The organism is Shewanella sp. BJSY2023SW005, from assembly GCF_047314585.1.
GTDB classification, from domain to species: domain Bacteria; phylum Pseudomonadota; class Gammaproteobacteria; order Enterobacterales; family Shewanellaceae; genus Shewanella; species Shewanella algae.
Genome location: NZ_JBKORJ010000029.1, coordinates 1 through 55,504 on the forward strand (window position 1 = coordinate 1; position 55,504 = coordinate 55,504).

Sequence of the window (55,504 nt, forward strand, 5' to 3'; positions counted from 1 at the left end):
AAGGGGATGAAGTGGTTGATGCCATGCTTCCAGGAAAATCTTCTAAGCTTCAGGTTAGCAGGAATCGTACCCCAAACCGACACAGGTGGTCGGGTAGAGAATACCAAGGCGCTTGAGAGAACTCGGCTGAAGGAACTAGGCAAAATGGTACCGTAACTTCGGGAGAAGGTACGCTCCTGTTGGTGACGAGACTTGCTCTCAGAGCTGACGGGAGTCGCAGATACCAGGTGGCTGCAACTGTTTATCAAAAACACAGCACTGTGCAAAATCGCAAGATGACGTATACGGTGTGACGCCTGCCCGGTGCCGGAAGGTTAATTGATTGGGTTATCTTCGGAGAAGCTCATGATCGAAGCCCCGGTAAACGGCGGCCGTAACTATAACGGTCCTAAGGTAGCGAAATTCCTTGTCGGGTAAGTTCCGACCTGCACGAATGGCGTAATGATGGCCACGCTGTCTCCAGCCGAGACTCAGTGAAGTTGAAATTGCGGTGAAGATGCCGTATACCCGCGGCTAGACGGAAAGACCCCGTGAACCTTTACTATAGCTTGGCACTGAACATTGACCCTACATGTGTAGGATAGGTGGGAGACTATGAAGATGAGACGCCAGTCTTGTTGGAGTCAACCTTGAAATACCACCCTTGTAGTGTTGATGTTCTAACCTGGGCCCCTAATCGGGGTTAGGGACAGTGCCTGGTGGGTAGTTTGACTGGGGCGGTCTCCTCCCAAAGAGTAACGGAGGAGCACGAAGGTTGGCTAAGTACGGTCGGACATCGTACGGTTAGTGTAATGGCATAAGCCAGCTTAACTGCGAGACAGACACGTCGAGCAGGTGCGAAAGCAGGTCATAGTGATCCGGTGGTTCTGAATGGAAGGGCCATCGCTCAACGGATAAAAGGTACTCCGGGGATAACAGGCTGATACCGCCCAAGAGTTCATATCGACGGCGGTGTTTGGCACCTCGATGTCGGCTCATCACATCCTGGGGCTGAAGTCGGTCCCAAGGGTATGGCTGTTCGCCATTTAAAGTGGTACGCGAGCTGGGTTCAGAACGTCGTGAGACAGTTCGGTCCCTATCTGCCGTGGGCGTTGGATGATTGAGGGGAGCTGCTCCTAGTACGAGAGGACCGGAGTGGACGAACCGCTGGTGTTCGGGTTGTCATGCCAATGGCATTGCCCGGTAGCTACGTTCGGAATCGATAACCGCTGAAAGCATCTAAGCGGGAAGCGAGCCCCAAGATGAGTCATCCCTAGGGCCTAGAGCCCTCTGAAGAGCCGTTCGAGACCAGGACGTTGATAGGCAGGGTGTGTAAGCGTTGCGAGGCGTTGAGCTAACCTGTACTAATGACTCGAGAGGCTTAACCATACAACCCAGATGGGTTTTACGGACTTGAAGAAGTCGATACTTGATTGAAGTTTGAACTCAGGCTCTGAAGAAGAGCACAGCTTTCTGAATTGAAGAACAAAGGTTAATGACGCAGGTAATTGTTTGGCTGACAAAGCCCGAAACAATACCGTCAGACGGACAATTAACCAGTAAGAATCTGTCTGGTGACAATAGCATTGTGGTCCCACCTGATCCCATCCCGAACTCAGAAGTGAAACGCAATCGCGCCGATGGTAGTGTGGGGTCTCCCCATGTGAGAGTAGGTCATCGCCAGACGCCTAATAAAATGAAAATCCCCAGCACTTTGTGTTGGGGATTTTTCGTTTTAATTGCATTTTGAAATGTCCACTCTCACATGGGGAAGATAAAGAGTCCGAACGTAGTGAGGCACAATCCCATGTGGAGTAGGGTGAGGTTATCGCGTTTATCAAACTCAGTTTGATGCGACAGACGAACGCGGAGAGCTTGCTCGAAGCTGGCTATCGCCAGACGGCTAATACCAATTTGATTAATTGTCTGGTCAGGTTTATCCAGTCTCTGGAGCACAGAGATTTAACCCGACCGGTATCATCTAAAGGCACTCGAGGCTTAAGTAGCGAAGGGTTTATCTCGCTTCCAGCGAGCATGACTTTCATGGCAGTCATATACTTCAGCTCGCCGTGGTGCAGTTTCATGTCACAAGCACTCATCAAAATCTGTTGTCATATGCTATCAATCCAAAGGCTTTAAGATGTTACTGGTGGCTTTATGATACAGCTAACTGTCATGGACAGGCTTTTCCTTTATAATTAACAATTTGATGCTTTCATATATTCTTGGTTAAGAATGAGGAGTCGAGCTTGCTGACCAAAATTCTGCTGACGGCCTTGGTATTGGTACTGGCGTGGACCATGCTCAAGCGAAGGGCAAGCCCTGAAGTGAGGCAGAAGGAGATTGCCGAGCCGTTGCCCCTGTTCAAACGCTTTCTGGTCCCGGGAGCCGTGGGCGTGACCTTGATACTGGCCTGCGGCTTTTTTGCCTGGCAGTGGTTTGATGGTTATCAGGTGGTTTCCGTGACCTTGGTTTCACCCAAGGAGGAGCGGCGGGAAGTTTATCAGGTGCGCAAGAAAGATATCTCAACTAATGAATTGGTTACCGTGGATGGACTTAGGATCCGCCTTTCCAGTGAGGAGCGTTTGATGATAGCCGAGAAAAGTGTTCCCTGACGCCATTGAGCACTTTCCATTAATGGCTTATCAGGTAAACTAGGCACATTTTTTTGCCGGGCATTTCTTTCTACGACACGGCTATCTTCAGGAGGACCCATGATTACTGCATACACCTATCAGGATCAGCAGCTTAAAATTATTGAGCTGACAATAGAAGACGGTCTTCCGGAGCAAACTCTGTGGTTGGATCTCTACAAGCCGGATGACGATGAACGGGATTGGTTGAGTCGTTACTCGGTGGAAGAGGTACCCGACGAGGAAGATATCAATGAGATTGAGGCCTCGGCACGTTTCTATCAAAACAAAGACGGCTTGCATATCAACTCTCTGTTTCCGCAGCGGGTTGGCCAGGATGTTCGTGGCGTCAACGTCTCATTCAACCTGCGTAGCCGGTTTTTGGTTACCATACGTGAAGAGGATGTCGGTCTTATTCGTTTGCTGCGTAACTATTTGCGTCTCGGACGTATCATGGTGGCCACGCCTCAAGCGCTGTTTATCGAGCTCTTTAATCTTAAGGTAGAGTACCTCTCTGACTTGATTGAAGATGTTTACACTGTGCTGGAAAACGTTGGTGAGCAGGTGTTTGAGAGTAATGAACTCGATGATGTGTTCAAGCTGATCACCTTGCAGGAAGATTCCAACGGCAAGATACGTTTGAGTCTACTCGATACCCAAAGATCTCTGCGTTACATACAGAAGTATTACCGTAAAGAGTTGGCCGAAGATGAGCTCAAGGAGATCCGCGAGATGTTGTCGGACATCGAATCTCTTATGCCTCACAGTCAGTTTATCTTCGACAAACTCAACTTCTTATTGGATGCTGCCATGGGTTTCAGTGGCTTGCAGCAAAACAAAATCATTAAAATCTTCTCGGTTGCAGCCGTGGTCTTTCTGCCGCCAACCCTGATTGCCAGTAGTTACGGGATGAACTTCAGAGAGATGCCTGAGCTTGAGTGGTACTTCGGTTACCCTATGGCGCTGGTGATGATGTTGGCCAGTGCGGCAGGCACTTACCTGTTCTTCCGCCGCAAAGGCTGGCTGTAACGTTGGCAACTCTGGCTAAGGGCTTTAGCACCTTGGTTACAGGGGCTTACGCCTTAGTGGTATCACCTGAGCCTTGTGATCTCTGTACTGGTCCGGGGCTTCCAACACGCTCGCCAACGCGGCGAACTTGTGGCGCATAATACGGATGCTGACCAGGCATCTGTGATAAGGGTTATTGCAGCGTGCCAGACTCTGCTGCAGGTGGTGTTTAATGGTTCTGAGCTGGTCCTGGTTGGAGTCGGAACCATTGATCAACTCATCACTCAAACGCTCCTGTAGCTTGTCCAATTCTTCCGGCTGGTTTTGAGCCAGCCACATCAAGGTGTCAAAATCCGGTAGTTCTGTCATTGCCGGCCTCCGCCTGTGAGGGGTGAGCCTGGTTTCAGGCTACCCAAATCCAGGTTGCAACAACAAGATTAGTTCAGTCTAACTATGATGGCGATAATGACTTTGGTTATATAGGCCGAAGGGCTCAGCCTTTGCTTTCGCTGCCGAAGTAATAGCTGACCCGTTCTCTGGGATTGAGATACTTGAAGATTTTCTCCGGCAGGGCCGCCGGTGGCAGGCAGCGCACAATAGAAAGGCCTTCGGCTTCCAAGTCGATAATCGGTGCCTGATCTTTGGGCACCAGAGCGTCATATACCAGAATTCGTGGCAGCAGTAGCTTATCTAGGTTGACCGACATTACCAGCCCATATTGACCGGAAGAGAGTTCGACCACGCTGCCGGGAGGATAGACCCCGAGCATCTTGATCATCTTGCCGACATATTCCTGATTCAGCTTCCCCTTGGAGTATTTATACAGATAGCCCAGAGCAGCATAAGGCGTTTTGGCCTTGGATTGCACTCCAGGGTGACAAAGAGAGTCATATTGGTTCACCACAGCCACCAACTGGGCGGTCTGGCTCAGTTCATCGGCTTTCAGGCCTCTTGGGAAACCGCTGCCATCGAGCAGCTCATGGTGATTGGTGATAACGTCCCTGGCATTTTCCGGAAAATCGGCTGCCAGCTTGATGAACTCTGCGCCCATCAACGGGTGCTGATTCAGCAGGTTTTGTTCGGGTTTGTTCAGTGGCTCCTGCTTACGCAGTATCTGGCTTGGCAGTTTGAGCTTGCCTACGTCATGGAACAGTGAACCCAGGCCCACGGCCTCGATATCTTCTCTGGGCCATTGCAACTCTTTGGCTACCAACATGGCGAGAATGGCTACGTTGAGAGAGTGAAAATAGATGCCTTCGTCTTTATCCGAATCGGCCATCAAATGGAGGATAAGGTTGTCGGAGGATAACAGTTGCTCGGCTATGTCACGCACCAAGTCCTGCGCCTCGGTAACAGCATTCAGAGGCCGGCTGCGTAGTTTGTTGACCAGATTGCGCATTCTTGCCAGTGAACGGTCAAAATGTTCCTCTGTCTTATGCAGCTCACGGCGCATTTTCTTGAGGATCTCGATTCGCCTTTGCTTGTCGCTTTCCATCTGTTGTTGCAGAGAGTCGACTTCCTGTGGATTTTCCACCGGGGCAGGCTGCTGATCGGCCGGTAGCGGCGGGGTATCACTGCGATCCGGCACCACGAATACACTGTCTATGCCCAGCTTGCGGATAAGCTCGATTTGAGCCTGCTGTTTGATACGGAAGCTACTGAAAAGAAAAGGGTGATCTTTCCACGCCAGTGGAAGGCGGACGAAGTTGCCTACCTGCAGTTGTTGGACACTGACTCTACAGCTCTTGTTCATTCAAATCATCTTTTTTAAGCAATCGAATCATTTTAGCGCAAAGAGTACGCTTTACAATTAGTTAGCTCACATGTAAGCATGTTTGGATAAAAAATTAATCAAATTGAGATTTTTATGGACTTTATCGAAGTATATCCCAATGCCATTCCTGATGAGTTATGCGATCGTCTTATTGCCGCCTTTGATGCTCATCCGGGTGTTACTGAGGGCCGCACAGGCCATGGTGTCGACAAGGAAAAGAAAATCAGCCGCGATCTGACATTGGATCAGTATCCCGAGTTGCAGCCTCTGCGCAATGAGCTGCTGGGCCACACACTAAAGCATGCCGGGCGATACTTTGATAAGTATGCCATGGCGCTGATGGGAGCCGTTGCCGTGCAGGTGGCTGATGAGTCCGGCAATGCAGTAACCCTGACACCGGATAACTATGCTCGTCTGGGAGCCCCCCGAGCCGAGGCGCTGGTACAATACCTTTATCGTAGTGGTACCATCAATCTGCAAAGATATCAGCGCGATGTCGGTGGTTATCCTCATTGGCATTCTGAGCAGTTTCCCCAGGCCGGTCACAACGACGCCCTTCACAGAGTGGTGCTCTACATGTTCTATCTCAATGATGTGGCCGAAGGCGGGGAGACTGAATTCTTTTATCAGCAGCGCAAAATTGCGCCAAAGAAGGGCACCATGGTGATAGCCCCGGCGGGATTTACCCATAGTCATAGGGGGAATCGTCCCAAGAGTGATGACAAGTATATTGCCACCTCCTGGATCATGTTTAACCGCGCCGAGCAACTTTATGGGCCAACCCGGCGCTGAGACTCACTGCATGGGAATTTGAATGCGGAAGCGGGCACCTTCCAGATCTGAATCCTCAATGCTGAGGGTGCCGCCGTAACTGCTGACGATTTCGTTACATACCGCCAGACCAATTCCCTGTCCCGGTGACTGGGTATCGGCGCGCACGCCGCGCTGGATGATCTTCTGTTTAAGGCTCTCATCAACACCTGGGCCGTCATCTTCTACCAGTATCTGCAGTATGTTGCCTTGATAACCGGCACTGACGCGAACGGTTGAGATACACAGGCGGAACGCATTTTCCATCAGGTTGCCGAACAGCTCCATCAAGTCGCCCTGATTGCCGGGAAACTGCAGCTCTTCCTCTATTTTGGCGCTGAACTTCACCTGTTTGTCACGGTATACCTTAAACAGCATCTGTGCCAGTTGCTCCACCAGAGGGGCAATCGGAGTCTGTTCCTGCTTGAGGCCTTTGCGTCCCAGCATGGCGCGCTTGAGCTGATATTTCACCAGTTGATCCATCTGGCTCACCTGTTCCATGATTTTTTCGCTGCTGGCCTGTTTGTCCAGGCTGGCATCATCTGTGATGGCATGCACGGCGGCGAGACGGGTCTTGAGGCTGTGGGCCAGATCATTCATGGCATTTTGATAGCGCTGTTGTTGGGCGCTGGATTGCTGCAGCAGTTGGTTGAGCGCTTGGGTAACGCCTTCAAGCTCCACCGGATAACCGCCCGAGAGTGACTTGGACTTACCGTTGATGATGGATCTCAACTCATTTCGCATCTGTACCAGTGGCCGCATGCCCCAGTAAGCGGCGCTGATAAGCAGTACCAGTGCCAGTGCCAACACCAGCGCCAGGCGAATATAGGTGCGTTTGGCAAATTGGCTGTATTCCTGCTCCAGTTTGGCCGCATCCTTGAGCACCAACAGGTTGTAGTGAATACCGGCGATATCGACCGACAGCAGATAGGCAAAATAGGCGCGATTATCGGCCATGTTGAGGTAGTAGGGGGGCGCTTCGTTGCGGATTTCATTGAAACGTTCACAGGTATCGAACAGGCCTCTGTCCACCGCCAGCGACGAGGTCCATACCTGCTTGAACTTCTCATCACAGGAGGCGATGACATAGCGCTCCTGTTTGTTGTTCTCCTCAAGCCAGGAGCTGGTGTCCGGTATCAGGTCGTGCTCCCTGAGCTCGGCAGCCACCTGAGGGATTTCGGCTATCAGCTGCGCGGTCTCTTCGTTATAGCTGTTTTGCGCATGCAATATGTTGACCATCCAGGCCAAGCCAAAACCGACCACGGCAATGATCGACAGCGAAGTGAGAAACATCCGCGTCAGCAGGCGTTTCTTGGGTTTTATTCTCAATTGCATGGCAGGTTGAATTTGTACCCCTGGCCTCTGATGGTCACTATTGGATTTTCGATGCCGTCACGGGTCAACTTCTTTCGCAGTCGGCTCACCATCACCTCAATGGTGTTGGGATCGCCTTCCTTGTCGCCGTAAATAACGTCCAGCAGGCGCTGTTTGGCGACCACTTCATGGTTGTGACGCATCAGGTATTCGAGAATTTGATATTCGAAGGCGGTGATTTCCATCGGCTCACCGTTCATGGTGACTTGCTTGGCAGCGAGATCCAACGACAGGTCGCCACTGTTGATTACCGGCTTGACGAAACCGGCACTGCGGCGGACCAAGGCATCGAGACGGGCCACCAGTTCCTCTTTTTGAAAAGGTTTGACCAGGTAGTCATCGGCGCCGGCGTTGAGTCCCTCAACTTTGTCTTGCCAGTTGACCCGGGCAGTAAGGATCAGGATAGGGGCTTTGACATCTTCATCCCGCAGGCGTTGGATAAGCGCAATGCCGTCCTGATCCGGCAATCCCAAATCCACAATGGCGACATCAATGGGGTAGTTGGTCGCCTGAAAAAATCCCTCTTTGGCTGTTCCCGCCACCTGGACCTGATTTCCCAATTCTCCCAGTTGTACCTTGAGGTGATGGGAGAGTAAGGGATCGTCTTCAACAACCAAAATTCTCATATTCTTTACGCCTTTAACTGAAATCCAAACAGTGTACGCAGTTCCCTGGAACAGCTCAAGCCGAGGGGCTAAATCAAGGGCTTAGGCCAAAGACCCGGCTGGCTTAAACAGGGCTATACACTGGCTCGAGTGTATAGCCCTTTTACTTAACCTGTGCTGACCTCTGATGCGGATTGTTGAGTAATTGGTCTAAGAATTGGAAAGGTTGTGGTGAGTTGCCGTTATGGCAGGCGGCTACGGTTTCTCGCCAGCCCATTACCACTCCAGGCGCACAGCAGAGTAAACAGGGTGACCCCGCCCATAATGAATGCCAGCCTGAGCCAGGGGGCATCCATGGCCTGGCGCATGGCAACATATTCAAAGCCACTCTTGGCCCATACCAGCAAGGCGCCGGCCAATAGGCCGACTTGCAGGATGCGAACGACAACGGCGCTTTTTACAAACAGCACGGCCGGCGCCAACAGGCAGATAGCGGCGGCGATTGTGTGTGAGTCTCTGAGAAAATGGGCACCCAGCAGCCAATAAGCAAGACAGAGTAAAACAACACGCCACCACATAGAAACCTCGAATCGATTGAGTTGGGGCTATTCTAGTCTGGATTTAAAATGTATTCTATTTGCTGCTTCACAGTTTACCCCCGGAGCTCCAAGGGTTAAGTCCTTCAGGCTTTATACCAAGTTTGCGGCTCAATTGTTCTGCGTCAAGCCGTCAGCAACCTCAGCAGTATGGCAACCGAGACGGCCAGGAAGATAGCGCCGCAAAGGTAGTCTATGTAATGGCCAAAGCGCAGCAGGCGTTGCTGCACCCGGGCGTGAGACAGCAGCATGGCCAGCATGGCAAACCAGATAACCGAGAGCAGCGGCAGTAATATGGCGGCCAATAGCTTGGTCTGGCTGTTGACCTCCGGGGTGATAAGGGTGGAAAACAGCGTTAAAAAGAACACCAACGCCTTGGGGTTGAACAGGTTGGTCGATAACCCAAGCAGCAACCCGGCGGCGGCAGACATGGTGTTATCGCTCGCACTTTTACCTGGCTCATTGTCTACCCTGTTGTTTAACTCCTCGGACTGCATGACTTGTGTATCATTGATTGCTGCCCGGCTGGTTGGCAATTCATTGGTTTGAGCTTCAGCGAGTGGCCTTGCCGCCAAGGCGCGTTTAAGCCAGGCCTGAACACCAAAGGCTCCCAGTCCCATCCAGCCCAGATAAAGGGCGCCAAAGAGCTGCACCAGCACAAACAGGGTATGCGAGCTTTGAATGGCCAGGCTGACACCTGTGAGGCTCAGGACAGTGTGCACCAATATCGCCAGAGAGATGCCAACGGCGGCCGCCAGTGCGGTGCTGCGCTGCTCTCGGCTGGCAATTTTCAGGATCAATGCAAAATCCGGCCCCGGGCTCGCCAATGCCAGCAGGTGAATGGTGCCCAGGGTCAGCAAAAGATGCAGATCTGTCATAGTCAACTCTATCCTGTAGTGCCTCATTAAGCCGAGGCTGAAAGTGTTTGGGTATAGGGGTAAAATGCTCAGCCACCAGGGAGGGGCATGTGGATCACAGCATGCGCCGCTGAAACGCCTGTGGAGAAAGCAGGAAGGCACGCTTGAAGGCTTTGTTCAGATGGCTCTGATCGAAGAAGCCGACTTGCTGCGCCACCGAAATCACACTGTCTCCCCTGAGCAGGGCTTTCTTGGCATATTCCAGGCGGATCCGCTTTAAATAGGCATGTGGCGTCATGCCGGTTCTCTGGCGAAACTGCCTAAGCAGTTGGTATTGGCTGAGATCCAGCTCCTTGGCAAGCTGCGGCAACCTAAATGGCGCACCGGGATCGGCATGAAAGGCTTCTCTTAACCTATCGAGCTGACTCTGGCTCAAGGCGTGGGGCAGTCTCTCTGTATTGAGCTTGCGGCCATGCAGGCGCATCAGCTTTTCCAAAAAGGCGATAACCGCGGCTTCGGGAACCAGGAGGTCATTGGCTGCTATGGGTTGGGTCAGCAAATGGTGCAGCTGGCAAAATTCCCGATACAGCGCCGGATGATGCAACATAGGCGCGGCAAAACTGAAATATCCCAGGCCGAGATCCCGCGCCAGTTGTTGCAGCCAGTCATGGGGCAGGGACATTACCAGGGCACAATAGCCCTGTTGTTCGCTGCTCTGACCATCATGGCTGCTGTCGGGATCCAGGGTCGACAGCCAATGGGGTCTCAGGTGCCAGGTTTGGCCACGGTAATGAAAGTCCTGGCCGCCGTGACTGACCACACCGATATGAAAGTCCAGATGAACATGGGGCTCGAAGTGAAAATGTTGAAAACTGGCCCGACTGATCTCCAGTTCGGGATGGGATGGGGCGCGCCAGTAATGGATTTTCTCCTCGTGCATCTTGCTATCCTGGGTAAGAATTTATGTTATCTTAGCGGTCGGTGATCCAGGCCGCCTAGTAAATTATTGCACGGCCGGTATCAAAGTCAGACCTATAAATACCGATAACAGATTGGAGCCCACTGTGAAAGGACAGATCTTAAGAGAAATGAAAGTACTGAGTGCTATTGAACCTGAATATGAGGTGGAAAGGCGGGTAGCATTTCTCAAGGCCAAACTGCAGGAGGCTCACTGCAAGACTCTGGTACTGGGGATCAGTGGCGGGGTCGATTCTTCCCTGGCCGGGCGCTTATGTCAGTTGGCGGTAGATTCGTTAAATGAAGGCAAAGCCGAGGCTGAGTACCTTTTTGTGGCCATGCGTTTACCTTACCTTGAACAGCGCGATGAACATGAGGCGCAGCAGGCGCTGGCATTTATCCGCCCCAGCAAACTGGTGACTGTGAATATTCATGACGGGGTTAGCGGCATTCATCAGCATGTACTCAGTGGCTTTGACCGCGCTGAACTGGCGCTACCGGATGCCAACAAGGTTGATTTTGTGAAGGGTAATGTCAAGGCCAGAATGCGGATGGCAGCCCAATACGAGGTAGCTGGCTTACTCGGGGGCCTGGTGGTCGGTACAGATCACAGCGCCGAAAATGTCACAGGTTTCTATACCAAGTGGGGCGATGGTGCTTGCGACTTGGCGCCGCTTTTTGGCCTGAATAAGCGTCAGGTCAGGCAGTTGGCCGCCTTCCTCGGCGCCTCGGAAACCCTGGTCCGCAAGGCGCCAACGGCGGATCTTGAGTGTGACAACCCTGGGCTTGAGGACGAAGTCGCCCTTGGGCTGAGTTACGATCAGATAGACGACTTCCTTGAGGGCAAGCCGGTTTCCGCCGAGGTGGAAAGCAGGATCATAGCCATCTACAAAGCCACGCAGCATAAGCGCAGGCCTATCCCGACCATTTACGATTAACCGCTCAAATTGAATCGTAAAACGCCGCGTTAATCGCGGCGTTTTCTTTATGGGTTGCAGTGCAGCGCTTGGCGCAGCAGCAAAATACTGGCGTTGGGAAACTGGCGGTAATCCAGGTAGGGGACTTTCCAGCGCCACTGATCCAGCCGCTGTATCCCGGGGGCACCGGTGAGCTCCTGTCCGGCATCGTCGGCGATATTGAGTTTGCCGGCGGCTTCATTGCCGGCGATAAGAGCTATGCCGCTATCAGTTACTAGCTCGGTCGCGCCTATCTCAAGCGCTACCTGGGAAAAGAGCCCCTGTTGCAGAAAACTACGCCAGTCGTCATCCGGGGCAAATATCTTGGCGCAGATCACCAGGATTTTGCGCCAGTGGTTGGAGTTGGCGGCTATCAAGGCCGCGGCGGCATCGCTCTGCTGCCAATGCCAGTCAAGCGGCAGTGTTGGCGGGTTGGGCAGATAAACCCGCGCTTTGGCCAGGTCGTTACCAATACGCAAAGGAAATGAAGGCGTTGAGTGTGCGTGCACGTTTGCTCTCTGTTAGACTTTTATGCCAATGAATCTCAGTGTAATGCCATTCCAGCGTCGCCACTTTGGGGCAGTTCAAGGTAAAGGTCAATGAAAACTCTGCTTATCAGTTCGGGGAAACAGCTCTCTATCGCGCTTTTTTATGCTTGCTTCGGTATAGGGCTGGCGTTGACTGTAACCGGGATCTGGCTACTCAATGGCCGCGCCGATTTAAGTCCTTGGCATACCCATTTTCTGAGCCATGAGTTTGATCGCCACAAGGGAGTCGAGGACTTCGGTGATTATCTCAAGTTGGAGCAGCAGCTGTTTACCGAGCTTGATCAGGAACTTGGCAAGCTTTCCGGTGGCATCAGTTCCCCCATCAATCGTTATCACAGTGGCAGCATAGCGGATCCCAAGCGCTGGGCTTTGCCTTGGAATCAAAGTTTTGAGTGGGCCAATGCGGACGCGCAGTTCGGGCTCTTGTTGCTTCATGGTATGTCAGATTCACCCTACGCCATGCATCAGTTTGCCGAGCAGTTCAAGGGGCGCGCTCATGTGTTGGCGTTGAGGCTACCGGGACATGGCACTCTGCCATCAGGCCTGGTGCGCCTGGAATGGCAGGATCTCGCCGCTGCCGTCAGGCTGGCCAGTCGCCATATGAACCAGGTGCTAAACGGCAAACCTCTCTACGTGATAGGTTATTCCACCGGTGCCAGTTTGGCACTCAACCATGAGTTGGAAAACCTTCACAGCGGCAGGCCCACGGACTATGAAAAGGTGGTGATGCTGTCACCGGCCATAGGTTTGGCCCCCATGGCCGTGGGCGCGCAGTGGCAGTCGCAGCTGGGCTATATTCTGGGGCTGGAGAAACTCAGCTGGAATACTATCTCACCCGAGTATGACCCCTTCAAATACAGCTCTTTTGCCGTTAATGCCGGTGATGTGGTTTATCGCCTGGCGCAGTACAACAGTCAGCGTTTGTTGGCTTTGCCTGAGGATAAAAAACGCCAGTTGCCGCCGATTTTGGCGTTTCAGTCGTTGGTGGATGATTCGGTATCGACGAAAGCTGTGCTGGAGAACCTGTTTCTGCAACTGCCCAAGGGAGCCAATGAACTGGTGATCTATGATATGAACCGCAGTCAAGTGAACCTCAGCATGACACCAGTGGATCCGCTGGCGGAAATCAGCGGCATACTGGCGCGAACCAACCTGACTTTCCGGGGAACTTTGATTGAGAACCAGGTGGGCTTTAGCCATCTGGTGCAGGCCAGAGAGTTTGGTACTCATAGCGGAGTGGAAAAACTTGACTTCAAATGGCCCGTGTCTGTCTATTCCCTGTCTCATGTGGCCTTGCCATTTTCTGCCAACGACAGCCTGTATGGCAATCAGATGCCGAATAGTATGGAGCGCATTCAAATTGGCGCCGCAGCGTCCCGAGGGGAGCGCGGTGTCATCAGCATTCCGGCTGCGGATATGCTGCGCCAACGTTGGAACCCTTTCTTCGATTATCAGATGCAGCGGATTGAAGCCTTTTTCAGTCAAAATCCTGAGCCGACAGAGTACAGATGACCCGGTTGCGCCCCTCGCTTTTGGCCTGGTACAGGTTGGCATCGGCTTCTTTCAGCCACACCTCGAGAGATGAGCTATAGGAGGCGTTGGCAATCAGGGCGCCGATACTGGCAGTGACACTTATTAGGCGTTGATCTTCGGGGTTGATGATCTCAAGCTCGGCAATGGCCTGACGAATTTCATTCAGAAACTGCTCTATCTTGAGTGGGTTGCACATGGGCAGCAGCAACAATAACTCTTCACCGCCATAACGGCTGATAAGATCCGAGTCGCGCTTGAATTTTGTCTTAAGTAAATCGGCAACCTGTTTCAAGGTCTCATCGCCGCCCAGATGACCATATTCATCATTGACCCGCTTGAAAAAGTCCAGATCCATCAGCACCACGGCTATGGCTTCGTGATTGCGCTGACACAGACCCTGCAATGTGGCGAAACTCGCTTCGGCATGGCGTCTGTTGGCAAGTCCTGTGAGTGGATCTGTCTGGGCCAACTGTTTGAGTTTACGGTTGGCCTGCTCAAGCTCCAGAGTTCGTATGATGACTTTTTCCTCCAGATCCAACTGATGCGCCATCAGTTGGCGTTGGCTTTCCTTGAGCTCACTGTAGAGATGGCTTACTTCCACGGGCACATTGTGGCCATCGAGTAACTTATCCTCGGTAAGACGTTTACCCTTGTTGAGCTGCTTTGAAATCAACTCCAGCGGCATGGTCAGGCGTTGCCCCACCACCCTGGCGACCAGCAGCGACAAGAGTAAAAACAGCAACAGTAGAGCAAAAGTGAACATAAACTGGCGCTCTACTTCGTGCAGCAATGGGGCGTAAGGGTCGAGCACAAAAATTTGCCAGTTGTTTGGCAGGCGATAGTGGCTGTAAACATATTCCGGGCTGTCATTATCCAGTGCTTTTAGATTGAGCATGGGCAATAAAGAGCTGTAGTGCTTGCCACTTTGGCGATAGTTGAGCCGCTCGAGTTTTGGCAAGGCCAACGCCCTGGAGGCATAGATAAGGCGCATGTTCTCATCGACAATAAACATCAACTGGTTGGTTTGTTCCAGAAAGTCATTATCCAGTTCACTGAAACGATTGAGGTTGAGTGAACCTTCCAATACGCCGATAACTTGTGGGCCTGTGGCGAGATACAGCGGGCTGCTGATGGCGACTATGGCATCTGAGCCGAAGCCCCGGCCGAGAAATACCGGTGAGACATAGAGGCGCTCGTTGAAAAACGCCTGCTGGAAATAATCCCTGTCATCTATACGAATATGATTTCCTTCAAGGCCCTGAAGCCTGCTGACAGGGCTTGCCTGCACTATGCTGCCTTCGGGATCGGCAATCAGCATGGTTAAAAATCCCGGATTGAGTTTGTGCAGCCGCGACAGCATCCGCTGCAATTCATCGGGAGTGGGTGAACTGTGTTTGATAAGCTCGGCGGCGGTGGCTATAACCGACTTGTGCCGCTCGAGATAATGCTCTACCGCCAGGCCGATATTTTTGGCGGTTTCATGTAAGTGTTTACCCAGGATCTGTTGCTGTTTATTGACCCAGTAATAATTGAATACCAGGGTAGAGATCATCAGGCTCAGGTTAAGCAGCAGTAAAAAGCTGTAAAAGAGTTGCTCGCCAAAGCCACTGCGCTTGGCGGGTAACTGACGAGCAATCAGGCGTGTCAATGCAGGGATTAACAATACAATCAAGCAGGCCAGGGTGATATAGACTATGGCATTGACCGATTGCTTGATCACCACAAATGGAATGTATTCAGAAGGTAAGTCGCTGAAAAAGTGGAGATAACCATAAATAAGTGGCATGCCCAGCAACAACCAGAAGCCGACACCCGCGTAAAATACCGGCCAGCGCCTGAGCCTGGCAACCCCCAGTGCCATGGCCTCAAGGCAGAAAAGCAGATAAACGTGCGGGCTGTCCCATTGCAGCATCAGCGAGGTGACGCTGATGGTGGCGGCGAGCAGGGCATACCAAGGCCCAAGTAAGATGGCGACAATCACATAGAGGGCATTACCCAACACCAACTGCACATTGGCAAACAAGGGGATAGGGAAGCTGTTACAGGCAAAGCCTATCAGGCCGGCCATCAGACTCAGCAACAGTGGTTGTCGATACCAGGGCAAGTGGGTCAAGTCGGTTCCAACTCCCGTCTGGAGTTAACGAATAGTTAATGACAAATGCTAGAGCTAAATGGTTTATTTAACAATAATTTTTGAATATTTGTCTTGAGCGCTACCCAGTACCTGTTTCGAATCGGTACTCGCCAAGGTTAGCTGTGGTGGCGGTTTTGCATAAAAAGGGATGGTTGGGTGGTCAAACAGGGCAAGCCGATAAAGATGAATAGCTGAAGATAGCAGCCGGAAAAAGCATCAAGGCGCCCTTGAACAATGAAAGCGCCTTGACGTGTTTGACAGCCTTATTCGCCCTTGAGGCGCCGGTCCAGTTGATCTTTTAAGTTGGCGGGCACGCCTTTGATCAAAATGGTATCCGAGATAGGGTCGTAGATGACCCGTTCGCCCAGATGTGAGCTGTCAAAGCTCAGGGTCAGGCCGCCGCCGGTGCCGGAGAATTTCTTCAACTGCCTCAGGGTGGATTTATCGGCCGGAAACTCCTCTTCCAAACCGTAATCACCGCCCACGGCAAAGTCATAGAAGGAATCCATGCCGGATTCTGCCAGTTCATCGGCCAGATCCTTGAGCATGACTTCACTGCCGCTGTCGACCTGGGAGGTGCAGTATTCAAACACCCGGTCGCGGCAGGTTTGACGCTCTTCTTTGGTCAGTTCACCGCCACCGACAAAGTCTTCCACCGCCTGCATCAGGGTCTTGCTCTGCTGCTTGGGGTTAACCCCTTCGACGCAGCCCATAAAGTCGAGGAAGAAGTCGGCCACCTTGCGACCGGCTCTGCCGCGGATAAAGGAGATATATTTGCGTGACTCACTGTCGGCTTGCCACTCGGTGAGATCGATTCGGGCCGCCAACTGGATATTATTCAGATCCAGATGGTCGTTTTGCGACAGCTCCATATCATCCAGCACTGTCATTGACGACTTGGCATTCAGCAGTGCCACAAACAGGTAGTCGCTGGCCATAAAGGTATAGCAGGCCAGCAGCAAAAAGCCGCCCTGGCTGAAGTCATACTTGGAGAGTTCTTCCTGCAGCAGTTTGCCGGCAGTGGCTGAGAATTCTACAAAGCCTTGCTGCCCATCGCGATAAGACTTGAGTGCTTCCTTGAAGGCGGGGTTGGCTTCGCCATCATCACCGGGGACGCCAAAATAACCAAAGCCTTTTCCCGCTTTGCTGGAATAGCTTTGGTGCAGCTCATCAAGCATGGTCTCAACAGCCTGGCTGTTCAGCAGTGGTTGAGGGCGCAGACGGCAGCTGAGCTGGCCTTCGCCGTTTTGGGTGATTGCGTGAATAATCGCTTGTTCGACGTGAATACTCATAAGCCCCGATAGTGATACTCTGTTGTAAATCCGCTATTATATGCCGCTAATCCTAATCTGAGTGAATCATTTTTTATTTATGGCTATCCAATCAAAATATACCAATGCTCAAGTTGAATCCCTGATCGCCGAATTGCTGGCTGTGCTGGAAAAACACCAGGCTCCGACCGATCTTGGCCTGATGGCGCTGGGGAATGCGGCTTCGCATCTGTTATCGACCAAGGTGCCCAAGGAAGCCCGTCAGCAGGTGGCGGAACAATTTGCCAAGGCATTGACACAATCCCTGCGTTGACTTGTAACAACTGAAATGCGCTAAATAGTGGCGTTGTAAGTCAAAAAGCACATAATAGCAATCAATGTAAGATACACAGGCAACTTACAAAAAGCGGATCCATATGGTCGAGCGAACAAAGCAGTTGGGCAAGGATAGGGTTTCACGCCTAATCAATTGGGGGCACTGGTTTGCCTTCTTCAATGGCTTTTTGGCCATGATAGTCGGCAGTCGATATCTGGAAAGTGTCGGCTACCCGGAAACCTGGATTGGTTGGGGTTACCTTGGCGTCAGTACCATAGGCCATTTCAGCTTCCTGGCGTTTATTGTCTATCTGGTGTTGCTGTTTCCCGTTACTCTGTTGTTGCCTTACTCGCGTATCCTTCGGGGATACGCGGCAGTGGTGGCCACCCTTGGCCTGTGTATCATGCTTTATGACACCATAGTCTATGACGACTATGGTATGCATTTGAGTCCCTTCGCAGTCGATTTGGCCTGGGCTGACCTCAACAGTCTGCTGCATGGCACTTCCTATATCGTCACCCCCCTTGGGATCCTCGCTCTGGAGTTGACCGCCGCCAACTTTATCTGGAAGCGGATTGAGAAAATTCAAAAGCGCAATTATGGCAACAAGGTGGTGGCCTTTATCGGGGTTTGCTTTGTCAGTAGCCATCTTATTCATATCTGGGCCGATGCCGCCGATGTCACTGAAATTACCCGTTTCGATGATGCCTACCCGTTATCCTATCCGGCAACGGCGCGCACCTTCATGGAAAATCACGGTATCGATGGCTCCAGCAGCTTGAAGGTGGATACCGAAACCAGCTTTAAATACCCAAGAGCGCCGCTGACCTGCAGCGCCGAAGAACATCCCAATGTGCTGCTTATTGCCATCGACAGCCTCAGGGCCGATATGGCCGACGAGCAGACCATGCCGTTTTTCAGCCGCTACAGCAAACAAAACCATGAGTTTATGAATCACCTCAGCGGTGGCAACACCTACCGCAGCGGCATGTTTTCCCTGCTTTACGGGCTGCAGGGCAGTTATATGGACGCGGTGGAACTCAATTACACCAGCCCCTTGCTGGGGCAGAGCCTCAAGCAGCAGGGTTATAATCTGGGGCTGTTTACCAGCAGAAGCAATTATGCAGAGGCGCGGCCCCAGGCAATTTTCCGCGACTTCGACGCTCATATTGCCGAAGATGAGGGTGACAGTGCCATGGCCGATATTCAAAATATCGACAGTTTCAAGCAGTGGCGGGCCCAGCAACAAGCTCCTTGGTTTGTACTGCTGAATCTCAAATCACCGGAAGACTATGATACCCCGGTAGGTTTCCTCGGCGTGCAGACGGTAAAACCCGACAGTGCCCTCAAGCCGGCGCAGAAGGTGTTGTTCAATCAATATCGGCAATCGCTGAACTTTATCGACAAACAGCTGGAGCAACTCTTGTCTGCTATGCCGGAAAATACCCTGGTGATTATCACAGGTGTCAATGGCAAGGTGTTCACCAGTAATGCCGATGAAGCCAGACGAGACCTGTCACCGGCCAATGTCAATGTGCCTCTGGTGATCCATTGGCCCGTCGGCGGCCACGCTCAGGCTAAATACCGCACCAGCCACTATGGTTTGGTGCCAACCTTGATGAGCCAGGTGCTGGGGTGCAGCAATCCGGCCACAGATTACAGTGCCGGTCGTCATTTGCTGCAACCGGACAGTCTCACTTGGGTCTATGTCGGTGATGCCAGAATTTTTGCCATCTATCAGCAGTCGGAGATCACTGTGATTGACCGTCACGGTCAATATCGTATCTATGACAAGGCTTATCAGAACCGCCTGGACAAGAAGATGAGTGCCCCGGAACTTATCGAAGTGATGCGCGAAGGGCGGCGTTTGTACAACCATTAAGTGCTGCGGATTAAAGACTGTACGATAGAGAAAAAACAGACCACAAACTAGGCAGTTAAACTAAAAATTCTCAGATGGAGCTTGCACAGCCTCGCGACTGTTGATAAAGTTCTGCCTCGTTGAGACGGCACACTGCGCCAGCCGCTCAAGACAAATATCGGTATGTAGCGCAGCCTGGTAGCGCACTGTCATGGGGTGTCAGGGGTCGGAGGTTCGAATCCTCTCATACCGACCACATTCAAAACAAAAAAGCCCAATCTTATGATTGGGCTTTTTTGTGCCTGTCTTTTTGTATCTGTCTTTGGGTAAGCAGCGAAGTCAGCAGTCTTGCTGGTTTATGCTGCAGTGCCTGTCAGTGGTCAAGGTTCCCAAGCCAGGAGAATGAACGGCGGATAAAGCGGTCGGCATCCCGGGACTGACATTCACCGTGGGCTATGATGAGTTTCTCCGCTCGCCAGCCAAGTATAGTCGCCAGGGCCTTTCGGGCCTGAGGCTTGCCAAAGCTGAAGCTCAGGCGCCAATCCAGCGGCGTCTTGCCGTTGGGGGCCAGTATGCCGCTGATGCGTGCCAGCGGTCTTTGCCAGGCTTTGAAGCACTCGGGCTGAAAGTTCTCAATCAAATCGGTCAGGATCAGTGTGCGGCTGCGGCGATGAAAGAATACAGCCTCCTGCATCACAGGGCTGCCCTGAAACAGGCAGAAGTCCAGCTCGTCAAGCCAAGGGGCATTGTGTTGCGAGTCTGCCAATTCGCTGAGCAGCAGTTGGTCGAAATGCAGATCGCTGCGTTTTTTTGCCAGTTCTTCGGTCGCGTAGCTTAGGGCGTTGGGAAAGGCTTGCTGCCAGTCTTTGACAAACAGATGGTGCAATGAGTTGGGCGCCAGCAGATAGCCGACTTCACCGAGGGCCTTGACCTCCTCGAGCAGTTCGCGGCTTAGCTCTATGGGGGAGTGGAGCCAAAGCGTGCCATCATCAAGCCTGACCACTGTCATCCGGGTACTGTAAGGCAGGCCAAAGAAAGGCACTGTCTTGCCTGCAACTATCCAGATGTTATCACCGAAGGGTATGAGTCTGTGATTTGGCATTCCGGCTCCTTGGTCTCACTTCTTCCATGGCATTGTCATCTAACGCCGATGATCCCGCCCATTGTCAATGTTACTCCTGTGGGGCTTTTAATTCCCTCAGGTAGCGGTAAATGGTGTGCACAGAAATATCCAGGCGCTTGGCGGCCACCTGGGCACTGTCCTTGAGCTCAAAAATACCGGCATCGAAGAGGCGAGTCACTATTTCACGGCTCTTTTTCGATGGCGGGATCAGTTCACTGTGGCGTACTTCCTGGTTGACCTTGTCTATGGTGCTGTGCAGCGCCTCTTCGATATTACGGGCAAAGACTTCCGATGTGCCATTGCTCTCTGTGAGCGGACATTGCTGCGGCAGCATGGAGCGCAGTACAGACATCAAGGGCGCATCCATATCCGTGTTGATACACAAAAGGCCTATGGCCATCTGCTTTTCGTTGCGAATAACCGTAGTGATGGATTTCAAGGTCTTGCCGTTGCTGCTCTGGCTGAGATAGGCCTCGGAAATATCGTGGCCGCTCTTGAGCTTTTCCAATGCCAGATTGGTAATGGGAGCGCCGACACTGCGGCCGGTGACATGGCCATTGGCTATTTTGATTATTGAAGGGTGGTCTCGGTCCAGACTGTGCAAAACCACTTCTGTGTGTTGCCCATACATGGTGGCTATACCATCGACCACATTTCCCATGGCGTTGAGTATGTCCATATCTTTGGGGGTCAACTTATGAAGTTTCACAGCTATCCTCTTGCGATGGCCCGGCAATTGCCGGGCGTCGGAGATTAGGCAGACATAATACTGATAATGGTACTGTCGGTCGACACCATTCCATCACAGATCATCTGCCCCAGATTCTTGATTGTTTGTTCGACATCGGCAGCGACTATGCCCTGAGTCGATACGGCATGCTGATTGAGTGCCATCAAAAACGCCCTGACAGCCGTGCTTGATGAGGTACTGACCTTCATGGCGCAGGAGGCTTTGGCGCCGTCACAAACCATGCCGGCACTGTCACTGATAACGTTCTGAATGGCGTAGCAACCTTGCTCAAAACTGCCTCCGGCGAGATAAACCATGGCCATGGCAGCGGCGGCACTGGTTACTGTATTGCCGCAAAAGGCTGACAGTGGCGGATAGTGGGACTTGATATAAATCGCGCCCAAGTGGCTCATGATGAGTGCCCGGGCCAGCTGCTCTTCACTGCAGTTGAACTTCTTGGCCGTTACAACCACAGGCACAGTGGCGGCTATCCCCTGGTTGCCACTGCCAAAATTGCTCATGGCCGGCAGGGTGGCGCCACCCATGCGGGCATCAGAAGCCGCGGCCGTATACATGACTATGGAGTTGAGCAGGTCATCACTCAGCAAGCCGGTATCTATGTTTTTCTTCAGCGTTCTGCCCACCTCCAGGCCATAGGCCGAATTCATGCCTTCGTCGGACAAACGGGAATTCAGATCCGATGCCGCCAGAATAAATCTGATCCGGTTAACATCTATCCCGGTGGCAAACTCATATATTGAGGCGATGCTGATATCGACCCCGTCGCATACCGAAGCGGTACTGCCCTTGGCAGAGGCTTCTGCCCGATACAATAGTTGGCCGTCGAGCCATTTCTCGGCAATTCGGGTATGGCTGCCACTGATAACGATTTTGGCCTGGTGCTTGTCGTTGGCAGCTGTCACAGCGCAGTAAATAAACTCGTCGGCCTGAATGCGGCATACCTTGACCTTACCTGCGTCAATAAGCGCCTGGGCCTTGGCCACTTGTGCCGGGTTGATATTCGCCAGCACTTCAAGGCCTGCATCGGCATCGCCCCCAAGGGCTCCTGCCGCTGCGGCAATGGCCAGGCCTATCTTGCCTGTGCCGGGAACAAATACTCCCATGGAGTTTTTGTAGAGGTTGTCCGAAACCTGAACTTCCAGGCTCAAAGGCTTGGCGCCCAAGGTTTCGGCTGCAACGGCCGCGGCATAAGCCGCCGCGATAGGCTCGGTGCAGCCCAGCGCGGGACGCACAACTTGATTAAGGATATCTATATATTGTTGCCACTGTGGTTTCATCACTAGGTTCCACCGAGTCTGGTTTAAGGATTGATATGGGCAATGGCTTCGACTTCCACCAAGGCGCCCATGGGCAGATCTTTCACCGCAAAACAGCTGCGGGCAGGGCAGTCTTGCTTGAAGAAGGTCTTGTAGACTTCGTTGAAGGCGGCAAAGTCATTGATGTCGGATAGATAACAGGTGGTTTTGAGCACGTTTTGCAGGCCACTGTTGGCGGCTTCAAGCACATATTGCAGATTCAAAAGCGATTGGCGGGACTGTTCACTGATCCCACCTTCGACCAAAGCACCTTGTTCACGGCAGACTGGCAGCTGGCCTGAGGTGAAAAGCAGCTCACCATAAGCGGCTGCATGAGAATAGGGGCCTATGGCTGCGGGGGCTTTGTCTGCATTGATAGTCTTTTTCATGATATTCCTTGCAAATATATTTGAGTAACAAGCGATTTTGTCTGCACAATTATTTGCAAATAGGCTTCTTCTTGCAAATTTATTTTATAAAAAGGTGGGCTGTAATTGCTTTTAGTGTGACGGTGATCTTATAAGTTGGCGGTTTTGTGGTTAAATTCTCGGCATCAGCAAAAGTTGCAAAAATCTGGTTGCTGCTGTCAGTTGGTTCAAATATATTTGCAAAAAATAACATGTTGGGTATCCAACAATAACTAAGGTTGTTATATGAAAACTGACACTTTGACATCAGAGTGGGGCGCAACAATTACTCGGGAAGACACGCAGGCCTGGAAGGAAGCGACCCGATTCGACAGTACTGACTGGGGCTGGATCATCATGTCCATCGGCATGGCCATAGGCGCGGGCATAGTATTTTTGCCTGTGCAGGTGGGGTTAATGGGATTATGGGTGTTTCTTTTGTCTGCCGTGGTGGGTTATCCGGCCATGTACATGTTTCAGAAGTTGTTTATCAATACCCTGGCCGAGTCCCGCGAATGTCAGGATTATCCCAGTGTGATCAGTGGCTATCTGGGGAAAAACTGGGGCATATTTCTCGGCGCACTCTACTTTGTCATGTTGGTCATCTGGGTGTTTGTCTACTCGACGGCGATCACCAATGACAGTGCCTCTTTCCTGCAAAGCTTTGGAGCCACCAAGAGCCTGCTGTCGGAAAACCCCTTCTATGGTCTGGGGCTTATTTGTCTTCTGGTCGCATTGGCCTCCCGCGGCGAAAACCTGTTATTTAAAATTTCTACCCTTATGGTGCTCACCAAGTTGGGTGTGGTGGCGCTGCTCGGCTTAATGATGGTCGACAAGTGGGATATCAATAATGTCGGTGCAGTGCCCACTACGACTCATTGGATCCGTGATGCCGTGGTGATGCTGCCCTTTACCTTGACTTCCATTCTGTTTATCCAGAGTCTAAGCCCCATGGTGATCTCTTATCGTTCGCGGGAGAAGTCGATTGAAGTGGCGCGCTTCAAGGCGATGCGAGCCATGAATATTGCCTTTGGTGTGCTGTTTGTTACCGTGTTCTTCTACGCCGTTTCTTTCACTCTGGCGATGGGCCATGAGCAAGCTGTGAGGGCCGAGCAGGAAAATATCTCTGCCTTGGCCATGGTGGCTCAAGGTATGCCTGGCCAGACGCTGAAACTCCTGAGCCTGACGCTGAACATCTTTGCCGTGATGACGGCTTACTTCGGGGTGTATCTGGGTTTTCGGGAGGCGTGCCAGGGGATCACCATGAACCTACTGCAGCGGGTTATGCCCAAGGAGAAGATCAACGCCAAGCTGGTGGGGTACGGCATTATGGTATTCACCATACTGCTGTCCTGGGGCGCGATTGTGCTGAATGCCCCTGTGCTGAGTTTCACCTCCATCTGCAGCCCGGTATTCGGTTTGGTGGGTTGTCTGATTCCGGCCTATTTGGTTTACCGGGTACCTTCGCTGCACAAATACAAGGGCGTTGGCCTGTATGTGATTATCGCCACTGGTATCTTGCTGTGTATCTCGCCCTTCCTGGCATTCAGTTGATAGATGCAATTGGCTTTAAGAACGCAGTCTTAAAATCAATCTTAAAGAGCCCCGCAAATGCGGGGCTTTTTAAGCTTCAGGCGGCAGACTCAGGCTTGGTCCTGCTGCTGCAAAAACTCATGAAACTCCTCTTCATAGAGACGGAACAGCACCAAGGTAACGGCAAAGATGATCGGGCCGTAAATCAAGCCGATGAGACCAAATAGCTGCAAGCCACCCAGCAAAGAGAAGAAAATTAACAGGGTGCTCATTCCGGCAGATCCCTGCATCAGAATCGGCCTCAGGAAGTTGTCAATGGAGCCAACCACCAATATGCCCCAGGCGCAAAGGAACAGCCCCCAGCCCCAGTCTCCGGTCAATGCCAGATAGAGCGCCGCCGGCACCCAGATAAGTGCGGTACCCACCACAGGAATAAAAGAGGCGAATGCCATCATGGAGCCGAGGAACAATCCCGGCAGGCCGACTATGGCCATGGCAATACCACCGGCAAAACCCTGTGCCAAGGCGGTCAGGAATGAGCCGAGTACCGCCGACTTGGCGACTTTTTCCACCTCATCGAGAATTTTGTCTTCCTGGCTGCGGGACAGGGGGATAACGTGTCTGAGACTGGCAATAATCTGTTCGTTGTCCCTGAGGAAGAAAAACAGTACGAACAGCATCAGGGAGAAATTGACAAAGAAACCTGTGATGTTGCCGAGCAATGCCGTGCTCAAACCAACCAGACGGGTGCTGAGCTCCGTAAGCGCTGCGGTGGCTTTTTGCAATATCTCCTGCGGCTCTATGCTGTCAAACGGCAGCCATTTATTGGCCAGCGCCAGTGCTGACTGTACCCAAGGATGTTCCAGCAGCTCCTTGGCACCACCATGGGTCAGCCATTGATAGGCATGGGTGGCAGAGCTGACGCCCTGTTCAATCACGGAAATCAGCATGAATAGCAAGGGGATCAAGATGATTACTGTCAGCAAGATGCAGGAAAGCAATGCACTCAGGTTGGGATGTTTGGGGAGTTTCGCCTCTATGCGCTTGTGCACAGGCAAAAACAGCAAGGAGACGATAAATCCCAGCAGTATTGCCCCCAGATAGGGAGCGACCAATAGATAACAGGCGTAGGCAGCAATGGCCAACGCGGCGAGGATCAACCAATGGCGGGGTTCAACCCGAAAACGTACGGACACGGGAATTCCTTTTAATCAAGAGTGTGTTGAATTTGCCATCTGCAGGGAAGGGCATGGTTTATAGACTCATCGGTCTGTTGCCAAGGACTCCGGCTTTTAAGCCAAGCATATCCGGGACTTGCTTGTACCTTCCCCTGCCTGTCCGGGCGACCCAGACTCGGTTATAGCGGAAGTTATTAAACCACGGAGCGACGGGGCAAGAGAAGCACAGCTTGGTTGATAAGGGGGATTGGCGCTGGTTTTGTGTGCTATGCGTTACCGACGGAGCCTTAGGGGGCGGATACTGGGGAAAAATGCTTGTTAAACTTAGGTTTTTAGTCGCATTGCCGCATAACTGGCGGAATAGACTTTTAGAACCGTTTTTTATTGGCTAACTCATTGAAATTAGGAAACGAGCGTTTATCCCGTTAGCAATAAACCTATAGCAGATATGAGCAGATGTAAGGCTATGTTTAGAGCATAAGCCGCTGTTAACTGGTATGCAGACTGAGAAAATAAATTAACCATGAATCTACTTTTTGTATGCAGTGAGAATCGCTTGCGAAGCCCTACCGGAGAAGAGGTTTTCTCGGCATTTGAGGGGATTTACGCGATTGGAGCCGGTACAAAGGAAGGTGTGAATAAGTCCTCGCGGCACTCTGGCTTACACAGCAATTGGCGTTCAAGGCATCTGACTGAAGGCATGCCGGGGCCTGTCGAAGTCGGATAACGCAGAGAGCCGGTTGCTGTGAAAGCCCCGAAGGGCGTGGCTTACAGACCTGCCTGCTGTGTTGTGCTTCTTACAAAGGACTAGGGCCATTTGCTGCGAACCACGCCTTGCATCCAGGCCCGTAAGCCGACGCAGAGCACGCATGGGACTTGTTCGCACCTTCCCTAATGCCGAAACTGTAGTAAGTGGCGATCTTATTCAATGGGCTGACTTTATCTTTGTCATGGAAAAGTCTCACAAGATTAAGGTCGCAAAGAAGTTTAAGGAGCTTCTGAAAGGCAAGAAGCTTGTGTGTCTGGATATTCCTGACAATTACCAGCGGATGGATCCCGCTCTTGTGACCTTACTTAGAAATAAGGTTGCCCAGCATGTTCGATTATATTAGAAAATAATAAAAATCATGGGCTTGCTATGTTAAGGCCTTAAATCCCGGAGAAGATTGCAATCTGACATAGCTTCAGTTTACCGAATTCATTATGCCCTGACTTGAAATAAACAAGATATTGACCAGCATCACGCATACTTGTGTCTATGTAAAAAGGGCTCCTTTCGCGGAGCCCTTGGTTTATCAGCGATTAACTGCGATTAAGTGCGACTAAAAGTGAGGCGTTGGCCCAGGGTATTGTCGATAAAGCGACTGCCGTCAAACAGTTGGTTACCATTGACCCAGGTACCACTGATAGAGGCGGCAAACTTGTGGCCGGTAAAGGGCGACCAACCGCAGTGATAACGGGTGTTTTCCAGCGTGGCCTCGAAGGGCTTGTTGAGATCCACCAGTACCAGATCCGCCAGATAACCTTCGCGCAGATAGCCCCTGTCTTTGAGTTCAAAGCGCTCGGCCACCGCATGGCTGGTCTTTTGGACGATTTTTTCCAAACTGAAGTGCCCCTTGGCATGCAGATCCAGCAGGCCGAGCAGTGCATGTTGCACCAGCGGCAAACCGGACGGCGCCTTGAAATAGCTGTCGGCTTGCTTCTCTTCCCAGGTGTGCGGCGCGTGATCTGTGGCGATAATGTCAATGATGTCGCGATTGACGGCATCTATCAGTGCCTGTTGATCGGCAAGGGTCTTGATGGCCGGGTTACACTTTATCTGGCTGCCGAGGCGGGCGTAGTCACTGTCGTTGAACGAAAGATGGTGTACACAGACTTCGGCGGTAATGTTGGCACCCTTGAGTTGTGCCAGTTGCTTGGCCGGCTCAAACAGATAGAGCTCGTCGGCGGTGGTTAAATGCAGTACATGCAGGCGTGCCTTGTGACGGATGGCCAGTTCGGTCGCCAGTTGAGATGACTTGAGGCAGGCTTCACGGGAGCGGATTTCGCCGTGCAGCTCCATAGGTATGGCATCGCCGTATTTTTCACGCATGGCGGCTTCATTGGCGGCTATGGTGGGGCTGTCTTCACAGTGAGTGGCAATGACCACAGGAGAGTTGGCGAAGATGCCGTCCAGAGTAGCACTGTTATCCACCAACATATTGCCGGTAGAGGCGCCCATAAAGATTTTTACACCACAGGCCTGGTTGGGATCGAGACGTTTAATCTCTTCCAGGTTATCGTTGGTGGCGCCGAGATAGAAAGCAAAGTTGGCCAATGAACTTTGAGACGCGCGGGTATACTTGTCTTCCAGCGCCTGCAGATTGGTGGTTTGCGGGTTTACATTGGGCATTTCCATAAAGCTTGTGATACCCCCGGCCACGGCGGCGCGGGATTCACTGGCGATGGTGCCCTTATTGGGGAAACCCGGCTCGCGGAAATGCACCTGATCGTCGATCATCCCCGGCAGCAGGTGTTTACCCTGAGCATCTATGACCTGAGCCCCTGCCGGAGCCGTGATCTGGGAGGCAATCTGGCTGATGCGGCCGTTGTCGATCAGCAGATCCTGAGTACGGATTGTTCCTTCATTAACCAATTGGGCGTTGCAGATGAGGGTTTTCATAGGATACCTGATTAGCGTTATTAATATTGGCAGTGACTTGCGTATAATACCGGAAACTCAAGCAAAAAGCTGTGGAGCTTTTGGACAAGATCACAGACTTTTTGCGAAAGATACGTCAAGTGCCGATACCCTGGCCGGTATCGGTTCAATCGGTGCCAATATCGGCCGGCCGATAACACATGGGTGGACTGTTTATCTGCCTGGGAGCGAGAATGCAATTATTTGTCAAAGATTTAACTGTGGTTGATTTTTCTTACCTGTGCCCGTTTCGCGGCATGGTAGGCGAAAGTTGGATAGTCGATGTGCTGCTCGACGGTGGCCTGGATGAGCAAAACATGTTGCTCGACTTTTCCAAGGTCAAGCGCACCATCAAGCAAACCATAGATGAGGTGGCCGATCACCGTTTATTGGTGCCCACCGCCTGTAGCCAGGTACGCTGGCAACAGCAGGGCGACAAGGTGTGGATGGACTTCCATAGTCTGCGCGGCAGCATTCACCTGGCTTGCCCGGCGCAGGCTTTCGCCCTTATCCCCAGCGAGATTATCGATTTTGACAGCGTTAACCAGTTTTTGCACAAGGCGTTGACAGATGCCTTGCCGGACAATGTTAAGGGTATCAGCCTGACACTTCGCAACGAGGTGCTGGAAACGCCCTATTACCATTACAGTCACGGCTTGCGTAAGCACGACGGTAACTGCCAGCGTATCGCTCACGGTCACCGCAGTCCTGTCAATGTGTTTGCCGATGGTATCGCCGCGCCCAAATGGGATGAATACTGGGCCAAACGTTGGAAAGATATCTACCTTGGCAGTGAAGAAGATGTGGTTGGTGTCAGCGAGCTTGAGCTGTCACCCCAAACCAAGATAGATGACAAGAGCCATATTGGCTTCAGATACCAGGCGCCGCAGGGGTATTTCCAGTTGGCGATGCCAAGAGACTGCTGTGATTTGATCCCCCATGACACCACGGTCGAACTGCTGGCTCATTTTATGGCCGACAGCATGGCGGGCTTTGAGCCGGGCAAACATTTTAAAGTGGTCGCCTTCGAGGGCATAGGCAAGGGCGCCATCGCATCGGCGCAGCATCAGGGCGACTGATAGATACTGCCTGGCCTGAGCCGGACCAAGAATAAAGCCAACCTAAAAGCAATCTAAAGGCATCCACAAATAGACCGCACCTTGGGGTCTATGGGGCGTAAAGATAAAGAGGAGCAAGAGTGAAGTTCAATAACAGCAAGATGCCAATCCCATCTTTTAAGGCGCTGCCACTGATGCTGCTGGGCACTTTGGTTGTGAGTCCTATGCTGCAGGCCGAATCCAAGTCAGAGCCCCAGCCTAACATCAAACCCGAGTCATCACGGGTGCAGTTTCAGGGCAAGTTTGAGCAGGGGGCCCTGATCAGAGCCAGAACAGAGCCGGGTACTGAGGTACAGCTCAATGGCGAGAGCATCACCTTGACGCCGGATGGCCGGTTTGCCTTTGGTTTTGAGCGTGAGGCCGCGCTCGAGCAGACGCTGACACTCAGTTACCCGGATGGCAGTAGTGAGAGCCGTAACCTCAAACTCGACAAGCGGGATTATCGTATTCAGTATGTTGAGGGGATCAGCAAGAAAATCATGAAGCCGGATCCCAAGGCCCTGGAGCGCGCCGCCAAGGACAGCGCCCAGGTCAAGACGGCCCGCAGTCATTTCAGTACCCGGCAGGCGTTTGCCGACGATTTTATCTGGCCGCTGACCGGGCGAATTTCAGGGGTTTATGGCAGCCAAAGGGTCTACAACGGTAAGCCCGGCACACCGCATTATGGTGTGGATGTTGCTGCAAAAACCGGCACTGTGGTGGTGGCGCCGGCCGATGGCGTTATCAGCCTGTCGGTACCGGACATGTTCTATTCCGGCGGCACCATGATTATCGATCACGGCTATGGCGTCAGCTCCAGCTTTTTGCATTTAAGCAAGCTCTATGTCAAAGAGGGTGATGAGGTGAAACAGGGACAGGCGGTGGCCGAAGTGGGGGCGACCGGACGAGCCACAGGGCCACATCTGGATTGGCGGGTCAACTGGTATCAGATGCGTCTGGATCCTACCACTTTAGTGCCGCCAATGAGTCAGGTATTGCAGCAAGCCAAGAGTGACGCGAAAAAGTAGCGCTTTACTTTGACTGACTCATTGGACTGACTCACACTCGATGTCATACGCCGCCGGACTTAACCCCTAGCGGCGTTGTTTTTTTCTTTGTCAGCCACAGGCTTAGAAGGGGTTGGCTATACTCATTCTATGAATATAGCCGGAAGAATAAGTGACTGATTTGAGACGTTGGGGGCGCGACGAATGGCTGCTGCTTTTGCTCGGAGGTTTGGTCTGTTATCTCAGCGGCCGACTGGGCATGGCCACTCTGGTATTGCAGCCGAGCAATATAACCCTTCTATGGTTACCTTCGGGGATAGGGCTTATTCTGTGCTTGCGTTTTGGTGCCGTCGCCATAGTCCCTTTGTTTCTCGCCTCCTTTCTGGCCAATCTTCCCGGGCTCAATAACGGTCATCTGAGCCAAACCTTGCTGCACACCTGGGTCTCCGCCGCAATTGATGCCCTGATGCCACTTTTGGCCGCCAGAATGCTGCGTTGGGCCCTGCCCATGGGGTTGCAAAGAGCCAGGGAGTTACTGGGTTTTGGGATCTACGCTTGCGTTATTCCTGTGGCGTTGTCCAGTATCCTGCTGGCGGCAAATCTTGTTTGGGGCGGTTATATCGACAAGAGTTACTGGCCAACTATGGCGGTGATGCTGTTTTTGGCTGACGCCCTGGGGATAGTCTTGGTTTATCAGGTGTATCTGGGGTGGTCTGAGCGGTTTTTTATCAGCCAACGGCAAATCCGGGCATCTTTGTTGTCGATCCTGGCTTTAGTACTCATTTTCACTCTGGCATTTGGCAATCAACCCTGGGTCTTGTATCTGCTGTTGCCTGTGTTGGTGATGCAGGCATTTGAGGGCAGTTTCCTGCTGACTTGCAGCCTCAGCAGTAGTGCCTTCATTGTCGTTATCTGTGGCAGCGCCAAGGGGCTGGGGCCCTTCGATGCCGGATTGTATTCGGCAGAAACGGCGGAACTGGCCGCGTTTTGTTTTGCCAATGCGCTGGTCTTACTGGGGATTGCCCTGCAAAATCGCCAGTTGCGCCTATCCGAGCAGCACAGGGAAGCCTGGCAACAGGTGGCCTTTCGCGATCCGCTGACAGGGTTACTCAATCGCCGTGGATTCGAGCCGTAATTGGAGCTGGTGGATAAGCAGGCCAGGCTCAATCGTGAAGACTACAGCCTGGCGCTTTTGGATCTGGATCATTTCAAGTTAATCAACGACAGCTTTGGTCATGCCACCGGCGACAAAGTATTGAAGCAACTGGCCGGCTTGATGCAGGCCCAGTGTCGCCAATCGGATGCCATTGCCAGAATTGGTGGTGAGGAGTTTGCTATCTTGCTGCCAAACTGCGCGCCGGCTCAGGCTGTTCATCTGATGGAGCGGCTGCGGGCCAGAGTGGCCGATGAAGATTTCCATGATGAGAGCGGCCAACCTATCCGCCTCAGTATCAGCGTCGGCCTGGTGTCCGGCCCCGCTGGTTGCCGCTCGGGTAAAGATCTGCAGGATAAAGCCGATCATTTTCTTTATGTTGCCAAGGCCGAAGGGCGCAACCGGGTCGTTCAAGGGTAAAGCGGCATCAGAGCCGCTTACTGCTCACTGGCGATGATGGCCTGAATGCTGTGAGGGTGCACCTTGACGCAGACACCGCCGGCCTTGAACGCCAACGTCGGGTTGGCCAGGCGTTCGGCTTCGCCTTTGGGGCTGCTGGCCTTGAGTTTAATATCCGTGTCGCCATCGAGTGTGGCTTGGGTCCGGGGGCAAAGAGTACGCAGTTGCTCAGCCAGTTCATCGCAGCTTTGGGCGCCACCAGGCAAAACCAGCTCTAGATGTTCCCATCCCTCTTCGGGATAGTGTTTATCGCCGGGGAAGGGCAGCTCGACACAGGGAATTTGCCATTGACCCAGTTGCAGTGGCTGTTGCAGCCGTATGATCAGGATAGGGCGGCCGTTGATGATATTTTCCGAGATAATTTCACCACATTGGGCAAACTCGGCCTTGAGCTTTTCTGCCGCGGCAACAGAGTTGACCCGCAGCGCGGCGTGATCGCACTCGCCTAAACGCTCGAGTCCCAGGCGCTCAATCAGGGGCATGATTTTGTCGGCAAAGGCTTGCCAGTCTGCCAACAACTGCGACAGAGATTGAAGGTTTTGCATATCTGATTCCTGTTTCAGGGCCAAATTTCTATTGGCGTGCCCGGCTCAATCAACTGCCAGAGTTCATCCATCTCTTTATTGGTGAGGGCGATACAGCCGTTGGTCCAGTTAAACTGCTGCGCCTCTTCCGGAGTTAACCCAGAGCGGGGATTTTGGCCGTGGATCATGATTTGGCCGCCTGGGCTGACCCCAAGCGCCTTGGCTCTGAGTCTGTCTTCGTCATTGGGGTAGGAGATGTGAATCGCGCGGTAAAAGGCGCTGTTGGCCTTTTTGTAGTCCAGCAGATAGCGGCCCTCTGGGGTACGTTGATCGCCTTCCTGATATTTGTGGCCCTTGGGCATATCCCCCATGGCGATGCGATATTCCTTGATGACCTTACCGGCCTTAATCAGGCTCAGACGTGAATCTGACTTGTTGACCAGCACCAAATCCACCTGTGCCGAGGCAAAGGGGCTGTACAACTGGGCAAACGCCAGCAGAAATATTGCATAAACTATATGACGAAACGATGGGCCCATGACCACTTGGCTCTGATTATGGTTATTTTGACGGGATAATAACTGAAAAAGGGGGCCCTCTTGAAGCCCTTGAACAAGATTGTTGCCGAGAGTCGCGGAGCGTCAGCCAGAGAATATTTGGCACTCACGCCAATGCATGGCAGACTTACGCCCCTGCCTTTTAGGCGCGGCGCCACGAACTCGAATGCGTGAGACTCGAAAGGGTAAAGATTGAGGTGCCGTTTGGTTGGAAAGTAAGGAAAGCTTAGCGCATGAATCAACATAAGATGACAGATACGCCGCCGGAGCCGGAACTCAAGCGTAAGCTCAGGATCATCATCTTTGGTACAGAAACGCCCGCCGGCCGCTGGTTTGATATCAGCTTGATCATCTGCATTATTCTCAGTGTTGCCTTGGTTTTTCTCGATACAGTGGCCGATATCCATGCCCGTTTCGGACATATCATCCTGGCACTGGAATGGGCCTTTACCTTGGTGTTCACTCTGGAATATCTGCTGCGGCTCTATTGTTCCAGCAATCGCTTGAGTTATGCCCGCAGTTTTTACGGCGTAGTGGATCTGCTCAGTATCCTGCCCAGTTATCTGGCGCTGTTCTTCCCCGGGGCCAATTTTACCCTGGTGATCCGTATTCTGAGGTTGTTCAGAATTTTTCGGGTACTCAAGCTGCTCAGATACTTGAGTGAAGGGAACCTCCTGCTCAAGGCGATGCTGCAGTCGAGTCGCAAGGTGTTTATCTTCTTTTTCTCTGTGAGTCTTATCATTATGGTGCTCAGCGCCATCATGTATGTGGTCGAAGGCCCGGACAACGGCTTCAGCTCGATCCCCAAGTCTGTCTATTGGACCATAGTGACCATTACCACAGTAGGGTACGGTGATATCACTCCCAAGACAGAACTCGGCCAGGCCATAGCGGCGTTTACCATGCTCTTGGGTTATTCGATAATCGCCATTCCCACGGGGATCCTCACCGCTGAAATCTCCCAGGAGATGGGCCGTAGCCGCGATCTGCGCCGCTGCGCCAACTGCTTGAAAACCGGGCATGATCACCATGCTCTCTACTGTAACCGTTGTGGCAGTGAACTGGAGCCACCTCCGGAAGAAAACAAGGACTAGGGTGTCAAACAACCAATCATCTGCTAAGGCAGTCACTCAAACAGCCACTCAAGCCGTCACTCAGGCTAAGTTTGTTGAAGGCAATATACTGCGCCACATTTTGGTGATGAGCTCTACTGCGGCCGTTGGGATCTCGGCACTGTTTGTGGTGGATCTGCTGGATATTTTCTTCCTCAGCATGCTGGGAGAGCTGGAATTGGCGGCGGCCGTGGGCTATGCCGGTACTATCTCTTTCTTTACCACTTCCATAGGTATCGGCCTGTCGATTGCGCTGGGGGCACTGGTGTCCCGCGCCGTAGGTGCCAGAGACACAGAAGGGGCCAAGCGCTTGCTGCTGAATGCCGCCATGGTAACTCTGCTGGTATCCAGTCTGATGGCGATAGTGGTGACGGCTCTGATCCCTGAACTGCTGGCGCTGGTGGGTGCCAGGGGACATACCGCCGAGCTGGCCGCCGATTATCTGTATATTCTGGTGCCTTCCTTGCCGGTCATCTGTTTGGCGATGGCGCTTGGCAGCGCCCTGCGCGCCGTGGGTGATGCCCGGCTCTCCATGCTATCGACCCTGGCGGGCGGCGCGGTCAATGCAGTATTTGACCCCATTTTTATTTTCCTGTTTGCCATGGGCATAGAAGGCGCGGCTACCGCCTCGGTATTGGCGCGCCTCAGTGTGCTGCTGATCGCGGCCAGAGGTGTGTTTATCAAACACGGCCTTTGGAGCCGTTTCGAACTAGCGAGCTTTCGCGGCGATCTGCGCGCTATTTTTGCCATCGCAGGGCCAGCCATGCTGACTAATGTGGCCACCCCCATAGGCAATGCGGTAGTGACCCGGGCGATTGCCGACTTTGGTGACAGCTTCGTTGCCGGCTGGGCCGTCGTTGGGCGTTTGACCCCTGTGGCCTTTGGAATGATCTTTGCGCTTTCCGGCGCCATAGGGCCCATCATAGGGCAGAATTATGGCGCCAGGGCCTATGACAGGCTCAGCGAATGCCTGACAAGGGCGCTGCAATTCTGTATCGCCTATGTGCTTGGGATGTCATTGTTGCTGTGGCTGCTGCGCGAACCTTTGGTATTGGCATTCGACATGCGCGGGGATTCTGCCGAGCTGGTACGTTTCTTCTGTCAGTATATGGCGCTGTTTTTCCTGTTCAACGGCGCGCTGTTTGTAGCCAACGCCTCATTCAACAATCTGGGTAAAGCCAAGTATTCAACCGCCTTCAATGTGGGCAAGGCCACTATCGGGACGCTGCCATTTGTTTATCTGGGAGCCGAGCTAGGTGGGGTATATGGGGTCTTGATTGGTCAGGCACTGGGTTCAGTGCTCTTTGGTGTATTGGCGGTGATCACCGCCTATCGCTTGGTAGCCAGAGTGGCCGCCAATGGCCGCCAGCAAGGTCTTGAGGCCGACAGGCTTGATGAGGAGGAACTCTCCATGGCCTCCAGCAGTCCATTGTCGTCTTCCTGTACCCAGATGGGGCAGATGACTGAAGAACTGGAGCCGATAGCCAGTGCCCAGGCTACCTCGCCCCAGCGGGAGAGGCCTTAATGGCGGGAACTGCTCAGGTACTACTAAGGGGCGAACAAGTCTTATCTGTGGTCGGCGTCGACTTACAGGCCTGGGTGCAAGGTGTGGTTCGTAGTGATTGGCCCAAGCCCTTTGCAAGAAGTATTTCCTGAGGAGGGACTTGGCTACGCTTTATTGGGCGTCAGATTGGCAAGTCGCGGCAGTAGCGTTTTCAGCTGCGCCGTTACCTGGCTGCTCAACTGTATTGTTTTCTGCCTGCTCGGCGGCAGCGATTTTGGCGCGCTCAGCCTTGGATATGTAACCCTGTTTGGCGGGACCTGAATTGGGGATCTCTTTCTTGTTTTCCCGGGCTTTGGCACGCTTGGCCAGTTTTTTGGTCAGTTTTTGTCGCTTATTCATGCAAAATTTCCTGGTACTTCCCACTTGGGATGGGCAAAGGGCTGGCATTTTAGCCTGCCCGCGGCCGGGCAACAAGCTCAACCTGCTTCGTCGCAGGTTTTGATACTGTGGCGAAAGGGATTTTCTTAGAGGAACAGGGTCATAAAGACACCGATATAGCTCATGGAAACCGCGACTCCTATACTGAGTAGCGCCATATCCAACATCAGTGGCCTATCCGGCGTTTTGGCGGCCTTGATAAGCTCTATCACACTAGTGGGGATTACTATTAACCCCGAGACTATCAATAATAAAAAACCAGGGCGAAACAGACTGAGTTGCAGTGCACTTTGATCCTGCCAAAGGTGAGCATATTGATCGCCAAACAGCAATAACGCCATAGCAACCAGTGCCGATAGGCTGGTGGCCAACAACAACTGACGATTTACCCTGCTGCGGCTAATCGGCTCTTCTATCTCCTGAATAATTCCTGTGGGTTCCATCTCAAATACACCTAAAGCAGTAAACTGCGGCAAAACTAGCAAATTTGAGGCTTATTTTCAAAAAAATTACTTGTTGCCGAAGCGACTCCTGTCCATCTCACTGGCGCCATCCCGACATTCACCGCGGATCTCCCCTCTGTCGGATTGCAGCAGACGACTGAGTTCATAAAAACCTTCACGGCAATATTGATTCATTTTGAGGGTGTTATCGAGCCCAAGCTGCAGTTGCTGTTCAAATACGGCTTGCCTGGCTTCTCTAATGGCCAGTTGTTGGCGCATCTCCTTTGCCGTACGTGGTGCCTGGACACTTATCCTGTAACTGCCGCCAGAATCGGGCGTTATCAGCCGCGCCGTATAGGTAAAGAGCTTCAAGCCATCGGCCTTGATATGCGTCTGGAAATTGTCTTTGATGGCACCGGCAAAATCGGCCGGATCTATGCTGGGTTTTGAGCTGCAACTACAAAGCAGCAGTGGCAGTAATAACAGAAAAAGCGCACGCATAAGCTGGGGTGATTATCCTTATTATTTTTTTGGAGATACAAATTATCGTTAACTTACTGCAGAATAAGCACAATTGCATTAACGGCGTGATAAGTCAGCGCAGCATCGACCTCTACCGCCTTTGTTTGATAACCGGATGGTAGGTTATGTTTGAGTATCTTCAACATCTTTTCGATAAGGTGCAATGGCAACCTGGGCTGACGGATATCCTCTATTTGGTTCTGCTCGTTGGCTGGTTTGCCTGGATCTGGCCCAAACGGGACTGGCAACAACTGCTGGCGGACAAGAGCTTGCAGTGGCGGGCGCTGCTCAGTACCTTGGCCATAAATGGCCTTTGGCTGCTCAATGCCAGTGTTACCGAGGGGATCCATGCGCATTTTCTGGCCTTGGTAACCCTGATGCTGATGTTCGGCTGGCGCTTGGCGTCCGTGTTGATGCTGCTACCTGTCAGCTTCTTTTGCCTGTTTGTCTATCACCAGCCCTGGATGTTGGGCCCCATGATGTTGTTTGCTGTCTGCCTGCCGCTTTTATTGGCATTGACAGTACACAGCTTGAGTTATCATAAATTACCCAAACATTTGTTTGTGTTCATTTTTGTGGCAGGTTTTCTCAATGCCGGGCTATCTGTCGTCAGCCATATTCTCGCTTGGTCAACTTATCTCTGGGCCAGCACGGATTACAGTGCCACTTACCTGGTGGATAACTATCTGCTGCTTATTCCGCTGCTTGGGTTCCCGGAGGCCTTACTCAACGGCATGGCAGTGACTCTATTGGTAGTTTACCGGCCCGAGTGGCTCTACGATTACTCGGACCGGGTCTATCTCTGGCGCCACTGACAGGTGTGACTTTATTCTTTGGGGGCGCGGATCACCAGGGTGCCGGCGAGTTTGTCATGCCAGCTTTGCTTCCGGGGATCGAAGGCCACCCAGAGATAGCCAAGGCCGAGTACCAGAGTAGAGGGGATATAGCCTAAATAGCGCACTATCAGGCTGGCGGTTGATGGCTTTTGCAAAGTGTCGGCATCAACAATGACGGCTCTTAGCACCATCTTGCCCGGAGTCGCCGACTTATAACGCCAGAACAAGATGATCAAGATGAAAGGCAACAGGTAGTTGATCACAACATCGAGCGGGCCCAAGATTAAGGCATCATTCTCCAATATGGCATCAATGCCAAAGACTAGCAGAGTCAGTGGCACTGTGATGCACATCAACATGAGTGAGTCCAGCAGGGTTGCCGCCAGTCGCTCCCAAAAACCGACATAGATGGGATAGCTGGATTCATTGCTTGCTGCTTCTGCAACGGATGGTGGAGGCGTCATTCCTGAGGCCAGTTCCGTAGGGATTGTCTGTTCTTGATGAGCCAAGACTGACTCTATGTTGCGTGGGTTTTGCTCTGCTGCCATTTACTCTGTCCCTGATTAATAATTACTGTTGGGACGATACACAGGAATAAAGCTTGGAACAATCTGTGCCTGCCGTATTGGCACGGCAGGCAAGGGATTGATCAACCGAAACGCTGATTGAGATAGCTGATGATGTCGTTGGATTCATACATCCAGGTCACTTCACCGGCTTGTTCTATTTTCAAACAGGGAACTTTCATGGTGCCGCCCCCGTTTTGCAGGGCACTCTTGTGTGGCTCCTGCTTGGCATCCAGGGTGGTGATATTCAGGCTCTGGCGTTTCATGGCTCGTCTTACCTTGACGCAGAAAGGGCAGGCCGGATACTGATACAGGCTGAGGCTACGACATTGTTCATCGATATCCGCCTGCTGCTCGGGTTGCCGCTTAAGGCCCTTGGGTGAAAAAACAAAGTTGAGCAGCAAAATAATCCGCCCCAGGATCCAACGAATAACAAACATAAGCATCCTCTATATAAGCTTGAAACGGCAGGCAGTTTAACTCAGTGGTGGTGAAACTCAAGCCCGGACTTGGAGTTCAAGGGTAGCGATGATTTCATCTTCATCCTCCGGATCCGGCCCTTGCTCAACAAAGCCGAAACCGGCGTAAAACGCTCTTGCTGTTTGGTTTTCATCTGCATAGCAGATATGCACCCGCTGCGCATTTTCCTGGGCGCGGATCTCCTCGAGTACCAGAGCCATCGCGCGGCTGCCTATGCCTTTTTGCTGATACCCTTCGGCTACCATGAAGCGGAATATGTTGTAATCGTTGGGTTTTCCTTCTTCAGCAAGCGATTCATACATCAAAAAGCCTACCGGAGTGTCGTTCAGGTAAATCGCCTTGGGCACATAGAAAGGAAAAAACTGGGCTTCGGCGATGGAAAGCATATTATCGGCCAGCAGCTCGCGTTGCTCCGGCTTGGGGGCCTACGATTTCAAAATTGTCTCGGGTTATCTGTTGCAGACTTATTGGCATTTGTGGTTATTGGTTTTGGCTGAATTGATTGCCGGCGATAATAACAGCCCTGCAACACTTTACCAGTTCAATAATCCGTCATGAATACGAAAAAGGCTCCCATAGGAGCCTTTCTTATGTGATTTCAATAGGTTTTAATCGGCATTCAGTGACAGAATCGCCTGAGATGCATCCTGTTTCATCTCTGTCTTGCTGTCGAGCAGGAAGACTCTTTCCGGGGCGACGGCTGCTCTGTCCACCAGGAAGGCCTTGATGGCCTGGGCCCTGGCCTGAGCCAGATTAGCCAGCTCGTTATTGCTGATCTCCTGAGCGCTGAGCAGTTGGTTGTAAAGGCCCATATGCCAGACGGTGAGCAGGGTATCTTCATCGACTTTTTCACCGTCGGCCTTTTCGGCAAGTTTTTGCTTCACTTTGTCTTTTTCCGCATCGGCATCCAGTTTGAGCTGTTGCTCGAACAATTCCACCAGGGCATCTGCCAGCTTACCCTGGGTAGGGAATCGACTGGCGCTCAGCTCGTCCGGCAGGGCTGTAAGCTTGCTGGCCTTGAGCAGTTGCAGCTGCAGTTTTTGCTCTGCCAGCGCCTCACTGTCTTCCCGCAGCGCCACGCTGCCTTCAATGCTCAATTGCAGCTTGGGCCTGTCATCCAGCGCCTTGGCCAGCTTGCTCAGCTTATCTTCGGCGTCAGCGTCCAGCGTGGCTATACCGGGTTGGAAAGCAACCAGGTTCAGCTCTTCATCACTGCCAACCAGACCGGCCAGCAAAGAGAAGGGGGCGGTGACCGCCTTGGTGATGACATTGGTGATGGCGGTCATCACTATGCTGCCGAAGCTGAAACTTGGGCTGTCGAGATCTCCTGAAACCTGTAAGCCAAGATCTATCACCCCATGTCTGTCCTGCAAAAGGGCGATAGCCAAGGTAATCGGCAAACTGGTGGCCAGATCGGAATCACTGGGTTTACCCAGCTTAAGCTGATCTATCACCAGATGATTGTCTCCCTTCAGCTGGTTGTCTTCCAGTTGATAGTTGAGCGCTAAAGACAGCTGGCCTTTGTCTATGTAGTAACCGGCATAGGTGCCCGAATAGGGATTCACCGAGGTCAACTCGACACTCTTGAATACCAAATCCAGATCCAGATAGGGTTTTTCCAGCAGCGGATTCACCTCTCCCCTTAGGGTGACTGGAGCATACTTGTCTATCTTGCCCTTGATATCGACACTGGCCTTGGTTCCCGGGGTAGAAGACAGGTGGCTTATCTTGCCTTCCAGCGCCTCGATACCTGAAGCAAAGTTAGGGGTGAGGGAGTTATCGGCAAAATAGGCCGAGCCGTTTTTGATGGCAATGCTGCCGATATCCAGTTTAAATGCCTTATCTGTCGAGGCCTTGGTGTTGATTTTTTCCTTGGCGGCCGTTTGCTGTGGCGCTTCGTTTTCCTGGCTTTGTTTTGTCTGCGACTGAGCCGCCGAGTTATCACCAGGTGGTTCGGCGCTGATCAGCTCGCCGATATTAGTGCGCTGATCTTCGGTGATCATTACTTTGGCGTATGGCTGTTCCAGCAATATATTGCTGATTTTCAGGCTGTTTGCTTCGGAATCAAAGCTCATCGCATCTATCGCCATATTCTGCCATTTCAGCAGAGGCTCAAATGCCAATCCATCCTTGATAAGCAGTTTGCCAATTCCGGCTTGTCCCTGAAAATGGGCCTTACCCTCGGCGTTGGCCGTGAACTTGCCCTGAGTGCTCAACTTGCCGCTTTCAAGCTGCATATTGAGATAGGGCGTCAGATAGGGCTGAAACTGCTGCAATTCCAGCTCAGTCAGCGTCAGCTCGCCATTGACAGTGAATGCCTTGGCATCTATCGCGCCGGTGGCGCTGAACTGGCCTTGGCTGGTTTCCGGCTGGGTTTGGGCATCAGAACTCAGTGCCAGCTGCAACTGGTAGTCTATGCTTCCTTCGAGATCGGAACGCACTGGACCTGTCGTGATATCCAATGGGTAGACACGCCAGTGGACACCATTGCTTTGCTGCTGCTCAAACAGGTTGAGATCGGCCTGTTTGAGACTGATTTTGCCAATAGTCAGCAGCCACTGTTTCTCTTGCTCCTGGGCTTTGTTTGGCTCTGCGGCTGTATGCGCTGTGGCTTTTTCTTGCGCTGTAGCCTTATCTTGCACTGTGGCTTTTTCATCTTGCGCTGTGGCTTTTTCTTTCGCTGTGGCCTTATTTAGCGCCTCGGTTTCATCTGCCGCCTCTGGTTGGGCTAGTGCTGGTTCCACTTGTGCCTTGGCCGCGGTGTCATCGGGCTTGGCATTTGTGGCGGGCATAAAGAGCTGCTGTAGATCCAGGCCTTGCTTATCCAGGCGGGCATCGGCCCACAGGCCTTGCAGCGCCAGTTCGTCGATATCAACACTCTGGTTGTCGCCGTCCACCCGAATGTTATCCAGTGCCAACAGCGGCAACTTGACTCTGGCTTGCTGTTGGTCGGAGAAGAGCAGATTTTCCAGAATAAACCGGCCCTTGTGGGTACTGTAATGCAGTTGATCTTGTTGTTGTTTCAACTGGTACTGGCTTTGGAAGCTGAGTTCTCCGTCACTGAGCTTAGCGGCAATAAACCCATCGGCAAACGGCCAGAAGGGTAGCAGGGAAACTTTGGCCAGTTGCAGTTCACCGGTGACTTCGAGAGGCTGCAGCTGAAACTGTCCCTGAGTCTGCAATTGTCCATTATCGCTGCCGGTCAACGACAGGGCATAGCGGTTGGCATCTTTCGCCAGTACCGGTTTGTTCTCGTCTTCCGGCAAGCTGAGGCTATAAGCCTTGGTATCCAAAGCTTGCAGGCTGAAATTAAGCTCGTCGTAACTGAGCTCTGTATTGGCGACCTTATCCATATAAGCGAACTTACCCTCTGTTACCCGGATATCCCGGGCAATGACTCTGGGCGGTTCAGAGGTGTCTTCTGTAGCCTCGGCTTGCGGTGTTTGATTGGCTTCAAGGTGGGCAAGCATATCGCTGAAGTTGAATTGAGCTTGGCCATTCTCTGACGCCAGCCTTTGCACATTCACTTGCGGATCAACGAGGTAGATATGATCTATGGCGATGGCCCCTTGGGTCAGCGAGCGCCAAAATGCCAGCTCCAACTCAAGCTGGCTGAAAGATGCAAAGACTTGCTGTGGGTCGCTCTCCTGCAGGGCGAAGTTATCCAGACGGACTCTGAGAAGGAAAGGATTGATGCTGATATCGTTCAGGCTCGCCTGACGGCCGAGCAGTTGTTGCAGTTGCTTTGGGGCTTGCGACTTTATCACCCAGGGGGCGAGCCCACCAAGCAACAGGGCGTAGAGGCCATACCCGATGAGCAGATAGATGCCTGTTTTGATGGCGAGCGGCACCCGGCGAAAGCGTGAAAAGAGCTGAGTCAGCACATTGGGCATAGCGGTGTGAGATCCCTTGAAGCAGGTTTGCGGCAAAAATTTGGCGTTATTCTAACGCGTATTCGGTATGCTTTGTAAGTCACTTCTGAACCTATGATTTTTGTTATCTTGCTCGATACCTGCATGATACAAAAAGAAAACTTAGCTAAGGAAGGTGTGAATAAGTCCTCGCGGCACTCTGGCTTACACGGCAATTGGCATTCAAGGCATCTGACTGAAGGCATGCCGGGGCCTGTCGAAGTCGGATAACGCAGAGAGCCGGTTGTGGTGAAAGCCCCGAAGGGCGTGGCTTACAAGCCTGCCTGCTGTGTTGTGCTTCTTGCAAAGGACTAAGCCATTTGCTGCGAACCACGCCTTGCATCCAGGCCTGTAAGCCGACGCAGAGCACGCATGGGACTTGTTCGCACCTTCCCTAACTCATGTTGCAATGATCAAGAGCGCTTTTCGCTGAACATTGCATTCACAAGAGGGCAATAACCAAGGTTGTAAAGACCTTGAATGTTCAGTATCAGCTCAGCAAACCTGAATTCTGGCAAGACTATAGCCTTTGCCCGCCCTTATCCTTTGGTTGGGCTGCTGTAGGTGATGGCGGCGATAATAGCGCCGCAGGGGTCTTTTATCCAACAAAAGCGGCCGACCTGGGGAATGTCCTCAGGGCCGTAGAGGACATCGCCCCCCAGTGCTTTGGCCTTAATGGCGACGGCGTCAACATCTTTAACGGTAATATAACCAGTCCAGTTACTTGGCATGGCCGGCGCCGGGCTGTCTGTGATGCCACCTATGCTGATACCGTCATTTTCTATGATGTGATAGGGGCCTTGTGGCAACTGCATCGTCTTGAAGCTCCATCCAAAAATCTCACCATAAAACCGCATCGCCAACTCAGAGTCATTGGCGGTCAGTTCGTGCCAACTTAAGGCTCCATGGGTAGTAAAAGGGGAGTTCATAGATAGGTTCTCCTGAGACTGAGGGGCTGACAATTCGGCTGTGAAGATCGCCGGCCAGCAGATCTTGAGCCGCTTTGAGTTCAGCTTTGAGTGTAGTCGAGTCGGCTGTGCTTTGTGGCTTTCTTGGACTACGAAGAAGAGGGGAGGTTAGCTGATGAGCTTGATGTAATCTGCAATCTCAGTGCGGCCCCATTCATGGGCAAACTCAAGGGCTCCCATGTCCTTCATCGTCTGGCCGGTATAACGGATGCTGGTATCTATACCCGCCTCAACCAACCGCTTCACAATATGGAAGTGACCATAATGAATTGCAGTAAAAAGGGGATTACGGTCTGGCTCAGAAATATCGAGCCTTGCGCCAAGACCGATGAAGTAGTTCAAAATATCTTCGTTGCCATTCGAAGCAGCCCTATGGATTGGGCTGCTACCACTGATATTGTCTCTACTATCTATATCGGCTCCCAGCTTGACTAGAGCCTGGCACAATTCCAAGTTGTCATTATCAGCGGCAATATGAAGAAAGCTGCCCAATGGCGTTTGTAACTGAACCAGCTCAGTGTTCATTGATAGAAAGTCGATTGCATCAGCAGTTCTCTTCTCCCTGATGCATGCCATGAGTGTCCTTAATTTCAGTATTACTGCTTCGTTCACTTATTTATCCGTCCTGACTTAATGATCCCCTGTGGGTATCAAGCCTAGTGTTTTCGAGTGTATTCGATTAATCGACCGCCTCATGCTTGCCGAGTTTTACCGTAAAATACTGGCAAACATTCACAAGTGGCCTGTATACCTAAGGAAGGTGCGAACAAGTCCTCGTGGCACTCTGTTTGTAGTGATAGGCCTAAATTGCAGTTGCCGCTTTGGCAGAAGGTTGCGGCGACTCACTAAGTGCAGAAGTTCTTACTATTAGGATCATCAGGGTTCAGTACTTGTATCCTAAAGTCCGGTGCCAAATTAAACCGCTTTATAACGCTCGATATTCGGTCAGATGTTAATGCAGAACCGAAATCCGAGAAGAATGGGATTGGATCATTATTGATAGCCCACATTTCATTCATTTTCTTGGCTAATTCTCTGGCTTGCTCCCAATCTCCTGCAAATATCTTGGAGTAATCAAAATAGGGCCATGCTGCGATATCATCTTCCTCTGCCGAATCTTCGCTGAAGAGAAAGGATACGCTAATCTCCGAGTGCCAGGGAAACACGCCTACATCAATGATCCTTAGCTCTTTTTTACCAAAATTTTCTACCGCTTCCTGCAGTTTTCCTTCTAGCAGTTGCTCAATATTTTCTCTGCTGTATTCCATATCCATTTCTTTTGATGTCTTAATTAAGTTGTATTGGCTTACATGAACAATCGGGCTTCATGCCTGCTTCACCAAGGATGCAAGATGCAGTCCGGTTTGCCTATGTCCAGACCTTTATGGCGAAGAATATCGTAGGCCGTAACCATGTGGAAGTAAAAATTGGGGATGAGGAAGTCATTGATATATAAGGTACCTGGAAGGTCTATGTACGAGCCTTGACCCAGCTCAATGCGCTTTACTTCCAACATCTTTGAGTCATCACACTGTGCAGCAAGCAACAGTTGTTTGGTGTTGTTGATATGTTCCAGTGCCTTATCTAACGACTCCACACACGAATCCAGATTGTCCATAGGCTGATTGGCACACCACTGCGCGAAGTTGCGTGGTTGATTGTATGTAAAGGCTATTTGTGTCCCTAATTCCACAAGACCATCATGAATGAGTTCTATCAGGTCGCGTTCCGCAAAAAGCTGTACGGCACACTGGAGGAACTGCAAAAAGACTTGGACGAATGGTTGGCGCTGTATAACAATGAACGCACCCATCAAGGCAAAATGTGCTGCGGCCGCACACCGATGGCAACATTAATTGATGGAAAACGGATTAGGGCGGAAAAGAATTTAACCCAAATCTAATCTGACAACGGCACCCCAAAATCGGGTAACTGTCAGCTCAGGTCTGAGCTAGTACAACTTACACAAGTACATACTTTGTCTTTTTACCTGCTAGCGAGCTTTCTGCGATTTCTATGAGTCCGCTCCATTTCGATTCAGTACATGCTAAAAGAAAACTTTTAGTTAAAGCTTGAGGCCAATTGTAGCAAGCTGCAGCAATGTAACATCTAGGTGTTATTACTTTACCTTCATCCAAATCTCTTTTAATGACGGAGCTTAATAGCATATTGATCGTCTTTTCATCTGGTACCCTGCCCGACGTTAAAATTGCAGCGCATGCCCCTGAAAGCAAAAGGTCATTCTCTGTATCGAGAATGCTCAAAATGTATAAGAATGAATCATTGCTCACATCATTAATCATGCAAATTGCAAAACCTATATCCTTGTAAAGAACTGTTGCATCATGACTCTTGCTTTCAAGTTCTCTTAGGTATTCAAGAGATAAACTAGAACCAACGAAGCCAAGAGCTCTTATCACTTCAGATTGTGCTTGCCAGGAATTTGGCCTCTCTACCAAACACTTTAAAGCATCCAGCAATAGTTGTTCATAACCGCCAAATTTACTCTTGGCTATCTTTTGGGCAGCTTTCTTAATTCTAGGTGGTGACTTTGACTTTAATTCTTCTTTGAATTCCATAACTGACTACTTTAGGTATTTAGACACAATGATTCTCTATGCCGTTGTAGGCCTCCACGTTTTTGCGTGGATTAGTTAAATATAGTTAAACAAGAGCCACTGTTTGTTGCCTTTATTGAAAGACCTGGCAAACAATTACAGAGGGCCGACATGTCTAAAGTAAACACACTTTTTATCGGGTTGGATGTACACAAGGAGACCACTGATGTGGCCTGGCTTTCTGACAAGCCCGCTTATGAGGCAGGTCCCGGAAAACATGGTCATGTGGTTAAACCTCACGCCGCTCTCTTCGAAATAGTTGCAAGGTCAGCCGTCGACCTGGCTCGCCAAAGTCCGATGCTGCCTTTGCATGTTATGCTTATGGCGGCCAATTATAGTCTACCTATTCCTCATAAAAATCAACTTCATACTGTAGATTGGTTATTTTATGGGGCAATTCCGCAGCTCTTAAAAACTCTGAAAATTGTGAAACGACTTTTCTGGCCGGGATCGGGGATTTATGAGATGTAAACATTGAAAATGTGTATACATCATTTTCTTGAGATTCAAACGTAAAACCTGCAATTTCAGATACTTTGTTTTGCTTTAGTATAAATGTGTTTGAGAGAGCCTCTACAAGCTCTAATTCTATAGGACACTTACTGAGATGCTTTTCCAAGCATTCCAGCCCCAGTACTGCCACTATCTCTATATCGAAATCCTGATCCATGATTCTTAATTCCATATAACGTCCGTCTGATCTTGATACGTTGCTATTAAATCCAAGAGAGCCATAATTCTTGCACTCACGTCTATAGCCGAATGGCCTAATAAAGAGGCGAATGACTGATGTTCTCTCAGTGGAATTTTGGGGGCCGGGCGCTAGAGTCTTTGCTCTGCTAATAGTGGAGTCCATATTGTTCTTACTGTTCTTCTTGATGGCGTCATGTGGGTTGATAATATAGCCAAAAACTAAATAACTGTTCCAAACAGTAGATTACTGCACAGATATCGTCTCCAAGTAGTAACTTGACGCAGTTATAACACCAAGCCTGATGAGCTGGGCTCCAAGAGCATATGTTCGGAAACCCTTGCGCCACATGGGTTCTGCATGGTGTAGCACAAATAGGAGCAGTTATTTAGCTATTGACGCCACCGTCGTTTGTTCTGTGTCTATTAATTGCTTGAGCTGCGCCACCCTGCACTTAACCATTTGTGCAACCAACTCTTCAGGAATAGGCTTATTTAAAGGAAATTGAACAGAACCTTTTGCGTATTTGAAGCCCGATAGCTGTTTTTTAAACTCTTCTATTACGTCAGGATGAGGATAAAACCCAACGTGCTTCTTGTAGCCCGCTATCATTATCTGCTTTTCTCTTTTACCTCCCTCGACTAAAGCGAACGCTGGAATATTGTAGTTCATGAGCTCACAAATATAGGGAGCACTTTTCCAAATCATAGAGCGTAATTCTTCAAGCACCTTCCGAACGTCAGCCGATTGCGCAGAAATATAATCATCTACTTCGGCAGATTTAAGGTCGCTGTTACTCATAATCGATCATCCCCAATTCCTGTGAACACCTAGGCATAATGATTCCCTGTGCAAGTGTTGGCCTCTGTAGTGGATTAGTTAAACCAAAGCCAAACTGTTTGTTGATCCAATAGGCAAACAATCACCGGAGGCCGACATGCCTATAACTAGCACACTTTTTTATCGAGTTGGATGTACACAAGGGGACCACAGATGTGGCTTGGGTGCTAATAGTGGGTTTCCATATTGCTTCTGGACTAAAACCATAAGAGTTAGCGAGACAATAATTGAAGGGCTGCCACAGTCACTTGTTATGAATTGCTACCAATGAGATTACCCACGCTAAATAATATTATCGTGATCACAGCCGTTAAACATGCTAACCAATGATAAATATTCAAGGACTCCTTAAATATCAAAGCACCAACAAATATCGATGTTGTGATAATCGAGATTACTGCGTAAAGTATATAATTTGAAGCGCCATAATTAGAGTAAAGTAAGTTGAAGCCTAAATAGGTTAAAAATAGTCCGACGCCACTTAGAATAATCCACTTACTATTTTGCCGTAGCATCTCTATATAGTCAGAATCACCGAAGACAGGCGCAACCAAGACCGTAAGCAGAACACATACTGCGCCAGAGCAAGCAACAAATAGTAATGTGTTATCAAGAACTACAGCCTTTTTTTGCCCAGCTGCAAACATTGCATTTCCGAATGCTGCAATAAGTGCAAATGCTAATGGTCCAAATACATTCATGTTGCCCACCTGCTAAGTGTTACTGCCTTTGTTAAAATTTGGGTGCCATATTTTAACAGTATAACGGAATCCATGTAGCCGCCTTAAGGGGCACATAAAGCAAGCTTACATACACCAGTCTAACCACAAATATCATCGCATACAAAAATACCATAGTCGTTTGTTATGAGTATTTTATTGGGGATATGGCTCGGTTTGCAAAATAGAGTCTAAGCGACTTTCAACTCTAGCCCTTAGTTTTATGTCCCTAGCGCACTCATCCATAAAATCATTCGCTGCACATATGATGTCATATACAAATGACCTTGTTGCAATGACAACCAAATTTGCATCAATAGTTGGGTTATAAGTATGTCTACCACCATCATGGTAGACATACTTTATGATATCAGGGTCTTTTTCATGCAGTTCCGCATCAGAGCTATACGAATGCAAAAATGCGCACCTTGCAGCATAAACATCTATACCACGATACTGGTACAATTGCTCTGGGTCACCTTTGAGATAGCGGTTAACCCAGTCATGGAAATCAGAGCGTGTTGCTCTGGGTTTATTTTCTTCGCGAGCTAAGCTAGCCATAGTATCAATTGCGATAAAACCCATAGCAATTGATGCTGTAACTACTCCTAATTCATCACATTTCTTAAGTTCAGATATCATTCCGACTAAGGACAGCCAATTATTGTTTTCTTTTTCTGTCATTCAATGCTTCCAAATACTCATAGACATAATGATTCCCTGTGCAGGTGTCGGCCTCCGTGTTTTCTCGTGGATTAGTTAAACCAGAGCCAAACTGTTTGTTGATCCGATAGGTAAACAATCACCGGAGGCCGACATGCCTAAAACTAGCACACTTTTTTATCGAGTTGGATGTACACAAGGGGACCACAGATGTGGCTTGGGTGCTAATAGTGGGTGTCCATATTGCTTCTATCTAATGTCCAGATCTTAAAGTTGATATATCTCTCGCTTGAGCGCTCCGGATAATAACCCTGAAAACCAGAAGCCCATTTTTCCAAAGCGCGTATATGACGGCTTGGGTTTCTTACTTTGGCATTTGGTCGATGTATGCTTAATCTGCGCATTTAGTATGCCTTATAACGTCGTGAACAGGTGCACCGCCAGGCGTCATCCTGATTTACCTTGTTAAGCATTTTCTATATCAATACTACGAATTATTTCTGAGTACCACGCTGTTTTATCTCTTGAGTATTTTTCCTTTATCACAATCTCCACGCCTACACTTTTAAGCATATCAACTTTACTTTGTGAATTTTTTACATACTCAGAGGGTATGTAGTAGGTAATTGTATTGCTTATCGGCAGTTTTTTGCTATATTTCGCTTTTTCTCGATATGTAAGCAGCCACCACAAATCTGTCTCATTAAAATCAAGAGAAAGCCCGAAGATATGTACGTTTTTGGTAAGAAATAAATCTAACCACGAATAATTCTCGACGCTATTGTTTTTTATTGATTTCGTCAAAGGTGGAAATGACCGCTTCTTGTATGAGTCTTTCGTACCATTAACCACATAATTCCTCATATTCTGCAGGTATCCACTGTAGTGCTCGTAACCCAATGTTATTGAATTATATGTATTGGCAGAACCATGTATGTGCCAAACCTTTTTATCCCCAGCTATATGATGTCGAAAAATACTATATAAGTTTTCCTTTATGTAGCCTTTATTTTCCATTCGGTTTGGTTCATTTACAAAGACAGACTCCAAGCATAGATCGTAATTGGTCGTTAATATGTGCTCACATCCAAGATCCATGATGCTTTCATGGAGTGAACCACTTTGCATATCAAAAACATGTTTCGCTACAAACTTCTTAATATCTTTTTCAGTATGATTGCCTTCCTTGAAAGCTTTAAAACATATTTCTTCATATGCAAGAGGAAAAGGCTTGTCGGTCAAGAAATTAACTGAAATATCCAGGTGTTTGGTCAGTTGCTTAAGTAGATCCTTCCATGATTTACCTTTAACCACGTTATTTATATCGTTACCGACCAAGACAGTATAATCTTTCATGTTACTCCATTGCGCTTAGACATAATGATTCCTTGTGCAGGTGTCGGCCTCCGTGTTTTCTCGTGGATTAGTTAAACCAGAGCCACACTGTTTGTTGATCCAATAGGCAAACAATCACAGGAGGCCGACATGTCTAAAGCTAACACACTTTTTATCGGGTTGGACGTACACAAGGAGACCACTGACGTGGCCTGGGTTTCTGATAAGTCTGCTGAGACTGTGCATTACCATGGCACAATCCCAACCAACCTGCGTTTATTTGATAAACTCATTAAAAATCAGCAAGGCTCATGTGGCGAACACAAGTAATGCGAATAACCAAACTCGCGCGGTTCTATTCAAAAGAGTGCAAGATCAACCGCCGACACTTACTCGCCAAAGTCCGACTGTCAGAGTGTCCTTACCGGAGCTTTTTTGGTCTCCGGTAAGGACACTTTTACCTATTTGACAAAGGGAATCATATCAACTCCCGCAACACCGGAGAAATTGGAACGCAGCGTAAATTTGTTCCGCGTGATTGCGTTTGTTAGGCATTTTGTAACTGACCAAGAAGCTCATCTTCCATTTCTTTTAACATGAACTCCTCCTTTTCTAAGAACCATTTTAAAGAGATAAATTCCAACCCTAGTCTTCCAACGTAATGCTCTGATGCAATATAAAAAAAGGGTTCTTCATAACCATCAACCATCTTAGAAAAAACAAAACCAGCATCTTCAGACATCACGATATCTAAGTCGAAACCAATGTCTTTAAACATTGCTTTAAGAATAGAACCATCAATAACAACAAATAGATACACCTCACCAGTCAAAAAACGGTACAGAGATTCTGCATCTCTTATAGAGAGTGTAAATGGATAGTAATTATCCCATCGACCATCTGTTTTAGCTTGGTTTAGCATATAAACCAAAGGCTCTTTAATTCCATTGAATAGATTATCATAATCGGTAACAGTCCCCGTTTGAATGCCCACATAATGCAACCCTGGTTCTGGGCAAATCTTGCAGGACTTTTCATTTACAAGAGTACGAATAACATCATTTATCTTTGCATTATGATGTTTTTCATCTTCTGGGAATGCTACACGCCTCATACCGTCTAAGCCGCCAATAGACCCTAGATCATTTTCAAAATAACAATGTATTTTTTCAATCGATTCAATTTGTCGCTTTACTCGCTTATTCGAGTTTTGACTAGATTTCACCTCAATAACGTGAGGGTCACTTGCACCTAGAAGACAAACATCACCATGCCTTATCGAGTTGGTGATATCACAAAGGACAGCTGGTACATAGTGGTCAATGGCACTCATGACAACTTTCCACTCTTTCTCTATTCCTTCTTTCCCACCAATAAACCCGGATTTTTGCTTTATTTCAGGTGAATCTACTTCAAAGAGAAGCCGCTTGAGATTCCATTTGCTAATGTATTTAAAAACAATACCATCACCAAAACATCTCCAAATATAAAGCAGAAATTTATAGCCAGCTAATGATTCTTCTACGTTAGAGATCTTCGACTTAATTTCAATAGATCGTTCTTTACCATTTCTGTTTGATCGCAGGGATTTCTTTAGCTCTCTTAGCTCGGTTTTCTTTTTATTTACCCTTAGTTCTGTACCCAATATCCTATCGATAATGTATTTTTGAGCTTCCAGCAGAGGAGTAAAATCATTACTTGATGGATCAATTTCATCAAGCATATCTTTCAAGGCAAAAATATGCCTCTTGTAATATTTCAACATGCTCAGATTTGAATCCATAAATTACCTAGTGCCTAACAGCTGTATAGTGTGCATGCGTGTTTTAGTCCTCGGAGGAGTGTAAACGTGCATGCGCGGTTTCCAAACCTATTATCTACCCACTGTATTTTTTAACTTTATGAATTTAATGAAATTTTCTAAAATGTTACGGAAATAACGCGCAAGCTTAGCTGCAAATTCCCGGCATTTTGTCCAGAACGTCAATAATACTGTATAGAAAATCAGTTCTGAGGCGCTTACCATGAGCGCTTCAAGCCCTGCAACCAAGCGCTTTAAAACTAAGTGCCTTAAAACCAAGAACCCTAAAACCCAAGAACCCTAAAACCCAGGCCCTACAAAAAGCGTTTAGTAAAGCCATGGCTACCGCACGGGCGCGACATGCTGTTCGTCCCTGAATACCGTTACAAACGGAAAAGTATCGTTGTCGCAGAGCTTTCGCTTAAGAATAAGCTAAAGCTAAGCGTTTGAATTGGTTATACAATACCCAGTACTTAATTTGAAAACAATTAGCCAAAGGTCAAGTTTTTAGCAAAGGTTATAAAACCCTGATTTTGTGGGGGTTGACAACATAATTCTCCATGAAAACAACTGTGCCCGGCAAATCATATGAGCAATATTCCAATTGATTGCCTCGCTTAAATTGCCGGTTTCAGTGCTTGATGGCCGGGGGAACTATTTAGGAGCCTTGGAGTGGCCGGGTGACTTGCTTAATGGCGGGGGGCAGTTGTTATCACCGGTCAATATGGCGAAATCCGCTTGGGTTTGTGTGCTCGTTGAAAACGGCTACCGGGGTGGGCATGAACGGGAACTGACTTATGGGGGATGGCGATTAAAGCTGCTGCCAGAGAAGCTTTTCTATGTTAACCTTGCGTTGTTTAAGGAGTTTATTGTCGTTTTGCCTCTGGCAAATAGTAAAATTTCAACTTGTATTCAGGGATGAAAAATGCAAATACGTTTGGCTACTGAAATGGATTTGGAACAACTGGTCCTGCTGTTTGACGAGTATCGGCAGGAACTGGGGCAGGGCTCGGATCTGAGTCGTTGCCGTGAATTTTTACGGGCCCGCTTACTGGAAAACGATTCGATGATCTTCATCGCCACCGAGGGTGATTATCCGGTGGCCTTCACTCAGGTCTTTCCTTCATTCTCCTCCTTGTTGCTAAAGCCTTTATGGTATCTGGATGATCTTTTCGTATTGCCCGATTACCGTGGTCAGGGCATTGCCAAAGAGCTGACTTGCCGAGCCCGAACTTTGGCTCAGGATGCCAAGGTGCTGGCGGTCAAGCGTGAATTTGGCGAACTGTCTCAACAAGTCGAGACAGATGGCACAGAGCAAGGTCTGTATCACGCACTACTTTAATCTGCTGCCCCCTGTTTGCTACCATTAGCGGGTTTTAATTTCAGGGGATTTCAGATTGAAAACAGCAGTACAACAGACACCTGTGCTCGACAAGAGCGCCGTTACCAACCTCTTGGCGCTGGCCATTATGCTTACCGGCTATGGCATGCACTCCGATGTGTTATTCAACATCGGCCTGTTTGCCGTATCCGGCGCCATTACCAACTGGCTGGCGGTGCATATGTTGTTTGAAAAAGTACCGGGTCTCTATGGCTCAGGGGTGATCCCGGCCCGTTTCGAACAGTTCAAGCAAGCTATCAGCGAGCTGATGATGGAACAGTTCTTCTCCGAGGCCAACATAGACCGTTTCCTGTCGACCCGCTCCGACAAACAGAGCCTGGATCTGTCCGGCGTTATCGGCAAGGTAGACTTGGCTCCAGCCTTCGATGCTTTGGTGGCCACGGTTGCCCAATCTTCATTGGGTGGTATGTTATCCATGTTTGGCGGTGAAGAAGCGCTCACCCCACTCAAGCAACCCTTTATCGAAAAGATGCAGCAATCTCTGGCAGATATTGCCAAGAGCGATGATTTTTACGAGCTGCTCAAGGGCGAACTGGAACAGCCCGGGGTGATGGCGGATATGCGTAGCCAAATTCAGGATATTGTCGAGCAGCGGCTGGCCGAGCTTACGCCGCAGTTGGTCAAGGAGATGGTGCAGCAGATGATCAAGACCCACCTTGGCTGGTTGGTTGTCTGGGGCGGTGTCTTTGGCGGTCTGATAGGGCTGGCCAGTGTAACGCTGCAGCGCTTGCTATAACTATGACAAGCCTGCTTGAGCGATAGCCCCGGTCCAAGTTTCAGCCGCCCAAAGTATTAAGTACTTAAGTATCACAGCAATCAAGTCGCCCAAGCGGCGGGAGGAAAGCTATGGCGTTACATCATAGGATTAATTATCTTGAACTTCCCGCCCGGGAGCTGGAAGCCACCAAGGCGTTTTTTCAGGCGGTGTTTGGCTGGGGCTTTGTTGATTACGGTCCGGATTACAGCTGCTTTACCCAGGCCGGGATCGATGGCGGTTTTTTTCGCTCATCACTGAGCTTTGATACCCTCAACGGCAGCCCCTTGTTGGTGATTTACTCAAATGATCTGAACGCCAGTCTGGAGGCCGTCAAGACCCATGGCGGGGAGATCTGCAAAGATATTTTCAGTTTTCCCGGTGGCCGGCGCTTTCATTTCCGCTGCCCGAGCCAAAATGAGTATGCCGTCTGGTCTGAATAGACCCAGATGCTTCTGCCTTTAACAAGGAAGGATTATGCCTCACTGTATTATTGAGTATTCGGCGCCCCTGGCGCAGCAGTTGTCGATTGCCAAGCTGGTTCAGGCGGTGCACCAAGGTGCCATCGACTCAGGCTTGTTCACACCATCTGCCATCAAGAGTAGGGCGCATGCCTGTGAACATTTCCTGGTTGGGGAGGACAGCGCTCAAAGCTTTATCCATGTGCGTTTGGCCATTATGCCGGGACGCACCGATGAGCAAAAGCAAGCCCTGACCCAAAGCGTGTTTGCCGCACTGGAGCCAACTGTGGCCAAAGTCGACAGTGTCTCGCTTGAGGTTACTGAGCTGCACCAGCCAAGCTACCTTAAACGCGGCAGCTAGGAAGCCAATATGTCCGGGCAACCAAAGCGCAATAACAGGGTGGACTCTCCCTGTATTCGCCACTGCTGCCTGGACTTGCAAGATGTTTGCCTGGGATGTTTCA

General features: G+C 50.4%; 59 protein-coding genes, 1 tRNA gene, 2 rRNA genes and 1 pseudogene (1 of these 63 cut by a window edge). 27 read left to right on the forward strand and 36 right to left on the reverse strand.

Annotated features, from left to right (window positions below; all coding sequences use genetic code 11):
- The 4 genes from ACMHXI_RS08965 to corA form a co-directional block, all read left to right on the forward strand.
- Positions 1–1,368 (forward strand): 23S ribosomal RNA (locus ACMHXI_RS08965); the annotation flags it as partial.
- A gap of 181 nt (positions 1,369–1,549) precedes the next feature.
- Positions 1,550–1,665, forward strand: a 5S ribosomal RNA gene (rrf, locus tag ACMHXI_RS08970).
- Between the two features lie 563 nt (positions 1,666–2,228).
- Positions 2,229–2,594 (forward strand): hypothetical protein, encoded by a 366-nt coding sequence (locus tag ACMHXI_RS08975; protein WP_025889694.1) that lies wholly within the window; start codon positions 2,229–2,231, stop codon positions 2,592–2,594.
- A gap of 99 nt (positions 2,595–2,693) precedes the next feature.
- Entirely contained in the window at positions 2,694–3,641 is a 948-nt protein-coding gene (gene corA / locus ACMHXI_RS08980; protein WP_025889695.1) for a magnesium/cobalt transporter CorA, read from the forward strand.
- A 36-nt stretch (positions 3,642–3,677) separates the two neighbouring features.
- On the opposite strand, the gene ACMHXI_RS08985 is transcribed toward corA, so the two are convergent.
- Both ACMHXI_RS08985 and ACMHXI_RS08990 read right to left on the reverse strand, forming a co-directional pair.
- Positions 3,678–3,989, reverse strand: a complete 312-nt coding sequence (locus tag ACMHXI_RS08985; RefSeq protein ID WP_025011469.1) for a DUF3135 domain-containing protein — start codon at positions 3,987–3,989, stop codon at positions 3,678–3,680.
- A 124-nt stretch (positions 3,990–4,113) separates the two neighbouring features.
- Positions 4,114–5,373: an HD-GYP domain-containing protein gene (locus tag ACMHXI_RS08990; protein WP_025011468.1), complete on the reverse strand. Its 1,260-nt coding sequence runs from the start codon at positions 5,371–5,373 to the stop codon at positions 4,114–4,116.
- A gap of 114 nt (positions 5,374–5,487) precedes the next feature.
- On the opposite strand from ACMHXI_RS08990, the gene ACMHXI_RS08995 reads away from it, so the two are divergent.
- Positions 5,488–6,186, forward strand: a complete 699-nt coding sequence (locus ACMHXI_RS08995; RefSeq protein WP_025011467.1) for a 2OG-Fe(II) oxygenase — start codon at positions 5,488–5,490, stop codon at positions 6,184–6,186.
- 3 nt (positions 6,187–6,189) lie between these two features.
- Here the strand turns inward: ACMHXI_RS08995 and ACMHXI_RS09000 are convergent, their stop codons facing one another.
- The 5 genes from ACMHXI_RS09000 to ACMHXI_RS09020 form a co-directional block, all read right to left on the reverse strand.
- The gene (locus ACMHXI_RS09000; RefSeq protein WP_071238814.1) at positions 6,190–7,539 is read right to left on the reverse strand and encodes an ATP-binding protein; all 1,350 of its coding nucleotides are present in this window, start codon (positions 7,537–7,539) and stop codon (positions 6,190–6,192) included.
- The gene (locus ACMHXI_RS09005) at positions 7,530–8,204 is read right to left on the reverse strand and encodes a response regulator (RefSeq protein ID WP_025011466.1); all 675 of its coding nucleotides are present in this window, start codon (positions 8,202–8,204) and stop codon (positions 7,530–7,532) included. The genes ACMHXI_RS09000 and ACMHXI_RS09005 overlap by 10 nt, the downstream gene beginning before the upstream one ends.
- A gap of 221 nt (positions 8,205–8,425) precedes the next feature.
- A complete protein-coding gene (locus ACMHXI_RS09010) occupies positions 8,426–8,761 on the reverse strand; it encodes a hypothetical protein (RefSeq protein WP_208184841.1) in 336 nt (111 codons plus the stop codon).
- Positions 8,762–8,904: 143 nt separating this feature from the next.
- Positions 8,905–9,657: a LysE family translocator gene (locus ACMHXI_RS09015; protein ID WP_025011464.1), complete on the reverse strand. Its 753-nt coding sequence runs from the start codon at positions 9,655–9,657 to the stop codon at positions 8,905–8,907.
- A 94-nt stretch (positions 9,658–9,751) separates the two neighbouring features.
- On the reverse strand, positions 9,752–10,576 hold the full coding sequence (locus ACMHXI_RS09020) for an AraC family transcriptional regulator (protein ID WP_071238813.1): 825 nt from the start codon (positions 10,574–10,576) through the stop codon (positions 9,752–9,754).
- 124 nt (positions 10,577–10,700) lie between these two features.
- Here ACMHXI_RS09020 and nadE point away from each other — a divergent pair, with 124 nt between their 5' ends.
- Positions 10,701–11,531, forward strand: a complete 831-nt coding sequence (gene nadE, locus ACMHXI_RS09025; RefSeq protein WP_093982763.1) for an ammonia-dependent NAD(+) synthetase — start codon at positions 10,701–10,703, stop codon at positions 11,529–11,531.
- 47 nt (positions 11,532–11,578) lie between these two features.
- On the opposite strand, the gene ACMHXI_RS09030 is transcribed toward nadE, so the two are convergent.
- The gene (locus ACMHXI_RS09030; RefSeq protein ID WP_413734715.1) at positions 11,579–12,058 is read right to left on the reverse strand and encodes a DUF6942 family protein; all 480 of its coding nucleotides are present in this window, start codon (positions 12,056–12,058) and stop codon (positions 11,579–11,581) included.
- Positions 12,059–12,148: 90 nt separating this feature from the next.
- On the opposite strand from ACMHXI_RS09030, the gene ACMHXI_RS09035 reads away from it, so the two are divergent.
- A complete protein-coding gene (locus ACMHXI_RS09035) occupies positions 12,149–13,609 on the forward strand; it encodes an alpha/beta hydrolase (RefSeq protein ID WP_109248641.1) in 1,461 nt (486 codons plus the stop codon).
- Here the strand turns inward: ACMHXI_RS09035 and ACMHXI_RS09040 are convergent.
- Complete coding sequence (locus tag ACMHXI_RS09040) at positions 13,575–15,743, reverse strand: diguanylate cyclase (protein ID WP_109248640.1); 2,169 nt, start codon at positions 15,741–15,743, stop codon at positions 13,575–13,577. The two genes, ACMHXI_RS09035 and ACMHXI_RS09040, sit on opposite strands and share 35 nt — an antisense overlap.
- A gap of 284 nt (positions 15,744–16,027) precedes the next feature.
- Entirely contained in the window at positions 16,028–17,056 is a 1,029-nt protein-coding gene (gene yejK, locus ACMHXI_RS09045) for a nucleoid-associated protein YejK (RefSeq protein ID WP_025889702.1), read from the reverse strand.
- Between the two features lie 79 nt (positions 17,057–17,135).
- On the opposite strand from yejK, the gene ACMHXI_RS09050 reads away from it, so the two are divergent.
- The 3 genes from ACMHXI_RS09050 to ACMHXI_RS09060 all read left to right on the forward strand — a co-directional run bounded on the left by ACMHXI_RS09050 (position 17,136) and on the right by ACMHXI_RS09060 (position 19,468).
- Positions 17,136–17,348 (forward strand): YejL family protein, encoded by a 213-nt coding sequence (locus tag ACMHXI_RS09050; protein WP_025011457.1) that lies wholly within the window; start codon positions 17,136–17,138, stop codon positions 17,346–17,348.
- Positions 17,349–17,451: 103 nt separating this feature from the next.
- Positions 17,452–19,233 carry a DUF3413 domain-containing protein gene (locus ACMHXI_RS09055; protein WP_109248639.1) on the forward strand — a complete coding sequence of 594 codons (1,782 nt, stop codon included), beginning with the start codon at positions 17,452–17,454 and terminating at the stop codon, positions 19,231–19,233.
- Positions 19,234–19,391: 158 nt separating this feature from the next.
- A tRNA-Pro gene (locus tag ACMHXI_RS09060) sits at positions 19,392–19,468 on the forward strand.
- Positions 19,469–19,585: 117 nt separating this feature from the next.
- On the opposite strand, the gene ACMHXI_RS09065 is transcribed toward ACMHXI_RS09060, so the two are convergent.
- The 4 genes from ACMHXI_RS09065 to ACMHXI_RS09080 all read right to left on the reverse strand — a co-directional run bounded on the left by ACMHXI_RS09065 (position 19,586) and on the right by ACMHXI_RS09080 (position 22,770).
- Positions 19,586–20,314, reverse strand: coding sequence for a DUF4336 domain-containing protein (locus ACMHXI_RS09065; protein WP_109248638.1), 729 nt, complete (start codon positions 20,312–20,314; stop codon positions 19,586–19,588).
- Positions 20,315–20,384: 70 nt separating this feature from the next.
- Entirely contained in the window at positions 20,385–21,044 is a 660-nt protein-coding gene (locus ACMHXI_RS09070; protein WP_109248637.1) for a transcriptional regulator, read from the reverse strand.
- Positions 21,045–21,088: 44 nt separating this feature from the next.
- A complete protein-coding gene (locus ACMHXI_RS09075) occupies positions 21,089–22,363 on the reverse strand; it encodes a serine dehydratase subunit alpha family protein (protein ID WP_025011454.1) in 1,275 nt (424 codons plus the stop codon).
- 23 nt (positions 22,364–22,386) lie between these two features.
- The gene (locus ACMHXI_RS09080; protein ID WP_028781671.1) at positions 22,387–22,770 is read right to left on the reverse strand and encodes a RidA family protein; all 384 of its coding nucleotides are present in this window, start codon (positions 22,768–22,770) and stop codon (positions 22,387–22,389) included.
- Between the two features lie 264 nt (positions 22,771–23,034).
- On the opposite strand from ACMHXI_RS09080, the gene ACMHXI_RS09085 reads away from it, so the two are divergent.
- Positions 23,035–24,342, forward strand: coding sequence for an amino acid permease (locus ACMHXI_RS09085; protein ID WP_025889728.1), 1,308 nt, complete (start codon positions 23,035–23,037; stop codon positions 24,340–24,342).
- An 89-nt stretch (positions 24,343–24,431) separates the two neighbouring features.
- Here ACMHXI_RS09085 and ACMHXI_RS09090 read toward each other — a convergent pair whose 3' ends face one another.
- Positions 24,432–25,517: an AI-2E family transporter gene (locus tag ACMHXI_RS09090; protein ID WP_028781669.1), complete on the reverse strand. Its 1,086-nt coding sequence runs from the start codon at positions 25,515–25,517 to the stop codon at positions 24,432–24,434.
- 851 nt (positions 25,518–26,368) lie between these two features.
- Between ACMHXI_RS09090 and ACMHXI_RS09095 the strand changes: the two genes are divergently transcribed.
- Entirely contained in the window at positions 26,369–26,611 is a 243-nt protein-coding gene (locus tag ACMHXI_RS09095; protein WP_236574405.1) for a hypothetical protein, read from the forward strand.
- Positions 26,612–26,811: 200 nt separating this feature from the next.
- On the opposite strand, the gene ACMHXI_RS09100 is transcribed toward ACMHXI_RS09095, so the two are convergent.
- A complete protein-coding gene (locus ACMHXI_RS09100) occupies positions 26,812–28,161 on the reverse strand; it encodes a dihydroorotase (RefSeq protein ID WP_025889417.1) in 1,350 nt (449 codons plus the stop codon).
- A gap of 212 nt (positions 28,162–28,373) precedes the next feature.
- Here ACMHXI_RS09100 and ACMHXI_RS09105 point away from each other — a divergent pair, with 212 nt between their 5' ends.
- The 4 genes from ACMHXI_RS09105 (at position 28,374) to ACMHXI_RS09120 (ending at position 31,856) form a co-directional block, all read left to right on the forward strand.
- Positions 28,374–29,258, forward strand: coding sequence for a 6-carboxytetrahydropterin synthase (locus ACMHXI_RS09105; RefSeq protein ID WP_109248636.1), 885 nt, complete (start codon positions 28,374–28,376; stop codon positions 29,256–29,258).
- Between the two features lie 203 nt (positions 29,259–29,461).
- Positions 29,462–30,304, forward strand: coding sequence for a M23 family metallopeptidase (locus ACMHXI_RS09110; RefSeq protein ID WP_236574522.1), 843 nt, complete (start codon positions 29,462–29,464; stop codon positions 30,302–30,304).
- Positions 30,305–30,455: 151 nt separating this feature from the next.
- The gene (locus ACMHXI_RS09115; protein ID WP_117200786.1) at positions 30,456–31,418 is read left to right on the forward strand and encodes an MASE1 domain-containing protein; all 963 of its coding nucleotides are present in this window, start codon (positions 30,456–30,458) and stop codon (positions 31,416–31,418) included.
- A 9-nt stretch (positions 31,419–31,427) separates the two neighbouring features.
- Positions 31,428–31,856 (forward strand): GGDEF domain-containing protein, encoded by a 429-nt coding sequence (locus tag ACMHXI_RS09120; RefSeq protein WP_159353085.1) that lies wholly within the window; start codon positions 31,428–31,430, stop codon positions 31,854–31,856.
- A gap of 17 nt (positions 31,857–31,873) precedes the next feature.
- Here the strand turns inward: ACMHXI_RS09120 and ACMHXI_RS09125 are convergent, their stop codons facing one another.
- Complete coding sequence (locus ACMHXI_RS09125; RefSeq protein WP_054745732.1) at positions 31,874–32,440, reverse strand: VOC family protein; 567 nt, start codon at positions 32,438–32,440, stop codon at positions 31,874–31,876.
- 14 nt (positions 32,441–32,454) lie between these two features.
- Positions 32,455–32,958: a L,D-transpeptidase family protein gene (locus ACMHXI_RS09130; protein ID WP_109248633.1), complete on the reverse strand. Its 504-nt coding sequence runs from the start codon at positions 32,956–32,958 to the stop codon at positions 32,455–32,457.
- Between the two features lie 251 nt (positions 32,959–33,209).
- Here ACMHXI_RS09130 and ACMHXI_RS09135 point away from each other — a divergent pair, with 251 nt between their 5' ends.
- Together ACMHXI_RS09135 and ACMHXI_RS09140 are read left to right on the forward strand one after the other, a co-directional pair.
- Entirely contained in the window at positions 33,210–34,070 is an 861-nt protein-coding gene (locus ACMHXI_RS09135) for an ion transporter (protein ID WP_025011446.1), read from the forward strand.
- Between the two features lie 106 nt (positions 34,071–34,176).
- Positions 34,177–35,613: an MATE family efflux transporter gene (locus ACMHXI_RS09140; protein WP_226565088.1), complete on the forward strand. Its 1,437-nt coding sequence runs from the start codon at positions 34,177–34,179 to the stop codon at positions 35,611–35,613.
- A 150-nt stretch (positions 35,614–35,763) separates the two neighbouring features.
- Here the strand turns inward: ACMHXI_RS09140 and ACMHXI_RS09145 are convergent, their stop codons facing one another.
- The 3 genes from ACMHXI_RS09145 to ACMHXI_RS09155 form a co-directional block, all read right to left on the reverse strand.
- Positions 35,764–35,991: a DUF2986 domain-containing protein gene (locus ACMHXI_RS09145; RefSeq protein ID WP_101054512.1), complete on the reverse strand. Its 228-nt coding sequence runs from the start codon at positions 35,989–35,991 to the stop codon at positions 35,764–35,766.
- Positions 35,992–36,116: 125 nt separating this feature from the next.
- A complete protein-coding gene (locus ACMHXI_RS09150) occupies positions 36,117–36,473 on the reverse strand; it encodes a hypothetical protein (protein ID WP_101054509.1) in 357 nt (118 codons plus the stop codon).
- Between the two features lie 66 nt (positions 36,474–36,539).
- Positions 36,540–36,974 (reverse strand): hypothetical protein, encoded by a 435-nt coding sequence (locus ACMHXI_RS09155; RefSeq protein ID WP_109248631.1) that lies wholly within the window; start codon positions 36,972–36,974, stop codon positions 36,540–36,542.
- A 146-nt stretch (positions 36,975–37,120) separates the two neighbouring features.
- Here ACMHXI_RS09155 and ACMHXI_RS09160 point away from each other — a divergent pair, with 146 nt between their 5' ends.
- On the forward strand, positions 37,121–37,810 hold the full coding sequence (locus tag ACMHXI_RS09160) for an energy-coupling factor ABC transporter permease (RefSeq protein WP_107004949.1): 690 nt from the start codon (positions 37,121–37,123) through the stop codon (positions 37,808–37,810).
- Positions 37,811–37,821: 11 nt separating this feature from the next.
- Here ACMHXI_RS09160 and ACMHXI_RS09165 read toward each other — a convergent pair whose 3' ends face one another.
- The 8 genes from ACMHXI_RS09165 to ACMHXI_RS09200 form a co-directional block, all read right to left on the reverse strand.
- Positions 37,822–38,379 carry an RDD family protein gene (locus ACMHXI_RS09165; protein WP_413734723.1) on the reverse strand — a complete coding sequence of 186 codons (558 nt, stop codon included), beginning with the start codon at positions 38,377–38,379 and terminating at the stop codon, positions 37,822–37,824.
- Positions 38,380–38,480: 101 nt separating this feature from the next.
- Complete coding sequence (locus tag ACMHXI_RS09170) at positions 38,481–38,837, reverse strand: glutaredoxin family protein (RefSeq protein WP_025889405.1); 357 nt, start codon at positions 38,835–38,837, stop codon at positions 38,481–38,483.
- 57 nt (positions 38,838–38,894) lie between these two features.
- Complete coding sequence (locus tag ACMHXI_RS09175; protein ID WP_117200785.1) at positions 38,895–39,263, reverse strand: GNAT family N-acetyltransferase; 369 nt, start codon at positions 39,261–39,263, stop codon at positions 38,895–38,897.
- Between the two features lie 222 nt (positions 39,264–39,485).
- Positions 39,486–42,770: a DUF748 domain-containing protein gene (locus tag ACMHXI_RS09180; protein ID WP_413734726.1), complete on the reverse strand. Its 3,285-nt coding sequence runs from the start codon at positions 42,768–42,770 to the stop codon at positions 39,486–39,488.
- A 557-nt stretch (positions 42,771–43,327) separates the two neighbouring features.
- Positions 43,328–43,717 carry a VOC family protein gene (locus ACMHXI_RS09185; RefSeq protein ID WP_025889404.1) on the reverse strand — a complete coding sequence of 130 codons (390 nt, stop codon included), beginning with the start codon at positions 43,715–43,717 and terminating at the stop codon, positions 43,328–43,330.
- 147 nt (positions 43,718–43,864) lie between these two features.
- Positions 43,865–44,368, reverse strand: coding sequence for an ankyrin repeat domain-containing protein (locus ACMHXI_RS09190; protein WP_144217055.1), 504 nt, complete (start codon positions 44,366–44,368; stop codon positions 43,865–43,867).
- A 233-nt stretch (positions 44,369–44,601) separates the two neighbouring features.
- Positions 44,602–45,024 (reverse strand): hypothetical protein, encoded by a 423-nt coding sequence (locus ACMHXI_RS09195; protein WP_025889403.1) that lies wholly within the window; start codon positions 45,022–45,024, stop codon positions 44,602–44,604.
- Between the two features lie 68 nt (positions 45,025–45,092).
- Positions 45,093–45,449 (reverse strand): DUF1993 family protein, encoded by a 357-nt coding sequence (locus ACMHXI_RS09200; RefSeq protein WP_208134622.1) that lies wholly within the window; start codon positions 45,447–45,449, stop codon positions 45,093–45,095.
- Here ACMHXI_RS09200 and ACMHXI_RS09205 point away from each other — a divergent pair.
- Positions 45,444–45,659, forward strand: a pseudogene (locus ACMHXI_RS09205) (IS3 family transposase); the annotation flags it as partial. The gene ACMHXI_RS09200 and the pseudogene ACMHXI_RS09205 overlap by 6 nt on opposite strands.
- Positions 45,660–45,717: 58 nt before the next feature.
- On the opposite strand, the gene ACMHXI_RS09210 reads toward ACMHXI_RS09205, so the two are convergent.
- The 6 genes from ACMHXI_RS09210 to ACMHXI_RS09235 all read right to left on the reverse strand — a co-directional run bounded on the left by ACMHXI_RS09210 (position 45,718) and on the right by ACMHXI_RS09235 (position 50,643).
- Entirely contained in the window at positions 45,718–46,335 is a 618-nt protein-coding gene (locus ACMHXI_RS09210) for a hypothetical protein (protein ID WP_144221414.1), read from the reverse strand.
- Positions 46,336–46,717: 382 nt separating this feature from the next.
- On the reverse strand, positions 46,718–47,044 hold the full coding sequence (locus ACMHXI_RS09215; RefSeq protein ID WP_413734729.1) for a hypothetical protein: 327 nt from the start codon (positions 47,042–47,044) through the stop codon (positions 46,718–46,720).
- Between the two features lie 405 nt (positions 47,045–47,449).
- The gene (locus ACMHXI_RS09220; RefSeq protein ID WP_413734731.1) at positions 47,450–47,866 is read right to left on the reverse strand and encodes an iron chaperone; all 417 of its coding nucleotides are present in this window, start codon (positions 47,864–47,866) and stop codon (positions 47,450–47,452) included.
- Positions 47,867–48,156: 290 nt separating this feature from the next.
- The gene (locus ACMHXI_RS09225) at positions 48,157–48,606 is read right to left on the reverse strand and encodes an EamA family transporter (RefSeq protein ID WP_096141827.1); all 450 of its coding nucleotides are present in this window, start codon (positions 48,604–48,606) and stop codon (positions 48,157–48,159) included.
- Between the two features lie 174 nt (positions 48,607–48,780).
- Complete coding sequence (locus tag ACMHXI_RS09230) at positions 48,781–49,308, reverse strand: hypothetical protein (RefSeq protein WP_413734733.1); 528 nt, start codon at positions 49,306–49,308, stop codon at positions 48,781–48,783.
- 444 nt (positions 49,309–49,752) lie between these two features.
- A complete protein-coding gene (locus ACMHXI_RS09235; protein ID WP_413734735.1) occupies positions 49,753–50,643 on the reverse strand; it encodes an SIR2 family protein in 891 nt (296 codons plus the stop codon).
- Between the two features lie 129 nt (positions 50,644–50,772).
- Between ACMHXI_RS09235 and ACMHXI_RS09240 the strand changes: the two genes are divergently transcribed.
- Positions 50,773–50,952, forward strand: coding sequence for a hypothetical protein (locus ACMHXI_RS09240; protein ID WP_054745922.1), 180 nt, complete (start codon positions 50,773–50,775; stop codon positions 50,950–50,952).
- A 217-nt stretch (positions 50,953–51,169) separates the two neighbouring features.
- Here the strand turns inward: ACMHXI_RS09240 and ACMHXI_RS09245 are convergent, their stop codons facing one another.
- Positions 51,170–52,405 carry a hypothetical protein gene (locus ACMHXI_RS09245; protein WP_190532362.1) on the reverse strand — a complete coding sequence of 412 codons (1,236 nt, stop codon included), beginning with the start codon at positions 52,403–52,405 and terminating at the stop codon, positions 51,170–51,172.
- Between the two features lie 622 nt (positions 52,406–53,027).
- Here ACMHXI_RS09245 and ACMHXI_RS09250 point away from each other — a divergent pair.
- The 6 genes from ACMHXI_RS09250 to ACMHXI_RS09275 all read left to right on the forward strand — a co-directional run.
- Positions 53,028–53,345, forward strand: coding sequence for a hypothetical protein (locus tag ACMHXI_RS09250; protein WP_190532359.1), 318 nt, complete (start codon positions 53,028–53,030; stop codon positions 53,343–53,345).
- A 3-nt stretch (positions 53,346–53,348) separates the two neighbouring features.
- Complete coding sequence (locus tag ACMHXI_RS09255; RefSeq protein WP_025011941.1) at positions 53,349–53,765, forward strand: GNAT family N-acetyltransferase; 417 nt, start codon at positions 53,349–53,351, stop codon at positions 53,763–53,765.
- Positions 53,766–53,892: 127 nt separating this feature from the next.
- Entirely contained in the window at positions 53,893–54,561 is a 669-nt protein-coding gene (locus ACMHXI_RS09260; RefSeq protein ID WP_044735846.1) for a hypothetical protein, read from the forward strand.
- A 110-nt stretch (positions 54,562–54,671) separates the two neighbouring features.
- Positions 54,672–55,022, forward strand: a complete 351-nt coding sequence (locus tag ACMHXI_RS09265; protein WP_025011943.1) for a VOC family protein — start codon at positions 54,672–54,674, stop codon at positions 55,020–55,022.
- Between the two features lie 34 nt (positions 55,023–55,056).
- Positions 55,057–55,401, forward strand: coding sequence for a 5-carboxymethyl-2-hydroxymuconate Delta-isomerase (locus ACMHXI_RS09270; RefSeq protein ID WP_190532357.1), 345 nt, complete (start codon positions 55,057–55,059; stop codon positions 55,399–55,401).
- Between the two features lie 9 nt (positions 55,402–55,410).
- Positions 55,411–55,504: the 5' portion of a DUF1289 domain-containing protein gene (locus tag ACMHXI_RS09275; protein WP_084271279.1), read on the forward strand. It continues 140 nt past the right edge of the window; the window shows 94 of its 234 coding nt (coding positions 1–94); the start codon lies at positions 55,411–55,413; its stop codon lies beyond the right edge, outside the window.

Excerpts from the sequence above, each read along its gene's own strand:
- corA (WP_025889695.1), top strand. The coding sequence starts at position 2,694 with ATGATTACTGCATACACCTATCAGGATCAGCAGCTTAAAATTATTGAG.
- ACMHXI_RS08985 (WP_025011469.1), bottom strand. The coding sequence starts at position 3,989 with ATGACAGAACTACCGGATTTTGACACCTTGATGTGGCTGGCTCAAAAC.
- ACMHXI_RS08990 (WP_025011468.1), bottom strand. The coding sequence starts at position 5,373 with ATGAACAAGAGCTGTAGAGTCAGTGTCCAACAACTGCAGGTAGGCAAC.
- ACMHXI_RS08995 (WP_025011467.1), top strand. The coding sequence starts at position 5,488 with ATGGACTTTATCGAAGTATATCCCAATGCCATTCCTGATGAGTTATGC.
- ACMHXI_RS09000 (WP_071238814.1), bottom strand. The coding sequence starts at position 7,539 with ATGCAATTGAGAATAAAACCCAAGAAACGCCTGCTGACGCGGATGTTT.
- ACMHXI_RS09005 (WP_025011466.1), bottom strand. The coding sequence starts at position 8,204 with ATGAGAATTTTGGTTGTTGAAGACGATCCCTTACTCTCCCATCACCTC.
- ACMHXI_RS09010 (WP_208184841.1), bottom strand. The coding sequence starts at position 8,761 with ATGTGGTGGCGTGTTGTTTTACTCTGTCTTGCTTATTGGCTGCTGGGT.
- ACMHXI_RS09015 (WP_025011464.1), bottom strand. The coding sequence starts at position 9,657 with ATGACAGATCTGCATCTTTTGCTGACCCTGGGCACCATTCACCTGCTG.
- ACMHXI_RS09020 (WP_071238813.1), bottom strand. The coding sequence starts at position 10,576 with ATGCACGAGGAGAAAATCCATTACTGGCGCGCCCCATCCCATCCCGAA.
- ACMHXI_RS09035 (WP_109248641.1), top strand. The coding sequence starts at position 12,149 with ATGAAAACTCTGCTTATCAGTTCGGGGAAACAGCTCTCTATCGCGCTT.
- yejK (WP_025889702.1), bottom strand. The coding sequence starts at position 17,056 with ATGAGTATTCACGTCGAACAAGCGATTATTCACGCAATCACCCAAAAC.
- ACMHXI_RS09050 (WP_025011457.1), top strand. The coding sequence starts at position 17,136 with ATGGCTATCCAATCAAAATATACCAATGCTCAAGTTGAATCCCTGATC.
- ACMHXI_RS09055 (WP_109248639.1), top strand. The coding sequence starts at position 17,452 with ATGGTCGAGCGAACAAAGCAGTTGGGCAAGGATAGGGTTTCACGCCTA.
- ACMHXI_RS09065 (WP_109248638.1), bottom strand. The coding sequence starts at position 20,314 with ATGCCAAATCACAGACTCATACCCTTCGGTGATAACATCTGGATAGTT.
- ACMHXI_RS09075 (WP_025011454.1), bottom strand. The coding sequence starts at position 22,363 with ATGAAACCACAGTGGCAACAATATATAGATATCCTTAATCAAGTTGTG.
- ACMHXI_RS09080 (WP_028781671.1), bottom strand. The coding sequence starts at position 22,770 with ATGAAAAAGACTATCAATGCAGACAAAGCCCCCGCAGCCATAGGCCCC.
- ACMHXI_RS09085 (WP_025889728.1), top strand. The coding sequence starts at position 23,035 with ATGAAAACTGACACTTTGACATCAGAGTGGGGCGCAACAATTACTCGG.
- ACMHXI_RS09095 (WP_236574405.1), top strand. The coding sequence starts at position 26,369 with ATGGGACTTGTTCGCACCTTCCCTAATGCCGAAACTGTAGTAAGTGGC.
- ACMHXI_RS09100 (WP_025889417.1), bottom strand. The coding sequence starts at position 28,161 with ATGAAAACCCTCATCTGCAACGCCCAATTGGTTAATGAAGGAACAATC.
- ACMHXI_RS09105 (WP_109248636.1), top strand. The coding sequence starts at position 28,374 with ATGCAATTATTTGTCAAAGATTTAACTGTGGTTGATTTTTCTTACCTG.
- ACMHXI_RS09110 (WP_236574522.1), top strand. The coding sequence starts at position 29,462 with ATGCTGCAGGCCGAATCCAAGTCAGAGCCCCAGCCTAACATCAAACCC.
- ACMHXI_RS09125 (WP_054745732.1), bottom strand. The coding sequence starts at position 32,440 with ATGCAAAACCTTCAATCTCTGTCGCAGTTGTTGGCAGACTGGCAAGCC.
- ACMHXI_RS09130 (WP_109248633.1), bottom strand. The coding sequence starts at position 32,958 with ATGGGCCCATCGTTTCGTCATATAGTTTATGCAATATTTCTGCTGGCG.
- ACMHXI_RS09135 (WP_025011446.1), top strand. The coding sequence starts at position 33,210 with ATGAATCAACATAAGATGACAGATACGCCGCCGGAGCCGGAACTCAAG.
- ACMHXI_RS09140 (WP_226565088.1), top strand. The coding sequence starts at position 34,177 with ATGAGCTCTACTGCGGCCGTTGGGATCTCGGCACTGTTTGTGGTGGAT.
- ACMHXI_RS09145 (WP_101054512.1), bottom strand. The coding sequence starts at position 35,991 with ATGAATAAGCGACAAAAACTGACCAAAAAACTGGCCAAGCGTGCCAAA.
- ACMHXI_RS09150 (WP_101054509.1), bottom strand. The coding sequence starts at position 36,473 with ATGGAACCCACAGGAATTATTCAGGAGATAGAAGAGCCGATTAGCCGC.
- ACMHXI_RS09155 (WP_109248631.1), bottom strand. The coding sequence starts at position 36,974 with ATGCGTGCGCTTTTTCTGTTATTACTGCCACTGCTGCTTTGTAGTTGC.
- ACMHXI_RS09160 (WP_107004949.1), top strand. The coding sequence starts at position 37,121 with ATGTTTGAGTATCTTCAACATCTTTTCGATAAGGTGCAATGGCAACCT.
- ACMHXI_RS09165 (WP_413734723.1), bottom strand. The coding sequence starts at position 38,379 with ATGGCAGCAGAGCAAAACCCACGCAACATAGAGTCAGTCTTGGCTCAT.
- ACMHXI_RS09170 (WP_025889405.1), bottom strand. The coding sequence starts at position 38,837 with ATGTTTGTTATTCGTTGGATCCTGGGGCGGATTATTTTGCTGCTCAAC.
- ACMHXI_RS09175 (WP_117200785.1), bottom strand. The coding sequence starts at position 39,263 with ATGCTTTCCATCGCCGAAGCCCAGTTTTTTCCTTTCTATGTGCCCAAG.
- ACMHXI_RS09180 (WP_413734726.1), bottom strand. The coding sequence starts at position 42,770 with ATGCCCAATGTGCTGACTCAGCTCTTTTCACGCTTTCGCCGGGTGCCG.
- ACMHXI_RS09185 (WP_025889404.1), bottom strand. The coding sequence starts at position 43,717 with ATGAACTCCCCTTTTACTACCCATGGAGCCTTAAGTTGGCACGAACTG.
- ACMHXI_RS09195 (WP_025889403.1), bottom strand. The coding sequence starts at position 45,024 with ATGGAATACAGCAGAGAAAATATTGAGCAACTGCTAGAAGGAAAACTG.
- ACMHXI_RS09210 (WP_144221414.1), bottom strand. The coding sequence starts at position 46,335 with ATGGAATTCAAAGAAGAATTAAAGTCAAAGTCACCACCTAGAATTAAG.
- ACMHXI_RS09215 (WP_413734729.1), bottom strand. The coding sequence starts at position 47,044 with ATGGATCAGGATTTCGATATAGAGATAGTGGCAGTACTGGGGCTGGAA.
- ACMHXI_RS09220 (WP_413734731.1), bottom strand. The coding sequence starts at position 47,866 with ATGAGTAACAGCGACCTTAAATCTGCCGAAGTAGATGATTATATTTCT.
- ACMHXI_RS09225 (WP_096141827.1), bottom strand. The coding sequence starts at position 48,606 with ATGAATGTATTTGGACCATTAGCATTTGCACTTATTGCAGCATTCGGA.
- ACMHXI_RS09230 (WP_413734733.1), bottom strand. The coding sequence starts at position 49,308 with ATGACAGAAAAAGAAAACAATAATTGGCTGTCCTTAGTCGGAATGATA.
- ACMHXI_RS09235 (WP_413734735.1), bottom strand. The coding sequence starts at position 50,643 with ATGAAAGATTATACTGTCTTGGTCGGTAACGATATAAATAACGTGGTT.
- ACMHXI_RS09240 (WP_054745922.1), top strand. The coding sequence starts at position 50,773 with ATGTCTAAAGCTAACACACTTTTTATCGGGTTGGACGTACACAAGGAG.
- ACMHXI_RS09245 (WP_190532362.1), bottom strand. The coding sequence starts at position 52,405 with ATGGATTCAAATCTGAGCATGTTGAAATATTACAAGAGGCATATTTTT.
- ACMHXI_RS09255 (WP_025011941.1), top strand. The coding sequence starts at position 53,349 with ATGCAAATACGTTTGGCTACTGAAATGGATTTGGAACAACTGGTCCTG.
- ACMHXI_RS09260 (WP_044735846.1), top strand. The coding sequence starts at position 53,893 with ATGCTTACCGGCTATGGCATGCACTCCGATGTGTTATTCAACATCGGC.
- ACMHXI_RS09265 (WP_025011943.1), top strand. The coding sequence starts at position 54,672 with ATGGCGTTACATCATAGGATTAATTATCTTGAACTTCCCGCCCGGGAG.
- ACMHXI_RS09270 (WP_190532357.1), top strand. The coding sequence starts at position 55,057 with ATGCCTCACTGTATTATTGAGTATTCGGCGCCCCTGGCGCAGCAGTTG.